The organism is Rhodococcus sp. PvR044 (assembly GCF_040548995.1).
GTDB lineage: Bacteria > Actinomycetota > Actinomycetes > Mycobacteriales > Mycobacteriaceae > Rhodococcus_G > Rhodococcus_G oryzae.
On the sequence record NZ_JBEPSX010000006.1, the window covers coordinates 279,363 to 337,033 of the forward strand.

The window sequence follows — 57,671 nt, forward strand, 5'->3', positions numbered from 1 at the left end:
CTAGCCCGAGAGCTCGGCGAGCACGCCCTCCGCGCTGCGCGCGCCGATCCCGCAGGCGCGCGCGGTGAACTGATCCAGCAGCGGATGTTCGGCCCAGGTCCGCCACTTGCGCACCGCCGCAAGGGCCGCGGCCCGCTCCGCGGCGACGCCGTCGTCGGGGTGGAGCCCGAGCCGCTCGCTGCGCCCGATGCCGAACCCGCCGACCAGCCGCTGCAGCTGCGCGACATCATCGTCGGACAGGTTCGGCCGGGTCGAGCGCAATCGCCCGAGCAGCCGCAACTCCTGGAAGCCGTGCACATCGGCGAGCAGTCGTTGCGCCGCGGCGAGGATCGGCGCGGACTCGGCGCGGGGGTGGGCCGAGAGCACGCGGGTGAGCGCGAGCAGGGCCGAGTGTGTCTTGAGCTGATCCGCGCGCTGACCGAACTGCACGTCGATCACCTGCCGCAGCTCGTGGAGGCCACTACGCTCGACGAGCTGCGTTGCGAGACTGGGCGAATCGGGCGTGCCGAGCTTGATCAGCGTGACCGCCAGCCGGATTCCGAACAACCCGAAACGGTGCGCCAACTGGGCGCGGGTGTGCGCGTCCACCGGCAGCGGGCTGTCCGGGCGGGAGAACCGGTCCGCGGACAGCATCGCCAGCTGCAGGTCCTCGGGCGGAACCTCGGCCAGCGCGCGGAAGGCCTCGTACTCGCGCTGCCGTAGCGTGCGCGCGCCGAGCGCGAGCAGCCCGGCGACCGGGACCACCGCCTGACACAGCCCCGTCAGCTCCAGCTCGGTGGCGAAGCGGGACGCGACCTCCTTGGCCGACATCATCGCGTCGAGGCGGCCCGCGCCCACCTCGTCCGCGCGCGAGACCACCCCGACCACCCCGAGGGGTCCGGACTCGCCGCCGACGTGCGAGCCGATCTGACCGAGGAATGCGACGTCGGTGGCGGCGAGGGTGCGCAGCAGGTACACCACGGCATCCGCGCCCGAGGCCGAGTCCTCCGGGGTCAGCATCTCCAGTGTGCGGGCGGAGACGTCGCGCGAGAGCGAGGACGTGCCGGGGGTGTCGATGATGGTGGTGTTGGTGAGCGCCCGCGCCGGCCACTCCACGTCCAGCCGGTCCACCTCCGCGGCCGTCATCGCGCCGAGGTCGAAGGTGAGGCTGCTGCCCTCTCGCCGCTGGACGGGCACGTTGAAGGACTGGTCGCCGTGGTGCCACGCGGTGACCGTCGGCGTCGGGCCCTGCCGGTACCAGGTGACGACACGGGTGCACTCCGTGGCGTCGGTCGGTGCGATGTCCTGTCCCACAAGCGCATTGAGCAGCGTCGACTTACCGGCCTTCAACGACCCGGCGAGCGCGACCCGGAGCGGCTGATCGATCCGCTCGGCGCACTCGTCGAGTTGCCTGCGTACCGTGGGATCGCCCGCATACACCTCACGTGCCGCACCGATCAGTGCCCGCGCCTGCGCCAGCGCGCCCGCGCTCACCGTTCGATCTCCACCGGGAGCATCTGTGCCGCAAGCTCCTTGAGCTCGCTCAGCGCGCGCATGTCCCGCTCGATCTGGGCGGCGCGCTGGGTACGTTCGGTGGTGGCCAGGTTCGCGGCCTCCTGCGCGGCGCGCAGCGAGTCGTTGAGTGAGCGCAGGGTCTGCTCGGCGATGGCGGTGAAGTGGTCGCGCAGCAGTCGCTGGATCAGCCGCAGCCGATCCTTCGACTCCTTGTTCACCTGGAAGCTGACGTCGTCGACGAACCGCCGGATCGCGACCTTCGCCTCGCTGCGGCGCTTGAGGATCCGCTGCTCGCGATCCTCCCGATAGGCCTTGGTGCCCAGCACCAGCCCGGCGCCCACGGAGATCGGGTTCACCAGGGCCATCCCCATCAGCGTGGTGATCAGCCCGAACATCAGCACGCCGCCGTACGAGCCGCGCATGCCGACGAGCATCTTCTGGGTGATGCCGATGCTCCCCGATTCGAGGTCGGCGAGGGAGCTGACGGGCTCGAGGACCCCGCCCAGGTCGGCGACGTCGAGGTGCGGCAGGTCCACCGACCCGGACTCCGCGAAGTGCCCGGCCACCACCTCGGCCAGCCAGATCGCGCGGTCGTGCGCCCAGACGAAGTTGTCGCCGATCGAGGTCGCGACCTGTTGCTCGAGCCACTCGCCGAGCTCCGCCCAGTCCTTGCCGGGGTCGCCCTCGTCCACGGACTCCTCGGCCTGGCGGGTGACGCGGCGCAGCCGGTCCCGCAGGTCGTGGTCGATGTCGGCGGCCAGGTCGGTGACGCCGTCGGACAGGGTCTGCTGCCACAGCGAGGTGCGCTTGTGCAGCTCCTCGGCCGCGACCTTGGCCTTCTGCAGCTCCGCAACGGCCGCAGCGCCTTTGGCCGGGTCACGAAGCGCGGCGAGCTCGCTGCCGAGCGCGAGGGTCAGGTGTTCGGTGACCGAGTGCACGTCCAGCGCCACCGCGCGGCGGGTGGTGAGGTCTCCCCTTGCCACCACCTGCTCGCGCAGGAACGCGTAGAGGTCGGTGAACCCCGACTCGACGTTCAGCTCCTCGTCCTGCAGTCGCACCGCGTGCGAGCGCAGCGCCGACGACACCGGGATCAACGGCACGCTGAGCCCGGCGCGGCCGAGGTGCCCGCGGTCCGCCTCGACGATCTCCCGCCAGTGCGGGTACAGATCGGTCTTGCTGATCAGGCAGGCCACGGCCGGGCACAGGCCGAGGACCTGCCGAAGGAACGCGACCTCCGGTTCGGTGAACTCCTGACTGGCATCCGAGAGCACCAGGACCGCGTCGGCAGCGGGAAGTAGGCCGAGAGTGCTTGCCGCGTGTGGGTTTCCGTGCCCGCCGACGCCTGGGGTGTCCACCAGCACCAGCCCGTCGGCGAGCAGCGGGCTCGGCACGTTCACCTCGACCCGCAGCACCTCGCGTCCGCCGGCCAGCGGCGTCGACGGCGTGACGGCGCTCAGTTCCTCCAGCGGCACCGCCACCCTGACGGCGTCGGCTCCCGGCTCGGCGAGGACCAACTCCGCGCTCGCCGTCTGCGCGTTCTGCACGACCGTGGGCACCGCGGTGGTCTCGTCGTCGCCGACCGTGCACACGGTCAGGCCGAGCAGCGAGTTCACCAACTGGCTCTTGCCCTGCTTGAGCGGGCCGACCACGACAATCCGCATCCGCGGATCCAGCACCCTGGTCTTGGCCAGCTCAAGGCGGTCCACCAGATCGGCTCGCCCGGCGGTCCGGGCGATGACCCCGGTCCGCTCGAGCAGCGCCACCATGTCCGCGGCCGTTGCCTGTCCCGCGGCGGTGCGTTCGACTGCCGAAGCAGCTGCGTTGTCCATGAACCCGACCCACAATCCAATCTGCGCCGCGGGCGCCCGAACGGGCGCTCGCGGCGAGCGATTTCACTGTATCCAGCACGGAGCCGGCCCCACACGCAATAACGCGTACGGGGCCGGCTCCGTTACAGATCGATCAGGGCAGCAGCGGATCCGCGTGCGCGGCCGCCTCGCCGCCGATCTCGGCGGCGCCGGTCGCATCCGCGTCTCCGAAGAGCCCGCCGCCGATGCCGCCGAGCCCATCGCCGAACAGGCCGCCGTCCGCCTCGTGGGTCGTGGTGACCTCACTGCCGAAGGCGTTCGAGGCGTCCAGCGACGACCACGCGTTCCCGGTGGCCGCGGTGGCACCGCCGAGGCCGGAGCTGATCCCGCCGACCAGGTCGGAGGTGCCGCCGAGCTCGCCGCCCGCCGACGTCGCGCCGCCAACGCCCGCCCCGATGCCTGCATCGACCGCACCGGTGACCGCGCCGCCGAGGTCCGCGACGGCGTCCAGGCCGGTCGTCAGGTCCGTGGCCGCTCCCGCGGCACCCGAGAGGGCGCCACCGAGCTCCGCACCGGTGTTCGCGACCCCCGACAGTGCGCCGCCCAGGTCTGCGCCAGCGCTCGCCGCACCCGACAGGGCTCCACCCAGCTCCGCGCCCGCGTTGGCCGCACCGTCCAGTGCGCCGGTCAGGCCGCCGCCGAGCTCCGCACCCGCGTTGGCCGCGCCATCGAGCGCACCGGTCAGGCCGCCGCCGAGCTCAGCACCCGCGTTCGCGGCGCCATCGAGCGCACCGGTCAGGCCGCCACCCAGCTCCGCACCCGCGTTCGCCGCACCCGACAACGCGCCGCCCAGGTCCGCGCCCGCGTTCGCGGCACCGTCCAGCGCGCCGGTCAGGCTGCCGCCGAGGCCGGCACCCGCACCGAACAGGCCACCGAGACCGCCGGCCAGGCCGCTGGTCAGGCCCGCACCGAGGCCCGCGACCGCGTCCAGTCCGCCGCCGAGGCCCGCTGCCGCATTGAGGCCGGCGTCGAGGTCCGCGCCGACACCGAGGTCGAGGCCGACGCCCGCGCCGAGGAGGCCGTCGAGAGTGCCGCCCAGATCGAGGGCGCCGCCCGCACCGAGAAGTCCGTCGACCGCGCCGCCCAGGTCGAGGCCGCCACCGAGCGCACCCCCGAGGGCACCGCCGAGGTCGAGGTCTCCGCCGAGCGCGCCGCCCGCCCCGAGGGCACCCTCGAGGGCCGTGCCCAGCCCGCCTGCGAGGCCGCCGTCGAGATCGAGGGCGGTGCCGAGCACCGTGCCGAGCGCGCCGCCGAGGTCGATCTCACCGGTGCCACCCGCCGCGCCACCGAGCGCCGCCTCGAGTTCCCCACCGAGATCGCCGCCCGCACCGAGCGCCGCGCCGAGCACCCCGCCCAGCGAAGCCCCCAGGTCCGTGCCGATCTCCCCGCCCGCACCGAGCACGCCCTCGAGCGCGGTGCTGAGCGATCCGCCGAGGCCACCCTCCGCACCGAGGTCGAGGCCGCCCGCGGCGCCGAGCGCCGCGTCCAGCGCCGCACCGAGCCCGGCAGTGAGGCCGCCGTCCACCCCGAGCGCACCGCCGAGCGCACCGGCCAGCGTGGCGCCGAGGTCCCCGCCGATCTCCCCGCCCGCACCGAGGACGCCGCCCAGATCCAGGCCCGCACCCGCACCGACCAGGGCGCCGAGCGTGCCACCCAGCGCGCCACCGAGGTCGGCGGCGACATCGCCGCCCGCTCCGAGCGCCCCGCCCAGCGCCGCGCTCAGCGTGGCGCCGAGGTCGCCGCCCAGGTCCAGGCCACCACCGAGGCCGCCGCCCAGGTCCAGCACCCCGTCGAGCGCACCGGTCAGACCGGAGGTCAGGCCGCCACCGAGACCGAGCACACCGTCGAGGTCAAGGCCACCGCCCGCACCCAGCACCGCATCGAGCGCGCCCGTCAGACCGGAGGTCAGGCCGCCACCGAGACCGAGCAGGCCGTCGAGGTCAAGGCCGCCGCCGGCACCGAGCGCCGCGTCGAGCGCACCGGTCAGACCGGAGGTCAGTTCGCCGCCGAGGCCGAGTGCGCCGCCGAGGGTGCCGCCCAGCGCGGTGCCGAGATCGAGGCCGCCCTCGAGCGCGGTGGACAAGGCGCCACCGAGTGCACCCTCCGCACCGAACGCGGCACCGAGCACCCCACCGAGCGCGAGACCCAGGTCGGCGCCGAGGTCGCCACCGACCCCGAGGGCACCGCCCAGCACCGCGCCGAGATCGAGCGCCCCGCCCAGGTCCAGGTCGGTCACCCCGCTCAACGCGGCGTTCAGCGCGCCGCCGAGCTCGGCCACCAGGTCTCCGCCGACTCCGAGCGCGCCACCCAGCGCACCGCTGAGCGCACCGCCAAGGCCCAGGTCCGCGTTCACGTCCACGGCGCCGCCCAGGCCGAGCGATGCCTCGAGGGCCGCACCGATGGCCGCACCGAGATCGGCGCCGATCTGTCCGCCGATCTGCAGAGCAGCCCCCAGCGCCGCGCTCAGAGCCGCGCTCAGATCGGCTCCCAGGTCGATGTCGCCACCGAGACCGAGTCCGCCACCGAGCCCCAGACCCGCGCCTGCGCCTGCCGCGAGGCCGCCACCCAGACCGAGGCCACCTCCCAGTCCGAGGCCACCACCGAGGCCGCCACCGAGTGCACCGCCGACGGCCGTGTCGAGCCCCGCGTTCACGATGCTCGTCAACTCACCTGCGGCGCCGGCGAACAGACCCGACTCGGCGACCAACGGGGCCACTGCGGAGATGTCCGCGGCGCACACGCCGCCCAGCCCGGCGGCGGCCAACGCCGCGTCCGGGTTCTGGCAGTACAGCGCCCTCGCCTCGTCATCACGCAGGAGGCTGAGGATGAAGTCGAGAAGAGCGTTGGTGGTCATGTCGATCTCCTGAGGTCTGGTCGAACGGATCGCGATAGACGACGCGAAACGATTGCCCTCAACGCTAGGTACGCGGACACCCCGCCCCAACGGGGTGAACTCCCCTGCCTCGCGGAGCGCGTGGGGGGTGGGGCCGATAGGGGATCCCCGCCCGATAGGGGATACCTCCCCCATCTGCGCGTTTGTCTTCGAATCGGTAACGCTTCACGCGCGTGACCCGACACAGTGGGCAACAGCGGGGGCCACATTCGGCCCCCACCCCCGGCTCAGAACCCGGGAAATCGTCACCCGCCCCTGGCTCCGGCCAACGGGAGAATTGTCAGCCACTCCGGCGGCGGAAGCCGCGGGGCGAGCACGGGAGAACACTTCGATGACTGTTGGACTCGGACTCACCGTCGGCGCCGTGAACTCGGTGGCGGTCACCGCCCTCGAGCACGACGCGGACGCGCAGGGACCGTCGATCACGGCGAGTTCGACCCTGGCGCTCGGCGGGGACGCCCCCGCGGTTCTCGGCGTGCCCAGCAGGCACGAGGGGGACGTTCCACGTGGAACCGTCATCTCCGGTTTCGCCACCCGCGTCGGCGACCCCGTCGCGCTCGTCGCCGACGACGGCTCGACCCACACCGGCGAGGACCTCGTCGTCACCGCGATGCAGTGCCTGATCGAGGCGTCCTCTGCCGAACTCGCCGAGTTCCCCGCCGTGGCGGCGGCGTATCCGGCGGTCTGGCCGGGCCACACGGTGGACGCGCTGCGCTCCGCGCTCGACCGCGCCGGCCTGGGCGGGGTCACGCTCGTCCCCGAGCCCGAGGCCGCGGTCACATGGCTGCAGCGCAACGGATCCCGCGACTACGCAGGCACCTCCGACGACCTCGTGCTCGTCTACGACCTCGGCGGCACCAGCCTCGACGTGACGCTCGTTCACGCAGGCGACACTCCTCGGATCATCGGGAAGCCGATGCGGTCCGAGGACTTCGGCGGATCCGAGTTCGACCACCTCACGCTGCGGTACGTGCTCGACGGTGTCGTGGGCGAGGCAGGCGAACTGGACCCCTTCGACCCCGACACCATGAACGCCCTCGCCCAACTGCGGGCCCGCTGCTGCGCAGCCAAGGAGGCACTGTCCTCGGACACCGAGACGGTCATCGGGATCGACCTGCCCGGCGTGCACAGCGACGTCCGACTGGTGCGTGCGGAGCTGGAGGACCTGATCCGGGAGCCGCTGGCGGACTCGGTCGAACTGGTCCGGGAGACGCTGCGCAACGCGGGCGTCGACCTGTCCGACGTGGGTCAGGTCCTGCTCGTCGGTGGCAGCTCGGCGATGCCGCTGGTCGCCGAGTTGCTCTCCGCCGAACTGCGGCTGCCCGTCGTCGCCGACGCCCATCCCGAGCGAACCGCGGCACAGGGCGCCGCGCTCCTCGCCGCCGCGGAGGGCGCCCACACGGTGCCGCTCGCGGTGGTTCCGGCCGCCGCGGCCGCCGCGACCACCGTCGTGGAGGTCGCGCCGGTGCCGCCCGCGTCGGCGGGTCCGCGTCCCGGCGTCCGGCCCGCCTCCAGGGGCGCATCGCTCTCCACCCCCAAGAAGGCCGCGATCGTCGCCGCCGCGGCCGCCGCGATCGCCATCCTGGCCGCAGGCGGACTCTCGCTCGGTACCGGCGCGCTGACGCCGTCCAACGCGGACACCAGCCGGGGTGCCACGACCAGCGGCCACAGCGTCACCACCACGGTCGCACCGGACGGCACCGTGCTGCCCGTCGTCGACGGCGTGGTCAGCCCGACCACCGGGGACTCCCCCGTCCGTCTTGACCCCACCGGCGCGCCCATCCGATCCGACGCCGGTTCGACCGCGCGGCAGGTCTCCGCCAATTCGGGCGGCGCCGCGGCACCCGCCCCGGCACCCGGCTCCCCCGCCGCCGCACCCGCACCCGCCCCGGCGCCTGCACCGGGACCCGTTGGCGGCGGGACACCCCCGCCCCCACCTGCGCCTCCTGCGGGCGGCGGGTACACGCCCCCGCCCGCGCCCCCGCAGGGTGACGGCGGCGGCCAGATCGCGAACGACTTCGTCGACGGCGTCGGCGGCGCCGCCACCGGTGTCGGAAACGGCGTCGGCGGCGTGGTGGAGGGTGTCGGTAACGGCGTCGGCGGCGTGCTCGGCGGTCTGGGCGGCGTCGTCGGCGGCGTCGGCCAGGGCGTCGGCGGGTTGCTCGGCGGCGGGCAGTAGGAACCGTGACCGTGCTGACCTCCGAACCAACCGGCACCGCTGCGGCCACCCTCGCCGGAATGCCCGGGGCACAGGCGTTCCTCGCCGCCGCGCGAACGGGCACCCCGCACATGCTGATCCGCGGAACTGCTGGCAGTGGCAAATCGACCCTGCTCGCCACGATCCGAGACGAGCTGCGTGCCAACGGGACCGCCGTCGCCTCGACGGCGGTCGCGGACGTCGAACCCGGCGGCGCGCTGGTCGTCGACGACGCCCATCGGCTGCCCGACGCCGCGGTCGACGCGCTGACCCTGGCCGCGCACCGCCCGGACATCACCGTGATCGTCGCCACCGAACCGCGGCCGCACAGCCGCGCCCTGCGCTCGCTCGGCGATGCGCTCGGCTCACTGCCCCTCGACCCGATGACTGCGCGGGACATCGTCGTCCGCGCGGAATCGACACTGGGCGTGCGACTTCCTATCGGTCTCGCCGCCGCGATCCTGCGGATCACCGGGGGCGGCGTGCAGAGCGTCGACGCGACGCTCGGCGCCCTGTCCCGCCTCGACCCCACCGAGCCGCGCACCCAGCCCGCTCTGGAACGGGCCCTCGACGCAGCGACGGCCGCACACCTGCGCCCCCGGCTCGCGGAGCTCGACGCGGACCTGTTGTGCACCCTGGCGATCGCCGCGATCGGCTCGGGGCCCGATCCCGTCGAACTCGTCCGGGTGCTGTCCGTCGACCCGACCGTGGCCCAGGACCTGATCGACCGGGCGCGCGGCACCGGACTGGTCACCCACACCCTCCTGCCCGTCGCCCGCGAACCGCTGGCCGCCGCGCTCGGAGCGCAGCGGCTGGCCCGGCTGCACGCCGACTCGCTGCGCGCGAAGCTGGCGGACGGCGCCCTCGATCTCCCCGCGGCCCGCGCCTACGGCGAGGCGGGCGTGACGGATCCGGAGCTGGCCGAGTTCCTCTGCAGCGCCGCCGAACACGCCGAGCCGCCGCTGGCCGCGAGCCTGTACGCGGAGGCCGTCCGCGCGGGCGCCGATCGGAACACCCTCGCCCTGCGCTGGTCCGAGGCGGCGGCGCTGAGCGCAGACTTGGACACCGCGGTCGGGCTCACCGACGGCCTGCTCGAACGGGCTGCAGACCTGACCGACACCGAACTCGCTGCGGCCGTTCGGATCGCGGCGAGCGTCGCCGCGCAGCAGGGCATGCTCGGCCGCAGCGCAGATCTCTACGAATGGCTCGGCCCGGCCCGCGTCGGCTCCGACGCACCCATCGCGGCCACGGTGCTGCTGGCCGCGGGACGGCCGGAGCGGGCCGAGGCGATGACGGACCGCCAGGCGGGCTCGCCCCCGACGTCGACGTCCGCGGGCGCAGCGCTGCTCGCGCAGGGCCTGCGACAGTCGATCGACGGCCGGGTTGCGATCGCGGTCAACTCGCTGACCCGTGGGCTGTCCCTGTCCGCCAACGGTTCCCGACCCCGGTTGCTACCCGACAGCGGTGCCGCCATCACCGCACTGGCGGGCATCGCGTGCGGCGAACTCGCGGGGGCACAGGCCGTGCTGCAGCGGGCACTGGACACCGAGCCTCGCGAGAGCATCACCCGTCAGCGGCACGAGTTGCTGCTGACCTGGATCGCCATGATCCGCGGCGACCTGGATGCCGCGACGGCCCGGCTCGATGCGATGCCGACGGACACCGAGCCCACCCCGCGCGACGCGCTGTTCATCGCGGCGCTGCGGGTCGGACTGGCCCGTCGCGTCGGTGACATCGGCGCCCTCACCCACTCGTGGGAGCGGGCACACGGCGTCATCGCAGAGCACTCGGCCGATCTCTTCAGCCTGCTCCCGCTCGGCGAACTGTGGCTGGGCGCGGCCAGACTGCGGGACACCGACCGACTCGCGCACCTCATCGAGCAGGCCAACGAACTGCTCACCCGGCTCGGCGAACCCACGCTGTGGGGCTCGCCCCTGCACTGGTACGGCGTGCAGGCCGCGATCCTGGCCGAGAGCCCGTCGGAACTGCTGCCGCACGCCAACGCCCTCGGTGTCGCGGCCGAGACCAGCCCGTACGCGGCGGGCCTCGCGGCCGCGGGCCGCGCCTGGCTTCGGGTGCTGCAGGGTGAGATCGACGCGACCGTGGTGGAACAGTCCGCGCGCACCCTGGACCGCATCGGGTTGCCATGGGACGGTGCCCGTCTCGCCAGCGAGGCCGCGCTCCGCGCCTCCGACACCAGGACCGCGACCACGCTGCTGCAGGTCGCGCGCTCCCTGCGACCCGCCGCGTCGTCGACGCCCGGCACGGTCGCGGGGACCGAGCGCGAACTCAGCGCGGGCCTGACCGACCGCGAGGCCGAGGTGGCGAACCTGTTGGTGATGGGCCTGACCTACCGGGACATCGGTGCCCGGCTGTTCATCTCGGCGAAAACCGTCGAGCACCACGTCGCCCGGATCCGCCGTCGCCTCGACGCCACCTCCCGCGCGGACATGCTGTCGATGCTGCGCGCGATGGGTCACGGCACGGAGAGCTGAGCACCGAGCCCGGGTCACGACCCCGACACAACCGGTGTCGTACCCACCTGTGACACCTATGATCACGACCTGACCTCTTCGCGTCAGACCCCGATCTGGGAGGGACCATGTCACCGGACCAGCACGTCACGCCCGCGCCGAGCCGGCCGCCCGCGAGCCTTCCCGGCGCAGACGCGGTTTTCGTGGCGATCGGCGCCGCGGTCACGGCGGCCGAGGTGGTGGGCGCGACGGCCCGTTTCGCCCTCGGCACCCTGCGCCGGGTGCCCGGATTGGCCCGGCGCCTCGACGCCACGACGGACGCGCTGCGGGCGCGCGGCGAGGAGGTCGCGCGGACCGCCGCCCCGACCGTCCAGGACCTGCTTCGCCTCGTGATCAGGGAGGTCGTCGCGGCGGCCCTGCTCGAGATCGATCTCACCCGCCTCGTGCGCGAGAACGTCGACTTGAACCTGATCGCCGAGTCCCTCGATCTCGACCAGATCGCCGCCACCATCGACGTCGACCGCATCGCGGCCCGGCTCGACGTGGACGCCGTGATCGGCAGGCTCGACCTGGACGGCATCGTCGACTCCGTCGACCTCAACAGGCAGATCGCGCGGGTGGACCTCGACGAGGTGGCGCGCCGGATCGACATCGACGCGATCATCGCCCGGATGGACCTCGTCGGCCTCGCCAACGACATCATCGAGGGCGTCGACCTGCCGGAGATCATCCGGGAGTCGACGGGTTCGCTGTCCTCCGAGGCGGTTCGCGGGGTCCGGAGCCAGGGCATGCAGGCCGACGACGCAGTCGCCGGCTTCGTGGGCAAGCTGTTCGGCCGCGGCCCCGGCCCGGACGACGAGGTGCCCATCGGCGGCGGCCGCCCCGGGGACCCGGCGCCGTGACCGAGCACCTCGATCAACCTCCGCACCGGCCTGCCGGGATCATCACCCGCGCGATCGCCGCCGTGATCGACCTCGGGGTGGTCCTCGCGATCATCGGCGTGACCTACCTGGGCCTGGCCCTGGTGCGATTGCTTTACTCCCCGCAGAACTTCCGGTTCCCCGAGCCGGCTTTTCTGGCCTCGGCGACCGTCACCCTCACCGTGTCGGTCGTGTACCTGACCGGCTGCTGGGTCACGACCGGACGCACCGTCGGCGCGGTGGCGATGGGGCTGCGGGTCGTCACCGCCAAGGGCCGGCTGCTCCGGTTGCCCCGCGCCGCCGTGCGGGCCGTGCTCTGCGTCCTGTTCGCCGTCGGCCTGCTGTGGGCGGCCGTCGACCCCCGGCGACGGTCGTTGCAGGACATCGTCCTGCGGACCCGGGTCGTCTACGACTGGCGGAAGGAATCGAGCGAGCTCATCGGCTGAGCGGTGAGCCCTCGCGTCGTCGGGCTCAGCCGCCTGCCCCGGGTTCGAGCACCATCACCGGGATCCGCCGGTCGGTGGCGCGTTCTTTGTAGGCGGCACGGCTGGGATAGACCTCCAGGTCCATGCGCCACAGTCGCTCCCGCTCCTCCCCCTCCGCCTCGTAGGCGACCACCTGCCGGGGCTCACCGCCCGCGACGGTGACCGTGGCCTCGGGATGCTTGCGCAGATTGAAGTACCAGGCCGGGTTCGAATGCTGTCCGTAGTTCGAGGCGATCACCACGATCCGGTCCCCATCCGGCATCCCCACCAGGGGGACGGTGCGGTTCGCCCCGCTCTTCGCCCCCGTGGTGGTGAGCATGACCAGCGGCAGTCCGGTGAGGAGGGTCGTCAAGGTGTTGCGCCCCTTGGTCAACCGGTAGACGGGGCCGTCGACGTGGTGGAGCGTGCGGGCGAAGAACCACGCCATCGGTTTGGTCCCGGCGAGGTCGCGCATCGCCCGGTACAGCGGGTTGACGTCGCGGTACCTCGACGACCCCGACATCGGTCAGCGTCCCAGCACGACGGCGGCCTCCGCCGTCAACGACGAAAAGGTCAGCGTCTCTTCCAGGTACAGCGTCACCGACTCGGCGGTGTGGCTGTCGTACCCGATCGACAGGTCCGTCCCCAGGGTGAGCTGGTTGTCGCCGCCGCGGGTGGACAGCACGTAGCCGCCCGCCACCGCCGGGGCCCAGATGATGTCGCCGACGAGGTCCTTGAGGTGATGGAACACCGGGTGGCCCTCGTCCCTGGTCTCGCTCACCGCGGTGTAGGTATCCGCGTCGAGCACCAGGGAATACGGTCCCTCCACGCCTGCCAGTCGCAGCGCCGACAGCGCGGAGGCGACGGCGTCGGGGACCAGCAGCGGGTCCTCGGGCAGCGACAGCGGCGGGTTGCTGCTCGACGGCCCCAGGCCCACGATGCCGGCCTCCTCGAAGCCGGCGAAGACGGTGCGGTCCTCGGCGAACGCGATCGCCTTGGCCGCGTCCTTGACCGGCTGCCAGTCGGAGTCCAGCGACCCGCGGGCCACGTCGTCGATCTCCGCGCGGCTGAGCGTGAACGGGAAGCGCAGCTCGACGAGCGGGTGCACCTCGCGGAGCTGTGCCCGAATCCTGCTGTCCGATGCGGTGATCGAGCGCACCCGGCCGAGGTTGTGCGCAGAATAGGAGTACCCGAACGGCCCGGCCACGTCGACAACCCGGCGCCCGGCGACGTGACGCTTGAAGGTGCGTGCGGCCTCTTCACCGATCTGCTCCCACGCGGCCTCGGTCACCGGCGCGAGGTTCCTGTGCAGATTGCTCGAATCAGTCATTGAGACACTCCTTTGAGATCACCGATTTTCAGGGACAGGTCGCGCGGCGCAACCTCTTCCGGCTCCGCTTCCTCGACGTCCGGCACGGGGATGTCGGCCAGCGCCTCCAACAGGTCCTGGCTCGGCGCGAAGAACAGGGTCCCCGTCGCCGCCCGGGAGAAATCCAGGATCCGGTCGTGGTTGCCGGGCGGATCGCCGAGGAACATGTGCCGCAGCATCAGCTCCGTGACGGCGGGGTCCTTCGCGTAACCGATGAAGTAGGTACCGAACTCGCCCGCGGAGAGGGAACCGAACGGCATGTTGTCGCGCAGGATCTCGTGCTCGGTCCCGTCGTCGTCGACGATGGTGTTGAGCGCGACGTGCGAGTTGCTCGGCAGGGCCGCGTCGTCGAGTTCGACGTTCTCGAGCTTCGTCCGCCCGATCACCCGCTCCTGCTCCTCGGTGCTCAGCTCGGCCCATGCGGCCATGTCGTGCAGGTACTTCTGGACGATCACGTAGCTGCCGCCCGTGAAAGCGGGGTCCTCCGCCCCGATCAGGGCCGCCGCGCCCGCGCCCGCACCGGTCGGGTTCTCGGTCCCGTCGACGAAGCCGAGCAGGTCGCGGGCGTCGAAGTAGCGGAACCCGTGCACCTCGTCCGCGACGGTCGCCGCGTCGCCGAGCGCCGCCAGGATCAGGCGCCCCAGCTCGAAACACAGGTCCGCGCGGGAAGCCTTGATGTGGAACAGCACGTCCCCCGGGGTGGCAGGCGCGCTGTGCACCTCGCCTCGCAGCGGGACGAAGGGATGCAGCCCGGCCGGTGTGGCGCCCGGCCCCACCCGATCCCAGAACTCCGAACCGAAACCCACCACGCAGGACAGGGACCCGGCGAGTTCCCGGAATCCCACCGCCCGGACCAGCGACCCGACGTCCGACGCCACATCGCGGAGGGTGACCGCGTCCTCGGCGCCGGGGCCTGCCGTCATCACCAGGAAGAGGGCCGCCGCGCTGAGCGGCTCCAGGACCGGCTGCGGCACCGGTGGTGATTCGGGATCGGTCATATTTCTCCCAGTACCTCGCGCAGGGCCAAGGATCACCACCCCGCTTGCGTCGATGCTCTCCGGATCGAGCGTAGGCGAATAGATAGGCTGTCGCCCGAGATCGCGCGTCGGTCCGGCAGCGCGACGCGCGAACCCCCGGCGAGCGCGACAGCAATGAGATGGGGGAGAGACATGGCCGCGGGGCTTGGGCTGGGGGTCGGCGGCACCAACGCCGTTGCGGTCCTCCACACCACCGAAAGTCCTCGTACCGGCGCCGAGCCTGCCACCATCGCTCGTCGCGCGACGTTGCAGTTGACGGCGGCGGGCGAGGCGATACTCGGCTCACCCGTCGATGCGCCCGACGTCATCTCCGGGTTCGCCGCGCACGCAGGCGATCCGGCCGGACTCGTGATCGGTGACGGCTCCGCATACCTGGCCGAGGACCTGGTCGCCACCGCCATGCACAGCCTCGTGCACGAGGCGGCCGAGGCATTCCCCGGCCTGTCCGAACAGCCCGAGATCATCGCCACCCACCCCGCACGCTGGTCCGACGCGACCACGCAGTCGATGCGGGAGGCCCTCGCCCACGTCGGGCTGGCCGGGGTCACGCTGGTCCCCGAGCCGGTGGCCGCGGTGACCTGGCTCGAGGCGGCGCACGGCACGCTTGGCGACGCGATCGTCGCGGTCTTCGACCTCGGCGGCGCCGGGCTCGACATCTCCCTGGTACGCACGGGCACGGATGCCGGGCTCCTCCGGCCGTCGACCTTCACCACCCGCTTCGGTGGCGACACCTTCGACCAGGCGATCCTCGAGCACGTACTGGGCTCGGCCGCCGGCGACCTCGGGCAGGTCGACCTGAGCGATCCGGCCACCAGGGCCGAGCTGTCGGTGCTGCGACGCCGGTGCGCCGAGGCCAGGGAAGCACTGTCCACGGCGACCGAGACTCAGCTCGCCGTGGAGCTCGCGGGCGCCACCGCCACCGTCACCCTGCTGCGCAGCGAGCTCGAGGAGCTGCTGGAATCGTCGATCACCGGGTCGCTCGACCTCGTGGAGCAGACCATCGGCGCCCATGACCTGGCGCTGTCGGACGTGTGCGCGCTGCTGCTGACCGGCGGCGGATCCGCGATGCCGCTGGTGTCGCGACTGGCCGAGGCGACCGTCGGCCTGCCGACCGTGCTGCCGCCCCGGCCGGGATACACGGGCGCGCACGGCGCCGCGATCATCGCGGCGGGCGGTACGGCGGGCGGCGCCATCACCACGGCGGTCGCCGCGGCCACCGTCGCGGCGGTCCGCACCGACATCGATGGCGACGCCGACACCGTGATCATGCCCGCGGTCTCGGTCGCGGGCCCACCGACCGCGTTCACCGAGGCCGGCCCCGGCCGTCCGGTGCTCCCCGTCCTGCTGGACCCGGATCCGGTGCCGCTCGCCCCTGCCGCGGCGACACCGACGGCCGCGGCGCCCCGCTTCCGGTTCCAACGCACCACGGCGATCACGGCGGCGGCCGGCGTGATCCTCGCCGTCGCGCTGGTCGGTCTGGTGGTGAGCCTGCGCTCCACCGATGCCCCCGCGACCGCGGTCCCCGTCATCGCCCCGTCCGCGACGCCCAAGGTCACCGTCTCGCTTCGGCCGACCACCACGACAACCAAGGCGCCCGCGTCCACAACGGCCAGGAGCAGCAAGACATCGAGCCCCGCCTCGACCGCGCCCACCACCACCGTCGCCCCGACGACCCAGGCCCCGCCGCCCGTCGTCACGACGCCGCCCGCCCAGCCGAGCCCCTCTCACCGGCCGACCACGACCACCCCGAAGACGACCACGACAACCAAGCCCACCACGACGACCGAGGCGACCACCACAACGACCACGACCACCCCGAAGGCGACGACCACCACGACCACCCCCGCCGACGGAGCGGCCGTCGCCTGACACACCGGGCGCGAATTGCCTACGGTCACCCCATGACCAACACCCGTGCCACCACGCGTCTGGCGCTCGCCGCCGCCGGTGTCACCGTGGTCCTGTGGGCCTCCGCCTTCGTCTCGATCCGCAGCGCCGGGGCCGCCTACTCCCCCGGCGCGCTCGCCCTCGGTCGGCTGCTTTCCGGGGCTCTCGTCCTCGGTGCGGTCCTGCTGATCCGGCGGGAGGGGTTGCCGTCGCGGGCGGCCTGGAGGGGGATCGTGGTGTCCGGCCTCCTGTGGTTCGGCGTCTACATGGTGGCGCTCAACTGGGGTGAGCGGGAGGTCGACGCGGGTACGGCCGCGATGATCGTGAACATCGGGCCCATCCTGATCGCCCTGCTCGGCGCCCGGTTCCTCGGCGAGACTCTGCCGCCCCGGCTGATCGCGGGCATGACGGTGTCCTTCGCAGGCGCGATCGCCGTCGGGCTGTCGATGTCCGGCGAAGGGCACTCCTCGGTCCTCGGCGTCCTGCTCTGCCTGTTGGCGGCCGTTGCGTATGCGGGCGGCGTCGTCGCACAGAAGCCCGCCCTGTCGCACGGCAGCGCGCTGCAGATCACGACCTTCGGGTGCCTCGTCGGCGCGGTGGCGTGTCTGCCGTTTGCCGGGCAGCTCGTCCACGAGGCGAGCCGGGCACCGCTCTCCGCGACGCTGAACATGGTGTACCTCGGGGTGTTCCCGACCGCCCTGGCCTTCACGACCTGGGCCTACGCCCTGGCCCGTACGACGGCGGGCCGCATGGGCGCGACGACCTACGCCGTGCCCGCTCTGGTCGTCGCCATGGCCTGGGTGTTCCTCGGCGAGCTGCCGGGGCTGCTCACGCTCGCGGGCGGGGCGCTGTGCCTGGCGGGCGTGGCCGTCTCGCGCTCCCGGCCGAAGCCCTCGAAGGCTCCGGCCGAGAGCGTCGAGACGGCATAGATGCGTTCGCCAACCGGTCTATCAGGCACACGGGCGGCAAAGCCACACTTGCCCTAAGGTGGAGCGCTGATACATCCGCGCTCTCGACGAAGGGTCTTCATGCGTCTCCCGCTGGCGTTCCGCGCCGCAATCCTCGCCTCGGCCACCCTGCTCCCGTTCTCCGCTATTGCACAGGCCGAACCGCATGAACCCCAGTCGAATTCGCCCGCCGAGGTCGCGCAGCAGCTGCCGGCAGAACTCGTCGACGCGATCGCCCGCGACCTGAAGCTGACCCCGCAGCAGTACATCGAGCGTGCCGAGGCCGCGCAGCGACTGGCCGGCTACGCGCAGACGCTGCGCGAGGGCAGCCCCGCCACCTACGCCGGTTCCTGGATGGGCGTCGACGGCGTCCCCGTCGTCGCGGTCACCACCACCGCCGAAGCGCAGCGGGTGGCCCGCGACGGCTATGCCACCCACCTCGCCGCGGTGTCCGCGAAGGATCTCGAGGGTTCGCTGGCAGAGGTCAACAAGTGGATCCTCGGGCTGCCGAAGGACGTCTCCTCGCAGATCAACTCCAGCTCCATCGACGTGCTGGAGAACCGGGTCGTCATCGACGTGGTGAACAGCCCCATCGGCCGGGCACTGAACCTGCCGACGCTGCTGGCCGGGCTGAAGGTCGTGCTGAGCCCCGGCGGCCAGCCGCCCGTCGACCCGCACGCGCAGGGCGGCGACACCTACATCAGCACTCCGCGCCCGATCGCCCGCGACATCGACCCGGGCGAGATCGGGGTCTGCTCGTTCGGCTTCAACGCCGTCGACGCCGCCGGTGCCCCCTACAACCTCAGCGCGGGCCACTGCGATCCCTCGCAGGAGAACGCGAAGGTGCCCGCGGGCGCCCCGGTCTACCTGCCCGATTTCGCCGATGTCTCCCGCAGCACGCAGATCGGCGCCTTCCGGCACTCCGCGATGGGCGAGGCCGCGGGCGGCCTTGACTACTCGGTGATCAAGCTCAACGAGGCGGGCACCGCCGCCGGGCTGGACAAGCCGACCGTCCGCGGGGCCAACGGCACCACCGTCACCGTGACCGGCACGGCGCGTCCGGTCATCGGCGCGCCGATCTGCAAGTCCGGCCAGACCTCCACGTTCACCTGCGGCATGGTCCTCGCCGACAGCGTCGACGCCCCGCTGCACATGGCGGACGGCAGCACCCGCCTGGTCCGCGGGTTCGCGGGCTCCACCTGCACCCTCGGCGGCGATAGCGGCGGCGCCATCCTGACCGGGACCAGGGCCCTCGGCATCACCAGTGGCTCCAACTCCGGCGGCGCCCCGAGTTGCACGGAGGCCAACCTCGTGCTGGCGCCCGAGGGCGGCACCGCGAGCATCGGCATCCCGATCGAGAAGATCGTGAACCACGCGAACGCGACTCTCGGCCTCGACCTGCAGGTCCGGGCCGGAAACGCGCGCCCCTGATACATCAGCGGCGCCGCCGCGGCGCCGAATCATCCGATGGTTTCCGGTAGGCAACGGCGGGCGTAACCCATATAGTCGCTACAACTGACCCGGCCTAAACGGATGGGTCATGCCCGCATGCCCTCAATCCGAAAGGTCCCCATGCGTAGCGTTCGCGCCCGCCGTGCCGCGATGATCGGCTCTGCGGCCCTCCTCCTGATCGCGCCCGGCGCGGCCCTCGCGCACGCGGAGCCCGCCGCCCCGGCGCCCGCGACCGCGCTGCCCGCCGACCTGGTTGCCGCGATCCAGCGCGATCTCGGCCTCAGCCCCGCCCAGTACCTCGACAAGGCCGAGGCCGGGCAGAAGCTGGTGGAGTTCGCCAACACGATGCGCGGGAAGTTCCCCGAGTCCTTCGCGGGCGCGTGGCTCGACCCGGCCGGCTCGCCGCTGATCGGTCTGGCGGACGGCCCGGACAAGGCAGCCGCCCGCGCGGCCGTCGAGGCAGCCGGTTACAAGGTGAAGGACCTGCCGCGCAGCGAGCGCGCGCTGCGCGATCAGCTCGGCCACATGAACAGCTGGATCGAGAAGCTCCCCGCACCGCTGTCCGGTCTCATCAGCGGCGCCGCGATCGACACGGTCAACAACGACGTCGTGTTGCGCGTCCAGAACACCGCCGAGGGCCAGGGTCTGCAGCTGCCCGACTTCCTGGAGTCCGCTCGCGTCGTGCTGGCCCCGGCGCTCGGCTCGTCCGCGCCGCCGGTCGCCGAGAGCCCCGTTGCCGCCGATGCCCGCCTCGGTGGTGACGCCTACGCCGCCGAGAACGCGGACGGTGCGTTCCGCTGCTCACTCGGCTTCAACGGCACGGACGGTTCCGGCCGCGCGGTGAACATCTCCGCCGGACACTGCGACCCGAACCGCGATGCCGCGGGCACCGGCGCCGCCTCGATCGCCTTCGAGACGCACGGCGCCGCGTTCGGCGATCGCTTCGGTACCTTCGCCAAGTCGACCGTCGAGGGCCTCGACTACTCGGTGATCAAGATCGACGACGCCGCCACCAAGCGGTTCGAGAACAACTTCGTCCGCGCCCCCGGCGCGAACCCGGTGCCGATCACCGGCACCGCCGATCCCGTGGTCGGGGCGCCGGTGTGCAAGTCCGGCCTCACCACCGGCTTCAGCTGCGGCACCATCAACTCCGTCAACCAGATCGTGGACGTCGGAACCCGCACCCTGAAGAACGGCTTCACCGCGAACATCTGTGCGCTGCAGGGTGACAGCGGCGGCGCCATCGTGACCGGCACCAGGGCGCTTGGCATCTCGAGCGCCTCCAACGTGGGCGACATGATGTACTGCGAGCTGGCCTCCGTGGTCACCACGCTGGTCGGTGACAGCCCCCAGCTGTACGGGACGCCGATCAACGCGATCCTCGCGGCCAACCCGGGCCTGAAGGTCCGCACGGGCTAGATCGAGAATTCACGGCCTCACGAAAAGGGGCCTCGGACGCAGACTTTCGCGTTCGAGGCCCCTTTTCGCATTCCGGGGTAACGTCCCACCGAACCGCGGGTTAACGGTAGAATCCCGTTGTTCCTGGGGCGGGGAGGATTGCGCGCGCCAGCGACAACCTGACTGGGGGGCCCAGTCAGAACAATGCCGGGCATTGGCGCCGGCGGACAGAAGGAAGTTCCATGGAGACCACGACCGACGTGTTGATGTCGATGGTTGGATACGTCATCAAGATCGCCACGAACGCGGGCACCGCGTCCTGAGCGACTGAGAGGGTGCGGGCCCGCTGGTCCGCACCCTCCACGCTCGCAGGCCCTCGGCGACCCCACTCGGGCGGCGCCGTCCACGAGGCCACCACAGAGAAGCGGCCCGTCACCTCCGTGGAGGTGACGGGCCGCTTTTCGTTGCTCTGCGAGTACTACTTCTGCAGGTGCTCGGCGTACATGCTCGTGCCCGGCTCGGCGAGCAGGGTCTGACCCAGGCCGATGCCCGCCGCGATCAGGGTCGGTCCGCCGACAGCGATGGTCCCGACAATCGCGCCGATGCCGGCGCCGGGAACGCAGCCGACAACGAGGAAACTGAGAGCGCCCGCGGCACAACCGAGGATGGTGCCGATGAGGCCGCCCGAGGCGGTGGCCACCGCAAGCTGCGCACCGAAGGTCTGCTGCGCGATCAGGTTCTCGGCCGGCGAGGCGATGTCCTTGATCGCGATGTTGCCGACGGTGCGGTCGCCGCGATCGGCCGGGGTGACCGACTTGGCCTTGCCCAGGTCGAAGATCGGGGTCAGGGTGACGGTCTTGCCGTCCTCACTGATCTTCTGCTCCATCGGGAACTTGAGCGAGTTGAGCTGGAACGCCAGCGGCAGGCTCACGACGGCCTTGCCCGCGTTGTCCTGCAGCTCGATGTTCTTGCCGTCACCGGAGACCTTGAAGCCGCCCGCGTCGATGGTGGTCACGACCGACTGTCCCTCGACCTTCGAGCTCCAGTCGATGGTCTCGGGCGCGGGCGCAGCCGGTGCCGCGTACGAGGTGCCCGCACCCACACCCAGCGCCGCGATCGCCATCAGCGACGTCGCCGCGAACTTCTTCAGCCTCATCTACAAATCCCCTCTGGAAACCAAAATTGACACATGGGTCACAACACAGTCTCGGTGGACACTAATCTGTGATTCTTCTGAGAACAAGGCGCAGCAATTGGCCGCCGACCCTTTCGTTCCGCTCACTTCTCCGCAGGTCATCCGGCGAAGTTAGGTTGACCTGCACTGAACCCTCCACAGGGGCACAAATTACGGTGAGCGTGAGAACTCCTGTGCCTCGCGTCGACCCCCGGGCGATGCGACCATGGACTCGACGTTGGCTCGGGATGCTACCGACGAGTAACTTAGCTGTGACAAGCCCCGAGGCTCCGCCCGAGAAGTTCGTTGGCGTTGCCGTCGTAGAAGGAAAGGCCGTGACATGAACGCCCTGACGATCACGTTGGGCACGATCGGCGCACTGCTCAGCCTTGTGTGTTGGGCCTCATTCTTGAGTGGGGCCTGGACCATGGGGAAGACGGTGCAGCTCGGTCAACCAGCCCCGGACCGCTGGCGCCCGTTCGTCCCCCGCTTCAAGCAGATGATCATCGAGTTCATCGCGCACACCCGGATGCAGAAGTTCCGCACCGTGGGCTGGGCGCACTGGCTCGTGATGATCGGCTTCCTCGGCGGCTTCCTGTTGTGGTTCGAGGCCTATGGCCAGACCTTCAACCCGGAGTTCCACTGGCCGATCTTCGGTGACACCTGGATGTGGCACCTCTGGGACGAGCTCCTCGGCATCGGCACCATCGTCGGCATCACGGTGCTGATCGTGATCCGCCAGCTCAACCACCCGCGGATCCCCGAGCGGCTCTCGCGCTTCGGCGGCTCGAAGTTCGGCCCGGCCTACTTCGTCGAGATCGTCGTGTTCGTCGAGGGCCTCGGCATGGTCATGGTGAAGGCAGGCAAGATCGCCACCTACGGCCACGCCAACCCGTGGACCGACTTCTTCACCATGAACGTCGCCAAGCTGCTGCCCGCCAGCGCGGTCATGGTCTCGATCTTCGCGTTCGTCAAGCTGATGTCCGGCATGATCTGGCTGTACGTGGTCGGTCGCAACATCACCTGGGGTGTCGCCTGGCACCGCTTCTCCGCGTTCCCGAACATCTACTTCAAGCGTGAGGACGACGGCGGCGTCGCCCTCGGTGCCGCGAAGCCGATGATGTCCAAGGGCAAGGCCCTGACCATGGACAACGTCGACCCCGACACCGACACCCTCGGCGCCGGCCAGATCGAGGACTTCTCCTGGAAGGGCTGGCTCGACTTCACCACCTGCACCGAGTGCGGCCGCTGCCAGTCACAGTGCCCCGCCTGGAACACCGGCAAGCCGCTGTCGCCGAAGCTGCTGATCATGTCGCTGCGCGACCACGGCTACGCGAAGGCGCCCTACCTGTTGGCCGGTGGCCGTAAAGGCCCTGGGGGCAACGGGTCAGCCGGCGACGAGATCGGCCTGGTCGACGCCGACGGCAACGTCAACGAGGCCGCGCTGGCAAAGATCCCCGAGGCCGCGCTCACCGAGGCCGGCCGCAAGCTGGTCGGCGAGACCGTCGAGGGTGAACTGGCTCCGGTCATCGACCTCGAGACCCTGTGGTCGTGCACCAACTGCGGCGCCTGCGTCGAGCAGTGCCCCGTCGACATCGAGCACGTCGACCACATCATCGACATGCGCCGCTACCAGGTGCTCATCGAGTCGGAGTTCCCATCCGAGCTGGCCGGGCTGTTCAAGAACCTCGAGAACAAGGGCAACCCCTGGGGCCAGAACTCCAAGGACCGCCTCAACTGGATCAACGAGATGGACTTCGAGATCCCCGTCTACGGCAAGGACGCCGACACCTTCGAGGACTACGAATACCTGTTCTGGGTCGGCTGCGCCGGCGCCTACGAGGACCGCGCCAAGAAGACCACCAAGGCCGTCGCCGAACTGCTCGCAACCGCGGGCGTGAAGTTCATGGTCCTGGGCGCCGACGAGACCTGCACCGGCGACTCCGCACGCCGCGCGGGCAACGAGTTCCTGTTCCAGCAGCTCGCGATGCAGAACATCGAGACGCTCAACAACGTCTTCGACGGTGTCGAGCAGTCCAAGCGCAAGATCGTCGTCACCTGCGCGCACTGCTTCAACGCGCTCGGCAACGAGTACCCGGAGGTGGGCGGCGACTACGAGGTCATCCACCACACCCAGCTGCTCAACCGCCTGGTGCGGCAGAAGAAGCTGATCCCCGTCGCCTCGGTCAACGAGGACGTCACCTACCACGACCCGTGCTTCCTCGGCCGCCACAACAAGGTCTACGACGCGCCCCGTGAACTGATGGCCGCCACCGGCAGCAACCTCAAGGAAATGCCGCGTCACGGCGAACGATCCATGTGCTGTGGTGCCGGTGGTGCGCGCATGTGGATGGAAGAGAACATCGGCAAGCGCATCAACGTCGACCGCGTCGACGAAGCGCTGTCCACGGATCCGAAGAAGATCGCGACCGGCTGCCCCTTCTGCCGCGTCATGCTCACCGACGGCGTCACCGCACGCCAGGAATCGGGCCAGGGCGAAGGCGTCGAGGTCGTCGACGTCGCGCAGATGATGCTCGAATCCATCACCCGCCTCGAGCCCGCGACACTGACCGCGAACATCAAGGTCGAACCCCGCGAGAAGGCCCCGGCACCCGCCGCCGAGACCGCCCCGGTCGCCGAAGCCGCACCGGCCGCTCCGGTCGCCGAGGCTGCCGCAGCTGCTGCTCCCGCCGCCAAGCCCGCAGTCAAGGGACTGGGCATGAAGGGTCTCGCCAAGGCCCCGGGCGCGAAGGCACCGGGCGCCAAGCCCGCCGCTGCCGCTCCCGCCGCCGAGGCTGCTCCTGCCTCCAAGCCCCCGGTCAAGGGTCTGGGCATGAAGGGTCTCGCGAAGGCCCCTGGTGCGAAGGCTCCGGGCGCCAAGCCCGCCGCTGCCGCTCCCGCCGCCGAGGCTGCTCCTGCCGCCGAGACCGCTGCGGCTCCGGCCGCCGCTCCGAAGGGCCTCGGCCTCAAGGGTGGCGCGAAGGCACCGGGCAAGGGTCTGGGCATGAAGGGTGGGGCCAAGGCTCCGGGCGCCAAGCCCGCCGCCGCCGCTCCCGCCGCCGAGGCCGCTCCGGCCGCCGCCGAGGCTCCCGCTGCCGAGGCAGCTGCTCCCGCCAAGCCGAAGGGTCTGGGCCTCGCGTCCGGCGCCAAGGCTCCCGGTAAGGGTCTGCAGATGAAGGGTGGGGCCAAGGCTCCCGGCGCGAAGGCTGCCGCTCCGGCCGCCGCCGCACCGGCACCTGCCGCCGAGGCTCCGGTTGCCGAGGCTCCGGTTGCCGAGGCACCGGTTGCTGAGGCACCGGCACCTGCCGCGCCGCCGCAGCCGAAGGCGGGCGGGCTCGGATTCAAGGCCGGCGCCAAGGCCCCGGGTGCGCGCAAGGCCGCCCCGGCCGCCGCCGCGCCCGCGGCTCCGGCCCCGGCTGCCCCCGCCGCCGAGAGTGCACCTGCCGAGGCCGCACCGGCCGTCGAGAGTGCACCTGCCGACGAGGCTCCCTCCGCCAACGGTGTACCGGAGGCCAATGGTGCTCCTGCCGACAACGGTGCACCTGCCGCTGAGGCCGCTCCGCTGCCCCAGCCAAAGGCGGGCGGACTCGGGTTCAAGGCCGGCGCCAAGGCCCCGGGCCGCAAGAAGTAGCAACACCCAGCAACGCGCCCCCACCGACTCTCGGTGGGGGCGCGTTCTGTTTGGCCGCACACCTTTTGGCAAGTTCGCACCCCCGTTGGGCGCCCAAACCCAGTGCGACCTTGGCAACGGGTGTGCGCCCGACGCAAAACCAGCCGCCTGTGCACAACCCACGACCCGTGCACAGGCTGCTGGTTCGCCCAGCGCTCCGAACGCCGAACCCCCGAGCCGAGGTGCAGCCTTCATCGCATGGGGGCACACATCATCCGACGCCAGGAGGCACTGCGACGCGGCGCCACCGACCACGAACTGCAGCGCCAGTGCCGCACCGGGGCCTGGGAGCGGCTGCGGCCGGGAACGTATGCGCCCCGCGACGACCTGGACACGCTCGATCCCGTTGCGGTTCACCGGCTGGTGGCGGAGGCAGCGCTGCGGGTCGCGTCGCCGGATGCCGTGCTGAGCCACCAGTCCGCCGCGGCGGTACATGGCCTCGAGATGTGGAACACGCCCCTGCGTCGAGTCCACCTGACTCGCAACCGCACGGGCGGCGGGCGCAGGACCGGGCTGCGGCACGTGCACGTGGCGGAGCTCGCCGACCACGAGACAACCGAGGTCGCCGGGCTGCGCGTGACCACGCTCGCCCGCACCGTCCTCGACCTGGCGCGCTCGCTCCCCTTCGAGGAGGCAGTCGTCGTTGGTGACCACGCGCTGCGCACGACCGCGCTCACCGCCGCCGAACTCGGCGAGGCCGTCGGCGGCCTGCCCGAGCGCTCGGGCCGCCGCAGGGCCCACCGCGTCGTGGATCTGCTCGACGGTCGATCGGAGAGCGTCGGCGAGTCACGCAGCCGAGTGCTGATGGTCAGGGAGCAACTCCCCGTCCCGGACTGTCAGCCGAACCTGTACGCCCCGGACGGCGCCCACCTCGGCCGGGTGGACTTCCTGTTCGAGGAGCTCGGAGTCGTCGGCGAATTCGACGGCCAGGTCAAGTACGGTCGCCTGGTGCCGGAGGGCCAGACGCCCGCGGACGTGCTGTGGGCGGAGAAGCAGCGCGAGGACGCCCTTCGCGCCGCGAGCTGGCAGGTGGCGCGGTGGACCTGGCAGGACCTGGCGACGCCGCGCGTGGTGGCCGGCCGCATCCTCGACGCGATCGAGCGAGCCCGCCTGTCGCCGCCGCCCCGCGGCCGGGTGGCGTGCACGCCGAAGCCGTGACCTCTCGCTCCCCCGCACACCCTCTCCCGAGATCGCACACCCTCTGGCACCGGAATACCCGTGCGACCTTGCCAAAGGGTGTGCAAGCAAGACGAAGCGCGACGACGGCTACGGACGCCAGAGCTCGAGCCGCGGGATCCCGGGCGTCTCGAAGCCGAGCACCTGGCCGTAGAACGACAGCTCCGCCTCACGCGAGCTGACGATGGTCTCCACCTTCCGGAAGCCGTGTGCCTCCCCCTCGTACGCCAGGTAGGCGTGCGGTATCCCCTTGCGGACCATCGCATCCCGGAACCGCTCCGCCTGCGACGGCGGCACGATCGGATCCGAGAGGCCCTGCAGCAGCAGCACCGGGCAGGAGAGCCCGTCGACATTGTTCACCGGCGCCCGCCGCGCGTAGAGCTCCTTGCTCTCCGGCAGCGGACCGATCAGGCCGTCGATGTACCTGGACTCGAAGTCGTGCGTCTCCTGGACGAACAGCTCGAGCTCGGCGACGCCGTAATACGAGGCACCACAGGCGAACACATCGGAGGTCGTCAGCGCCGCCAGCACCGTCCAGCCGCCCGCCGAGCCGCCCTCGATCGCGAGCCGCCGCGGATCGGCAAGCCCGACGTCGGCCAACCCGCGGACGGCGGCGATGGTGTCCTCGACGTCCACGATCCCCCACTGCCCACGCAGCCGGTTGCGGTACTCGCGGCCGTATCCGCTCGATCCGCCGTAGTTCACATCGATCACGCCGATCCCGCGGCTGGTGAAATACGCGAACACCATGCTCAGCGCGGGCGCGACGTGTGCGGTCGGGCCACCGTGCACGAACGCGACGTACGGCGGCAGCTCCCCATCCACCCCCGCGTAGTCCGGGTTGCGCGGCGCATAGGTGTACGCGTGCACTTCACGCCCCTGCGGCCCGGTGACCGTGATCGGTTGCGCGGTCGGCAGATACGCGACATCGGGCAGATCGTCGACGCCGAGCCGGACATCGGTGACCGCACCCGTGCCCAGGTCCAGCAGCCGCAGCCCGCCAGGCGTCTGCGCGCCACCGCTGCGCAGCAACACCCGATCGCCGCGCACGTCCGTGATGCCGAGGGAGGTGAGGTCGCCGAGGTCGAGGTCCCGGATCGAGCCGTCGGATGGGTCGACCAGTGCCAGCGTGTCCGTGCCGACGGTGCGGGTGGCGAGCAGGCGACCGTCCGCCAGCTCGGCGTACCAGCGGACACCGAGATGCCAGAGGGGCGCGCCGAAGTCCGCGTCCAACGGGCACACGGGTTGTGGCGGCTGAGCACCGAGATCCACCCGGTACAGGTTCCACCAGCCGCTGCGGTCGCTGATCGCGTAGAGGGAGCCGTCGTCGAACCACTGCGGCTGCAGCACCGACTCCTCGGGCCCGCCGAGCAGCACCCGGCCCGGGCCGCAGACACCGTTTTCGTCGAGCTCGGCGACCCGCAGTTCGGTGCCGTCCCATGGCATCTGCGGGTGGTCCCAGGCGATCCAGGCGAGTCGCCTGCCGTCGGGCGAGAGCCGCGGGTAGGCCAGGAAGTGCGAGCCGGACACCACCGACCGCAGCCGTGCGGGATCGCCGCCGCCGGAGCCGTCGAGCGGGATGGCGCAGATGTCGCGACGTACCTCGCCGTCGGCCGAATGGGTCTCGCGTACGCACCACACCTCGTCGCCGACGACGCTCAGCTCGCCGTACCGCAGCCCCGCGCGGACCGCGGGCGGCGGCGTGAGCGGGATCGGGTGCTCACCCGGACGGAGCGCGTACACGCGTTGGTCGCTGAACTCCGCGAACACCAGCCGACCGTCGTGGGTGACCGTCCACCCGCCGCCGCCGTACTCGTGCACCCGGGTGCGGGCGTTCCACGGCGGCGGCAGCACGTCCTCGGGCTCCCCGCGCCTGCCCGCGCGCCGGATCGAGGTCCGCCCGCCCTCGCTGGGACGCAGCTCGGACCACCAGATCTCCTCGCCGACAAAGTGGCCGGCGTCGACCGGGTGCCCGCTGGAGGCGAGGTCCGCGGCGGTGATGGGCGAGAGCCAGGAACCGTAGGGTGCGCGCTGTGGCATGCGGTCCAACTTAGGCCGAGTCGCCGACAATCGCGCACAGCGGCGGCCAGCCGGGTCGACTCGAAGGCGATAGTCCAATATGTATTCGTGGGGGATCAAGAAGCAGTCAAGCTGTCGACACGGGCACTGGCCGGTCGAGGGGTGCCATCGGCAGAGGCCTCGCATCGCAAGGGGCCATACCTCTATGTTCTGGAGGAGCGGGCCCCCCGAGCATGTTCAGCGCATGGGCTTCCGGAATCGCGGCGCGTCAAGATGATGGTGAGGACGAAGCCGTCGGCGTCCAGAGCACCCGGCCGGCGCTTCGGCATCACCGCGAATATCTTCTCGACGGCCGCCGGCGTGTCGGAGGATTCTCAGCACGCTGTCCTCGTGAAGGCCCGTTGGCCGCTGTGCCGGCAATGCGATCTCCGCCGCCGCGTCTATTTCGGATCGTTCTTGCTGATGCTCGCGTCGGGTCTGCTGGCACTGATCGCTGTGGTCTTGATCCGCGCGACGGGCGATGCGAGCCCCAGCCTGATCTGGCCATTTCTGATCGGGCTGGCCCTTTTTTTGGGTTCAGTGGTTCCATTCGTCCTCGGCTCGCTGCCCAGATTGACGGGAACTCACGCTGCCGCCGATGGCTCAGGGCTCATCGTGGAACACCCGGACCCCAAGTTCATTCACGCATTAGCCATTCGAACTTGCTGAGACCTTCTACCAATCCGAGCTCAAAACTCCACGGGACCCATAGCCTTCATCCTCGTCCGCAGGTTCAAGATTCGGTGAAGTCGCGCCGAGCCGATCGAGTTGACGTTGACCTTCCACCGCCATCGCCTCTCGATCGGTGTCACTGAGCTCACGGTATTGCTCAGCGAAGGAATCGACCAATGGGCTGAGAACCCGCTCGAATGAATCCGACCCAACCAAGTCCCGCAGGCTTCGCTTGCCCGCGACCGCATCTGCGATGGCCGCCTTGAACTCGGCGTCCTCACTCCGTTCTGCAAGGAGTTGCATGCAGGCCTTCAGGTGGGACGAAAGTCCACGATCACCCCGGGCAATATCCACAGGTATGTCAGTTTCAGAGTTCATTCAAACCCCCGGGTGATCATAGGAGCGTGTGGGAAGGACATTGGCCTCCAAGTCCTGCAAGCCACCGAGACTGCCTGCGATGACCCCAATCGTGCCTTGTGCGGCATTCCAAGTATTCGAATGGAGAGTCAATACCTCGCCCCACACGCCCATCGCCTTGGCGATCGTTGCGACCGCCGCGGCTCCCGCGAGTACCGGACCGATGACGGTCACCCCTGTCGCGGCCGCAGCTGCCATCTCCAGGGCAGCTGCGATGAGTAGATCCAATAAGAACTCCCACAAGCCCTTGATGGCCTGCGCCGTCTCATACATTCCGGTCGACATCATCTTCAATTGGTCGCCGATCTCACCAATGACATGTGCCTGGCCGTTCACAGAACCACTGAACCGCGAAAAGTACTCGGCCGCCGCGTCGGCTGCATGCCCATCCCACGAGTGGTCAACACCCTCCATCCCGATGCGGACTGCGGCAGCGTAGCTGCGGTTGAACTCGTCGAGGTTCGACAGCGCTTGTCCCGCTTTGTTGACGGCTTCCCAGTCCCCCGCAAACTGCTCTGCCACCCACTCCCATGGGTTGGTGCCTGTCGCCAATGCGGCCGCTTGACCCAGCCAGTACGACACGCTGATGTACTGGGATGCGCCGAGGATGTTCTCCACCAGGTCCGGTACGGGATCCATGGATGCGGGATCTTTGAGATGCTCGATCGGGTTTGGAGGCATCACGACTCCTGATACGTAGCGTCGAGTTGCCCTGCGGTATTAACATCCGTGACGCGGTACGAATTAGCGGCTCGGCCGAGCTCGTTGCCCGCGTCACCACTCAGCGTCGTCAGAGTCGCGTAGGCAGGCGTCAACGTCGACAGCACATCCGAGATCTTCTCGACCACAGGGGCAAAGAGACGACCCTCGGCGTATCCGATCTGGAGCCATTTGTTCAGGTACTCCTCGGCCTGCGATGCCTGTGTGGCCAGATCAGCCAATGTTGCTGCGAATTTATCCAGGTCATCCGGATTGACTCTGAAATCTGCCATTTCGCCCCCGCGCATTACCCCTGCACGCCCATTCGACGCGCTCCCGCGCAGAATCTATCAGCGACCGCGATATCGACACATCACGCGGGCAACCACGCCCCGTGCAGCCCGGCGGGCACCCGGAGCGGCAATCGCGCCCTGCCGAGCGGGCCCGATCCGGGATCCTCGGCGGGGAGCACACAGAACCACGACGACATGTCGGCTCGGTCGGTGCCGATCATCCCCCAGTAGTCGTGTGCCGCACCGGGCATGAAGACCGGTTCGCCCACCGTGAGGCTGCCCGGATCCCAGTGCGCCTCGGATCCCGACGGCCCGAAGAACCACAGAGAATCCATCGGGCCCTCTGGGCCTGCGAGCTTGCCGACGGTCGCGACGGTGCCGTGGCCCCTGGTGAGGCTGCGGTCGTCGATGCGGGGGAATTCGACGTCCCTGTCCGACACGGCCGTTCGCTGCACCGCGCCGGTCTCCGGATCGATCACCGCCCGCATCAGCGTGCCGACGTTCGGGTGATCGGCGTCCGCGAACCCGCCCGGGTACGACCATTGCGCGTAGTCGACGCTCACCCGCCCGTCGGGCAGGTCGAACCCGTTCGCGAAGTGCCACACCCAGAACGCCTCGCAGCTCGCCCACCGGACCGGGCCGCCGTCGCGCGGGATCAGGGCCACCCTGGTGCCGTCATCCGGCCGCCAGTCCAGTACCGACCCGCCGGTGAGCAGGCCGGCCATGTCGAAAGCCAACGGGCACACCAACAGAACGATGTAGCGCCCGGTCAGGGCCATGTCGTGGATCATCAGAGCCTTGTCCATCCCCGCGACCGGTGTGGGCGGGCGGGCGAGCGAACCGTCGGCCGCGACCACGGACCAGGTCAGGTATGGCGGATCGAGCAGGTAGTTGAACAACACCAACTCCCCGGTCGTCGGGTCGATCTTGGGGTGTGCGGTGCTGCCGACCGCCATCGCGCCGTCGCAGCTCTCCGGCCCGAGGGTGCGCAGATCGGCTGGGTCGAGCAGGTAGGGCCTGGTGGTCTCGGCCATCGCCATCAGCCGACCACTGTGCCGGACCACGTTGATGTCCGGCAGTTCGCGCGGCGTCCCGGCCAGCTCGGGCCCGACCTCGGCCTCGCTCGGCGTGTACAGGTCGGTCACGCCTGCCCAGATCGCGTGGCCGACCTTCTCCTCCGCCACCACCATCGGCGTCCGGACGAAGCGGTTGGTGTACCGGGCGGCACCGTCCGCCAGCTCGATCCGGTGCACCATGCCGTCACCGTCGAGCGGGTAGACGTAGCGGCCGATCGGGTCGAACCGCGGGTTGGGCCCGTTGCGCAGGTACGCGCCGCGCAGGTCCGACGGCAGCTCACCGACGATCTCGAGGCCGCGGACGTCCACCTCCTCCCGCTGCGGCTCGAAGATCCCCGTCAGGTGCGAGTGGTGCGCGAGGTCGACGGGCGCGGGCCGGGGAAAGCTCGGTGCGTTCATGGGAATGCCAGTTCCGTGCGGAGTTCGTTCCGTCTTTCAGGGTCCTCTCCCCTGGTGCCGCCGAACAACGATTCCGTGGTGCGGACCGCGTCCGATCAGCCCGTTACCTGCGCCACATGCGGGGTAGCGGGAGAAATCCGCTTGAACCGGGGTGGCACCATGGACCGGTGACCGTCTCGGAGCCCTCCCACCACACCCACATCCAGCCGCGCGTGCTCAACCAGTCCGCGAAGCTGCAGAACGTGCTGTACGAGATCCGTGGACCGGTACACGCGCACGCCGCCCGGCTCGAGGCCGAGGGCCACCGCATCCTCAAGCTGAACATCGGAAACCCGGCCCCGTTCGGCTTCGAGGCGCCCGACGTGATCATGCGCGACATGATCGCCGCGCTGCCGACCGCGCAGGGCTACTCCGACTCCAAGGGCATCCTGTCCGCCCGCCGCGCCATCGTCACCCGCTACGAGCTGGTCCCGGGCTTCCCCGACCTCGACGTCGACAACGTCTACCTCGGCAACGGCGTGTCCGAGCTGATCACGATGACGATGCAGGCGCTACTCGACAACGGCGACGAGGTGCTGATCCCGGCGCCCGACTACCCGCTGTGGACCGCGACGACCAGCCTCGCGGGCGGCACCCCGGTGCACTACCTGTGCGACGAGTCCGACGGCTGGAACCCGGACATCGCCGACATCGAATCGAAGATCACCCCGCGCACCAAGGCGATCGTGGTGATCAATCCGAACAACCCGACCGGCGCGGTCTACACGGCCGAGGTGCTGAGCCAGATCGTCGCGCTGGCCCGCAAGCACCAGCTGCTGCTCCTCGCCGACGAGATCTACGACAAGATCCTCTACGACGACGCCAAGCACATCTCGCTGGCGACCCTCGCCCCCGACCTGCTCTGCCTGACGTTCAACGGCCTGTCCAAGGCCTACCGGGTGGCCGGGTACCGCTCGGGCTGGCTGGCCATCACCGGCCCGAAGGACCACGCGGCGAGCTTCCTGGAGGGCATCGACCTGCTCGCCTCGATGCGGCTGTGCCCGAACGTGCCCGCGCAGCACGCCATCCAGGTGGCACTCGGCGGGCACCAGAGCATCGAGGAACTGATCCTGCCCGGCGGCCGGCTGCTCGAGCAGCGCGACGTCGCATGGGAGCGGCTGAACATGATCCCGGGCGTCACCTGCGTGCGGCCGAAGGGCGCGCTGTACGCCTTCCCCCGGCTCGACCCCAACGTCTACGAGATCCACGACGACGCCAAGCTGGTCCTGGACCTGCTGCTGCAGGAGAAGATCCTCGTGGTCCAGGGCACCGGGTTCAACTGGCCCAACCACGATCACCTGCGGATCGTGACCCTGCCGTGGGCCCGCGACCTGGCGGTCGCGATCGAGCGGTTCGGCAACTTCCTGGCCGGCTACAGCCAGTAGCAGGAGCGCTTCGGTGCGGGCGTCAGCTCGAACCGAACATGATGAAGTTCGCCACGTCTGCGAAGGCGTTCCAGACGTTGCTGAGGAACACGATGGCGGCACCGGCGATCGGTCGCAGCGATTCCGGTACCCCCGCCAACGGGTCCGGCCCCGGAGGGTTCGCCGCCGCAACTCCCGAACCGAGGAGCGACAGCACGCCGACGAGCAACAGTGTCAAGGCAACTCGAATCCTGTTCACACTCGGTCTACCGACCGGAGCAGGCGAAGCGTTACCGGCGTCGCACAGCATTTGACGAGATCGCACACCCATTCTTCGCCCAGAACGTGTGCGATCTCGTCACCGTGTGTGCGTACTGGTCGAGGGTGCGCCGCGGCGGCCGGGGCGTCCGATCGGCTACCGTCAGTGGGGTGTGCGCACCTCGGACTTTCCCAGCAGGACAGATCGCATGACCGGCGAGCCGCTCTCGGTCTATGACGCCATCCGGATGCGCCGCGACGTCCGCGCCGAGTTCACGGGTGAGCGGGTCTCCGAGGAGCAGCTGACCCGGATCCTGCAGGCCGGGCACTGCGCGCCCAGCGTCGGCAACACCCAGCCCTGGGACTTCGTCGTCGTGCAGAAGCCCGAGACGCTCGATACGTTCGCCGAGCACGTCGCGGGCTGCAGGCGGAACTTCGCCGACTCGCTGCCGCCGGAGCGCCGCGCCACCTTCGACCCGATCAAGATCGAGGGCATCCAGGAGTCCGGCACCGGCGTGGTGGTGACCTACGACGCCAGCCGCGGCGGCGCGAACGTGCTCGGCAGGCACACCGTCGAGGACACCGGCGTGTTCTCCGCGGTGCTCGCGATCCAGAACATCTGGCTGGCCGCGGTCGCCGAGGGCATCGGCGTCGGCTGGGTCTCGTTCTACGAGGAGGACTACCTCACCGAGCTGGTCGGGATCCCGTCCCCGGTGCGGCCCATCGCCTGGCTGTGCGTCGGCCCGGTGTCGGAGTTCCAGGAGACCCCCGACCTGGTGCGCTTCGGCTGGCGGGACGGCAGGCCGCTCTCCGAGGCCGTGCACCGCGAAAGCTTCTGAATCAGGCTCCGCCAAAAGCCACAAACAAGCGACAAAGCAATGGTCTCGATGTTGGTTGGGTGACCCAGACAACATAGGGTGCACTCATGGTCTCCGAGAGCAGAGCGCGCTTCGGCAGATTCGTCTCCGAACGCCGCCGCGCCCTGAACCTGACCCAGGACGAGGTCCGGGCCGCGGGTGGCCCGTCCGACGCGGCCCAGACGCGGGCCGAGAACGGCACCGGCCCCGAGCCCAGCCAGCGCACCCTCCGACGCCTCGACACCGGCCTGAACTGGGCCGCGGGCAGCGCCGCCCGCACCCTGCTCGGCGGCGTGCCCGACCCGCTCGAGGCCGAGCCCGACCGCGCCACTGGCAGGCCGCGCGGCGCGACCGGGTTCGGGCCCGAGTCCGTCGCGGTGTCCGTCGAGATGATCGCCGACCTGCTGGCCCCGCACGCCACGCTCAATTCGTTCCGCGACCGGTGGTCCGAGGTCACCGAGGACGAGTTCGTCAAGGCCACCGACGCACTCAACGCGGCCATCTCCCGGATCACCGGCGTGTATGTCACCGACATGCTCGAGCGCAACGGCGGCCCTGGCATCCCTGTGCCCGCCCTGATCGAGTTCGCCTTCGGCCACCACCTCGACGAACCTGTCGGTGAGGATCCGGCCGACGCCGAGGAACGGCTCTACCGCCGGTGGCTGGCCGGCCGGCCGATCGACGCGGACGCCGACCTCGATTCGAGGTTCCGCCGACGGTGGCAGGCACGACGAGGAGCAGACGCATGACCCACGCGGACGTACAGCCGATTCCCCTGTCCACCCGAGTCAACCGGTTGTTCGAGTGGGGACACCGGCGCGGCGACCCCGAGCAGACGAACGAGGAGGTCGCGCTGGCGCTGGGCGACCGACTCCGGCGCCCCGTCGAGCCGCGGATGGTCAAGTCCATCCGCGACGGCAGCCTCGCCGATCCGCCCCTCGACCTCCGCGATGCCGTTGCCGACCATTTCGAGGTCTCACGGGCGTACCTGTCCGGCAGCGACTACGGGTACGTCGACACCCAGGTCCGGCTCTGCATCAGCGCCCGCGACGCCGGGGTGAGGAGCCTGTCGATGCGCTCGCTCACCGACCCCGACCCGGCCGGCGGGGCGCTGCCCCGTCAGGCAATGGAGGAACTGATCGGGTTGCTGGCGCGGCTCGGCGGGGCGAGCGGAGCGACGGGGGATGTCACGGACGGACCCGGCGGCGCACCCGCAGCCGGAACCCATCCGGCTTGAGGGTGAGCTGCTCCTTGACCCTGAGCTGGTAGCCGGGTTCCGGCTCGAGGTCGTAGCGCTGCACGAGCAGCGCCAGCGCCAGCACCATCTCGTGCAGCGCGAACTGCCGGCCGATGCACGCCCGCAGCCCGGTGCCGAAGGGCTTGTAGACGTGGCCGGGGCGGGACCGCACCTTCTCCGGTAGGAACCGGTCCGGGTCGAAGGTCTCGACGTCGGGCCCCCAGACCGGATCGCGGTGCAGACCGAGCACCAGTACGAACGCCCAGTCGTTCTCCGCGAACCCGTAACCCCCACCATCGCTGTCACCGCCGATCGTCGTGTCGGCGACTGCCTCCCGGAAGTAGCCGGGAGCGGTCGGCCACAGACGCATCGTCTCGTCCACCACCCGGCGCACGTAGCGCAGCTTCGCGACCTGCTCGAAGGAGACCTCCGGCCGATCGGCGCCGGGCCACAACGACTCCACCTCGGCCCGCGCTCTGGACGCAATCTCCGGGTTCTGCGCCAGGAAGTGCAGCGCGAACGCCAGGGCATTGGCCGAGGTCTCATGCCCCGCGACGAGGAATGTCAGCACCTGGTTGCGAATGTTCACCTCGTCGAGCCGCTCGCCCGTCTCGGGGTCGGCTGAATCCAGCATCAGGTCCAGCAGGTCGGGGCGACTTGTCTCGTCGGGGCTGGCGCGCCGCTCGGCGATCACCTCGTCCACGACGCCGGCCACGTACGCGATGTCGGCATCGTTCTGCCGCTCGGCCTTGCCCGCGAACAGCGAGCGGAACGGGATCGGGATCGCGGTCTGTTCCGCGTGCCGCAGCGCCCGTAGCATCGCGCCGACGAACGGGTCCTCCTGATCGCCGTGCGCGCTGCCGAACGAGTCGAAGCTGTACCCGAACCCGGCGCGGCCGATCATCTCGAGCGTCAGTTTGCTCATCTCCGCGGGCACGTCGACGAACTCCGTGGTGGCGTGCTCGTCCCAGCGGCCGATCAGCTCGCGGGTGGTCTCCAGCATCGTCTGGTGGTAGCCGCGCATCGCCTCCCTGGTGAAGCCCGGCATCAGGATGTTGTGCGCCTTCGACCAGTTCGGCTCGTGGTGGAACGCAGTGAACAGGCCGTCGGCGACGATGGTCCGCAGCTTCTCCAGCGGCCGGCCGACGTGCTTGCGGAACCGCTTCTCGTCGTTGATCTCCTCGACCAACTCCGAACCGGTCACGAACGTGAGCTTGGTGCCGACGATGACACGCTGATAGATCGGTCCGAGCCGCTGATGCTGCCACAGCGTGCGCTGACTGGGGGCGCTGCGGTCCATCCCGAGGATGTCGCCCACGAGGGGGACTCGGCGCGGTGGGTGCGGGATCGGTCGTGTCTCCATCAGATGGCAGAACCCGCGCTCACCACTGGTGGGCCGGGGACCGCGCTCCTCTCTCGGGTGTCGGGGCGGCGAAGGCCTCGGGCCTCGCTCGGTTCGGTTGCTCGGGAGCCGGTCTGGTGCGCGATGGTCGCGGCGAGCCGCCAGCTGCGGGCCAGGCGCAGCAGCGCGCGTGTCTCGTCGACGAGGTCGTCGTGCGGGGTGTCCGCCTCCCCCGCGCCCGTCGCCTCCAGCGGGGGACCCCCGGTCCGCTTCCGCTCGCAGGCGCGCAGCAGCGGTACCGACCGGCGGACCGCCGACCTGGTGTCGCCGTCCAGCCCGCGGCGCTCCAGCTCATCCTCCAGATCCGCGTCGACGGCGGCCGAGGTGTACGGCTGCAGTTGCATGGTGGCGTCCCAGATCTCGACGACCGTCCGGTGCAGACGCTCCTCGAACCCGGATGCCGGCAGGACCACCTGGGGTACCGCGGCCGTCAGCGTCGACCACATCGGTTCGAGCTGACGCAGTTCCCGTCGGCGCATCCACATCGCGATGACGGGCACCATGCTGACCACGGCGATCAGGGCCACCTCAGGGAGGAAGAGGACGTCGTTGGATCCGGCCCGCCACCTCGTCAACGCGTTGTCCACCTGGGCGGCCGAGAAGAAGGCCGCGACCGGCCTCGCGACGTTGTCCACCAGGGAGAACATGCACATCACGCCCACAATCACGATCATTACCAACTCGAGCCAGCCGGGTCCGGACCGCAGGAACTCGTAACAGATCACCAGGGCCACACACACCGCGACGACAATCGGGATCGAGTACAAGACGAAGTAGACCGCGCACTGCCAGCCGCCCGCCGCCTCGATCGTGAGGCCGGCATCCCGGGACTTCTGACTCAGCATCAGCAGCGAGACGCCCAGCGCGAGCGTGATCGCGTACACCGCCGGCTGACGCCAGTACGGCTCGTCCGCACCCTCGTTGAGCGCTGTGGCAAGGCCGAGGATGGCGGCGCCTGCGAGCATCACGCAGAGGTGCGTCAACGGCCGTATGACCGCGATGTCGGTGAGATGTGGCGCGAGGGCGGACTGGACCTCCGGCACCCGCAGGGCCGCCGGCACCGCCCAGAAGAGCAGGACCAGATTGATCCGGCGCTGCGCCAGTGCCTCCCGCATCACGGCCAACCGGATCAGCGTGATCACCCAGATGCCGACCAGCAGCGGCCACATGATCGCCGCGGGCATGGTGGAGGTCAGCTTCGGCTCCAGACCACATTGTTCAGCCGCGACACCCGCACCGACTGCTTGGCGCCGGCCTTGGACCGCGCGCTCACCGCGCCCGAGTCGGCCAGGAACAGCCGCGTCGCGAGGAGCTCGGCTTCCTGCTCCACCTCGTCGTCGTAGGCAGCCCGGCCGAGCAGCGAGCGCACTGTCTCGGGCCGCACGTCGGGGGCCAGCTTCTGCAGCGTCGTCAGGTCGACGTTGAGGCCGGAATCGCCGCGGAGGATGTGGGCCAGTTCGTGGTAGATGATGTGCCTTCGCAGGTAGACCGAGGCATCTGCGGCGTACATTACGACATCGTCGTGTTCGCGACCGATCCACAACCCGCATGGAGCGCCCCTGATCACCGCGGCGTCGACCGGCTCCAACCGGATCGGTCGCCCGCGCTCGGCCTCCATCCAGCCGATGAAATCGTCGAAGGACCAGGGCCGCTCGATGGGCAGCGCATCCATGAACGCGTCCACCCGCCTGCGCGCGACTTCCAGTGATCGGGCCACCGGCGAACCCTATCGAACGGGGCTCGCGGTAGGCCCCGGAGGCTAACTGGACGGCCGACTACCCCCCCACGATGACAGCCAGATCCGCGCCATGTACATTCACACAAGACACCTTGTGTGTCCAGCAAGCCCGATTGCCCCTCCCCCCCCTGTGGGCAATCGGGTCGGTGGCGGGGACACACCCCCCTGTTCCCCGCCACCGCTGCAAAACTTCCCCGAATTCGGCGCTGACCACTCGCGCTCCCGGGTCTCCCAACCGAGTAGGCGCTCCTCAGCGCTGGTTTCGGTGTGTTTCCGCATCGCGTGCGCGGCACAATTGAAGCACACGAAGCCACAAAAAAGCCACACAGAGGCAACATTCTCAGGACGAAATCGCGACGGTGATGGCGGTGCGGTCGACCGACGCTTCGACCGTGACCGTGGGCGTACCGCTCCGTGTTCCCACGAAGGACTGCACCAGCGCGCTGCCGCTCGGGTAGCCGAGAACCTCGACCACGGAAGACGCCTCGCCCTCGGGCGATATCCGCATCGGCACCTCGCGCCGCAACGAGTCGATGTTCGAGTCCACGCCGGTCAGGTCGATCTGCAGAACGCACGCACCCGAGATCGACACCGGTTCATCCGTGCCGTGCAGGAGCGGCATCTGCACGAAGCGGGCGCTCCACCCCATCGATCCATCTCCGCCGAGACCGAACACGATGGTGTCCGCGGCGGCGGTCGGTTCGATCTCGATCGAATCCAGGGTGGGTAGAACGGGCGCGGGCGATGGCTGCGCCCCTGGTTCCACGGGAACCACGTCGGGCACGGTGGGCAGGGTGGGCACCACGTCGGGGACGGTCGGCAGCGACGGCGAATCGCCGACGAGGAGCTGCCCCGAGAACGACTCGAACTGTTGACACCGCAACCCGTGCGCCTCCCCGGCAGGGTGATCCGGGTCCGGCGCTCCACACGCGGTGGACACGGCCAGAGCCGGAAGGACCAGGGCCACCGCGCTCACCCAGGTTCGCGTGGGTACGTCCACAGTGCGGTTCCCCCATCGTCGGCATCGGCGGTCACCGGGTACATCGCCGTCGGGCACCGAGCCGTTCCACACGGCGTTCCGGGCTCGGGAGCGGCCCGGTCTTCCGTCCACCCGAGGTCGGTACCCTGGCCGGATGCGTCGACAGGGCCGCGCGGCCACCATCCGGGCGAGCAGGCCAACGTGACAGAGCTGCGAAACGGCCACCACGGACATGGACACGGGCACGGGCACAGCGGTCCGATCCCGGTCGGCCCGGTCGCCGCCCGCGTGGTCGTCGGACTGCTCGTCGCGATCGGCATCGCGGTGCTCGCAGGCGCGGTCGTCCTGTGGCCGAGCAGCCGCAGCATCGACATCCCGCTGCCCTTCCAGACCTCCGGCGGCGGCGCCGTCGTCACCGAGGCGGGCACCGTCACGCTGCAGGACATCGGACCGTGCGGAAGCGCCTCCGCCGGTAGGCCCTTCACGGGTTCGCCGCAGCCTCCGCCGAACGACTCCTACCACTGCCAGCGCAGCCTCATCGACATCGAATCCGGCCCGAACGAGGGCACGACGACGCTGCTGGAGATCGGGCCCGGCCCCGGGCAGCCGGATCTGCGTGTCGGGGACAGCATCCGGCTCGTGCGCCAGACCGATCCGTCCGGTGCCACCATGTACTCATTCGAGGACTTCGCCCGCGGGCTCCCACTGCTGCTGATCGTCGCAGCGTTCGTGATCGTCATCGCCGCGGTCGCCCGCTGGCGGGGCGTGCGCGCCCTGCTCGGGCTCCTCGTCGCCTTCGGCGTGCTCGTCGGGTTCATGCTGCCCGCTCTGCTCGACGGCCAGCCCGCGATCCCGGTCGCCCTCGTCGGCGGCGCCGCCATCCTCTACGCAGTGCTGTACCTGGCGCACGGGGTGAGCCTGCGGACCAGTTCGGCCCTGCTCGGCACCCTGGCGTCGATGCTGCTGGCCGCGCTGCTGTCGTGGGTCACGATCGAGATGACGCACCTGACGGGGCTGTCCGAGGAACAGAACACCAACGTGCAGACCTACATCGAGCACGTGAGCATCACCGGCCTGCTCTTCGCCGGGTTCATCATCGGCTCGCTGGGTGTGCTCAACGACGTCACCATCACCCAGGCCTCGACGGCGTTCGAGCTCGCGGGCATCGAGCGCGAGGCCACCCGCCGCCAGATCTTCGGCTCCGCGATGCGCGTGGGCCGCGATCACATCGCCAGCACCGTCTACACCCTGGTGCTGGCCTACGCAGGCGGCGCGCTGCCGCTGCTGCTGCTCTTCAGCGTCGCCGGCCGCTCGATCAACGACGTGCTGCTCGGTGACGCGGTCGCGATCGAGATCGTGCGCTCCTCGGTCGGCGGCATCGCCCTGGCCCTGTCCGTCCCGCTCACCACGGCGATCGCGGTGATGCTGGCCCGCCCGCCGCGGTCCGGCGCCGCGGCCACCGGGCGGCCGGGGGGAAGACACGCGCGCTGACGCCCCGGCCGGGGCGCCGCCACGCGGCGTGCTCGACGTCCGGCGTCAGCGGACCATGCCCGGCGGCAGCTCGACGCCCGGCGGCACCTCGATCTGGATGGGGTCCGGCAGGTTCAGGTAGCGCCGCGGCGGCGGGCCAGGAACCGGCGGCGCCGGGTTCGCCGAGGACGACTCTGCGGCGGGCGACGGCGCAGGGGCACGCGAGGGCGTCGACGTCGGCGGTGTCGTCGTCGTGGTGGTCGGGGGCGCCGAGGTCGTGGACGGCGTCTCGCGGTCCTCGGTCACGGCCGTGGCGCGGCCCTCGCCCTGGGTGGTGTTGGCACCGTCGCGCCCCATGGACAGGCCGATACCGGCGACGACGACCAGACCGGCGGCCGCAGCCCCCGCGATCGCGAGCTGACGCCGGGACGCGCCACGGGTCCGTCGCGGGCTCGGGGCATCGGTGAGGATCCGCTTGGGCTCCGGCACCGAGACCGGTGTCGCCAGCATGGCCGCGCCCTGCGCCGTCACCATCTCCGGTTCGGCGGGCACCACCGTCGGAAGGTTGAGCCAGGTGCGCAGGATGGACTGCACGAGCGGGATGTGCGCGCCGCCGCCCAGCAGGACCACCGCATCGGGATACCGGCCGGACGCCGCGATCACCCCGCGGGCGAACCGCGCAGAACCCTCGACGGGCACCACGATCATCGATTCGAAGGTCTCCCGGGAGAGCAGGATCAACCCGGCCTCGCTCGGCACGGCGATCGCCTCGCTGGCGGAGAGCTGCTCCTTCGCGAAGCGGCACCGCTCGTTGAATGCGGTCGCCTCGTCGGCGCCCACCGGCGAGACGATGCCCTGCGCGCCCGCCTGGTGTTCGCTGATCAGCCAGTCGAAGTAGTCGCCCGCGATCTCGGTGCTGCGCTCGGTGGCCAGCACCTCCCCCGAGGCCCGGTCCACCACGCTGACCGTCAGGCCGGAGCTGCCCAGGTCGTAGAGGACCAGCGTCCGGTAGTCGTAGATCTCCCCGGTGGCCTCCAGCCGGACGATCGCGGCCGTGCTCGCGGGGATCAATTGGTAGTTGTGCAGGCGCTGGCGCGCCATCGCCTGCTGCATCGCGTCGGCCTGGCGCTGCGTGGCGTACGCGACCCCGGTGGCGCCGACGGTCTCGCCGCCCTGCGCGAGCAGCACCCCGATGGACTGGGCGGCCGTCTCCTCGGCGCGGTGCGGCACCGTCGCGATGACCTGCCGCTGGAACGCCTCGACCCCGCCAGGTCCGCGGCGGGAGGCGACGTCGGGACGCGCCATCCGCACGGCACTGGACCCCACCGACACACCCAGAACCGCACTCATCGAGCCGCCTTAAATCGGGGTTGCACGCAGCCGACGCTCGAATCGCGCGCACTTGGACCACGTGAGCATAACGAACGAGTGTCCAGTTGCACCCTCCGCGCGGAGATGCCCCGGACGACGATCCGGCCGACTGTCCGGCTCACGCCCCTCAGCTGCGGCCGAGACCCCGGTACGTCCACCCGGCGGCCGCCCACTCAGCGGGATCGAGGCAGTTGCGGCCGTCGATGAGCACCTTCGATCGCACCGTCCCCGCCAGGTCCGCGGGACGCAGCGCCTTGAACTCGTCCCACTCGGTGGCGAGCAGCACCGCATCGGCGTTGTCACACGCCTCCTCGACCGAGGTCGCGTAGTTCAGCGTCGGGAACAGCCGGCGGGAATTGTCGAGCGCCTTGGGGTCGAACACGCTCACCACCGCGCCGTGCAGCTGCATCATCCCCGCCACGTTGAGGGCGGGCGAGTCCCGGACGTCGTCGGACTCCGGCTTGAATGCCGCGCCGAGGACCGCGATGTTCGCGCCGAGCAGCGACCCGCCGCAGGCCCTGGTCGCCAGCTCGACCATCTTGGTCCGGCGGCGCATGTTGATGCTGTCCACCTCGCGCAGGAAGGTCAGCGCCTGATCGGCGCCGAGTTCGCCCGCCCGCGCCATGAACGCCCGGATGTCCTTCGGCAGGCACCCGCCGCCGAAGCCCAGTCCAGCATTGAGGAAGCGGCGCCCGATCCGGGCGTCGTAGCCGAGCGCGTCCGCGAGCTGGGTGACGTCGGCGCCGGTCGCCTCACACACCTCGGAGATCGCGTTGATGAAGGAGATCTTGGTCGCGAGGAAGGCGTTCGCGGACACCTTCACCAGCTCCGCGGTCGGCAGGTCGGTGAGCAGGAACGGCACCTCGTCCTCGATCAGGCGCGCGTACAACCGACGGATCAGCGCCTCGGCGCGCCCGGCGCGGGCGGGGTCGACCCCGAGCACCAGGCGGTCCGGCCGCAGGGTGTCCTCGACGGCGAAGCCCTCGCGCAGGAACTCGGGGTTCCACGCGACCTCGACCTCCTCGCCTGCGGGCGCGAGTTCGCGGGCCCGCGCCCCCAGTTCGGCCGCTGTGCCGACGGGGACTGTCGACTTGCCGACGATCACCGCGGGCCGGTCCAGCAGCGGGGCGAGGGTGTCGATCACCGAGTGCACGTGCCGCAGGTCGGCGCCGTACTCGCCCTTCTTCTGCGGGGTGCCCACCCCGAGGAAGTGCAAGTCCGCGAACGCGGCGGCGTCGGGGTAGGAGGTGGTGAAGTGCAGCCGACCGGCGTCGATGTTCCGCTTGAGGACCTGCGCGAGGCCCGGTTCGTAGAACGGCACCTCTCCCCCGGAGAGCTTGGCCACCTTGCCCGGGTCGATGTCGACCCCGAGCACCTCGTGTCCCAACTCGGCCATGCAGGCGGCGTGCGTGGCTCCGAGATAGCCGGTTCCGAAAACGGTGCAGCGCATAGGTAGTTGATAGGCGCCCAGGGTTAGCGCAGCGGATACCCGGCGCAAGGGTCGCGGCAACAGCAGGTGTACATCCGGCGACGGCGGCCGAGCGGCCGGTCAGGGGCGGTCGATGACCTCGGGTTGGTCGGCGGAACCCGCGTCGGCGCGCGGAAAGCAGGCGGAGGTGCCCGAGACCGACAGGCTGCCCCGGCCGTTGTCGTGGGCAACGATCGCGGATCCGTCGGGCATGGTCGCGACCGCGGTCCGACCACCGCCCGTCGATCGGCGGACGAGCGGACGGTCGAGACCCTCCCAGTGGGCGGCGATCGCGTCCAGGTTCCGCGCGGCGCCGCCCTCCGGGATCCCGCTCACCCAGTAGTTGAGGGTGAGGAAGACCGGGCCGGCGGCGTCGCGGTCGTTGTCGTCGCATGGCGTGACGCCGCCGGGGTTGAACGCCCCGACGGGCGAACTGGGATGCGCCAGAGTCAAACTGGCGCCCTCGGGCAGCGCGGACAGGGCCTCGCCGAAGTGCTCGACCAGCGCGGCGGAGGCGGCGCCCTCGGTCAGTGCGGTGTCCATGTCGGGCTCCTCGTCTGAGCTGCAGGCGGCGGCGAGCAGCACGAGCGCACTCGCCACCAGCACCCTCCCGACGCCGGTTCTCGGTGCGATCTCGGGCCTCACGAGGGCCCGCCCATGCCGGCGATGATCTGTCCCATGCCCTCCAGCGACCGATTCCGCAGGTCCCAATATTCGCTGTGGACCCGGGGATTGGTCCCGAGGAGCGGGCCCGGATCGCCCGGGTCGCTGGCGAACACCCGACCCCCGAAGTCCGGGTCGGTCGGATTGGTGCCGTGCACGTGCCTGCCGGCCAGCGTCGCGTCCCCGAGGTAGGGCACCGGGTCCCAGCGGGCGGCGGTCGAGTACACGTGCGCGCCGACGTCACCTGCGTTGACGCCGTCGAGATGCAATTCCGAGACGTGCTCCGCGTTGACCCCGGGGCTGCCGACGAAGACCAGCTCGTCGACATCCAGCGATCCGCCGCCGACCGCGGCCGTGCCGATCACGGTGCTCCCGTAGCTGTGGCCGACGATCACCTGGTGCGCCGCCTGCCCCTGGTGCGCGGCCCGCAGTCCGTCCTGGAAACTGTCCAGCCGGGGCGCGCCCCGCTCGGCGAACCTGTCGAGCCCGGCCTCGGGAATGCTCTGCGGCGCGTTGTAGCCGTACCAGGTGACGACGGAAGTCGTGGCGAGCGGATCGGCGCGGGTCGCGGCGTCGAGCATGCGGGCGGACCGGTCGATGTCGCCCCCGATGCCGGCAAGGTGCGAGCCGGTGCCCGGCACGAGGGTGGCGACATTGTCGGCGAGGTCCGGGTTGCCGAGGGCGATCGCCGCACGCCCGTCGCCGTCGATGCCCATGAGAAGTCTCGGCGGCGCCGACCCCGCGTCGATGGCGCGGTGCACGGCCCCGTACTCGTCGATTTTCGCCAGGAGCGGCTCGCGTTCGCCCCGCCAGGCGTTGTACTCGGCCCAGGCCTTCCATGCCTTCTCGTCGCGGGAGTTGGACGCCGGCTGAGCGGGCACCTGCTCCCCCGCCGCCCATCCGGGATGCCGCGCGTTCACCGCGTCGAGCGCCGCCGCCGCCCGGGTCTGCAGGTCCTCGAGGTGGATCCGGTTGTAGCGATCCTTGTCGGCGGCCGGGAGGCCGTCCCGGTTGCCGACCTCCCGGTCGTGCGCGAACAGCGCGTCCTTCTCCTCGTCGGTCAGGCTCGTCCAGAACTCGTGGAGCTCCGCCGCGCCGGCGGGCAGGGTGGATCGCCCGTCGACGATGTCCTGGACGCGCGGGTCGGGCGCCCGCTCCCCGGGCACCAGATCGAACTCCGCGAGGCAGTCGGTCAGCGTGGCGGCGGTGCGGCTGTCGGCGAGCGCGACCTCGTCCAGCGCCCGGGCGATGTCCTCGGCGAGCTCCCGGGCCCGGGCATCGAGGACCCGCTGCGCGAGGGCGGCGTCGCCCGCCGCGGCGACGGTCAGTCCCGGACCGGCCGCGGGCGCGGTGACGGCACCCTCGTCGGACACCGCGAAGCCCTCGCCGAGCGCGCCGTCGATCACCGCGATGGCGTGCACGGCAGCGGATTCGATGGTCGCCGCGCCGCGCCGCAGCGACGAGGAGGTCTCCAGCAAAGCCATCGCGATCCTGTTGCCCGCGGACCGTTCCTCCACCGCGCGGTCCCAGGCACCGCGTGCCGCGTCGCCGTGCCAGATGTCGAGGACACCGTCGACGCCGCGGACCACGAGGGCGATCTGCTCGTCCAGCTCGGCGGCGGCGCGGGCGAGCTCATCGGCGGAACCGTTGAGGCATTGCGGATTCCAGCCCCGAAGCTGGGTGAGCGCGGGGCGCATCAGCCGCCCCAGGCCGGGGCGAGCAGGCTCCTGTTCCTGGCCTCGGCGTCGTCGTACCGAGCGGTGTTGGCGGCCGCGATCTGAGACATCACCCGGACCCTCGACCCGATCGCGCGCACGCCGGCCTCGATCAGGTCGGCCCCAGCGGCGTAGGCAGCGGCGGTGGCAGACCCGGCGAGCCCCTCGGCCGTGCCCCGAAACGCGGGCGCTGTGTCGATCTTTTCGATGGCCCCGGCCGCCGACTCCAGCGCCCCCGCGAGCCGTGCCAATGCGGCGGTGTCGACCGCCATCTCCCCTGACGTCATGGTTGCCCCCCAGCATTCAATCCACGTCATCCGCCAGCACCCTAACCCAGCCGACCGCGCGCCGGCGGCGCATTGAGAGAGGTAACCTCCGCCACATCCCGCTTGAGCGCTAACACGGGGTCAGTACCGATCGATAAGGTTCACGGCGGCGCTCCGGAGGGAGATCGTGCGCCGGCTGGGTCCCACTTCGGGCCACCGGCACGAGTTCAGGTGATAGGGGGTTCGGTGCCGGCATCCATCCGCATCGGGCAGGACGAGTTCGACACCGAGATTCTCGACCCGACGCGCCGGGATTCGCCCCGCACAGGCACAGGTTCGGCTGCGACAGTGGTGGATCCACACCGTCCCAGTGTTCGGAGCAGGGACACCGCGCCGCCCGTCGGCGCCCATCGCGGTCTCGATGAATGCGTGCGGGTCGCCGCGGTGTGGGCGGACGAGGTCGATCGCGAGGGGCGGTTCCCGGCGGAATCCGTCGCCGCGCTCAGATCTGCCGGGCTCTTCGGCGCAGCGGTGCCGACCGACCTCGGCGGCGCCGGGCTCTCGCTGACCCGGCTCGCCGCGATCACCCGCGCGCTGGGCCGGTCGTGCGGCTCGTCCGCGATGATCTTCGCGATGCACCAGACACAGGTGCTCAGCGTCGTCCGGCACGGTCGCAGCGCGTCGATGCGCGCGCTGCTCGCCGCCATCGCCGAGCACCAGCTGCTGCTCACCTCCGCCACCACCGAGATCGACGTCCGCGGCGGAGTCCGTTCCAGCGGCTGCGCGGTGGAGCACAGGGGCGACCGCGTCCGCCTGGCGAAGACGGCGCCGGTCATCTCGTACGGCGGGTACGCCGACGTGGTGCTGGTGACCGCCCGCCGCACCCCGGCCGGCGCGCCGAACGATCAGGTCCTGCTCGCCTGCCCGAGGTCGGAGATGAGGCTGACCCCGGTCGGCACCTGGCACACGATCGGCTTCCGCGGCACCAGGAGTCCCGGCTTCCGCCTCGCCGTCGACACCGGCTCCGGCGCGCTGCTCGACGATCCGTACGCGGAGATCTCGGCGCAGACGATGCTCCCGGCGTCGCACGTGCTCTGGTCCGCCGCGTGCCTCGGGATCGCCGACGCGGCCCTGCTGCGGGCCAGGCAATCGGTGCAGACGGCCCGACGCCGCTCGGCCGGCCCGGCGCCCCTCGGCTCGATCCGGCTCGCCGAGCTGGTGATCGCGCACCAGCAGCTCGTCGACACGGTCTTCGGGGCGGCCGCACGGTTCGAGTCCCTCGCGAAGAACCCGGCCGCGATGTCGACGGTCGGGGTGCTGCTGGAATTCAGCGCGGTGAAGGCGAGCGCCTCGACGCTCCTCATCGACCTGGTCGGCCGGGCGCTGACCATCTGCGGGCTCACCGGGTCCCTGCCGGGTCACGAGCCCGCGATGAGCCGACACCTGCGCGACGCCTACGGGACGGCGGTCATGATCAGCAACGACCGCATCCTGAACCACGACTCGCAGCTCGCCCTCATGCGCCTGGGACACTAGCGAGGCCCGGCCAATTGCGTTGCGGCCGGCCCTTTTCCGGCGGCGCGGGGCTACTGCGTCGGGGACTTCACGAAGTTCAGGTAGGCCTTCGACGGCGTCGGCCCGCGCTGGCCCTGGTACTTCGACCCGACCGCGGCACTGCCATACGGGTTCTCGGCGGGGCTGGAGAGCCGGATCAGGCAGAGCTGACCGATCTTCATGCCGGGCCAGAGGGTGATCGGCAGGTTCGCGACGTTGGACAGCTCGAGGGTGATGTGCCCACTGAAGCCCGGGTCGATGAACCCGGCCGTCGAGTGGGTGAGCAGGCCGAGACGGCCGAGGCTGGACTTGCCCTCGAGGCGCCCGGCCAGGTCGTCGGGCAGGGAGCAGAACTCCAGCGTCGAGCCGAGCACGAACTCGCCCGGGTGCAGCACGAACGGCTCCCCCTCCGCCGGCTCGACGAGGCTTGTGAGCTCGTCCTGCTGCTGAGCAGGGTCGATGTGCGTGTACCGGGTGTTGTTGAAGACACGGAACAGACGGTCCAGGCGAACGTCCACGCTGGACGGCTGAACCATCGAGTCGTCGAACGGATCGATGCCCAGCCGCTGGGTGGAAACTTCGGAACGGATGTCGCGATCGGATAGCAGCACAGCTAGAGGTTAGCGGTCTGCTAGAGTTGCCGCTCGCAGGGTCTTGCACTGCCTCATTGGCGGCAAAACCCCTGCATGCCGATGTAGTTCAATGGTAGAACATCAGCTTCCCAAGCTGAATACGCGGGTTCGATTCCCGTCATCGGCTCCTTCCTTCCTTCCTTCCTTCCTTTCCTTCCATCCATCGTCCATCCATCCACATATCTATGCCTCCATCCACAGGTGTTCGCAAAGTTCGTGAGTCTCAGCTACCCCCACGAGTGCTGCACACATGGCCGCGTGGTGTCGGTCAGATCGAATCGAATCCCTGCAGATCGGGCTCGTCTCCCTTGATCTCGGTGACCGTGATCGAATCAAGGTCACGCACGAGTTCCGATTTTTCGATCGGACCGAGGCCTTCGGGCCGCACGAAGATGTCGACGATTCGTTGCTGCTCCCATTCCACGGGGTTGGCAACGTTGAAGCCGGGAAAGACGAGGATGGTGTCGATCACCTCGTTGCCGCGGTACTTGTGCAGCGCGATTTGCGCGCCTTTGTCTTGCGGCGCTTCACGTTTCCACCCTCTGCCGGACAGCCCGAGGAGCTGACGAGTGTCGGTCTTGGTGTCGGTGCATGTCTTCAACCGTGCATGCAGGTCGCCGCGGAACACACCGCGACGGACCTGATCGAACGATTGCAGACCGAGTTGCTTATCCGCGACCGTCCTCCATGAGGCCAGCGCATCGTCGACAACGACAGGGTGCGCCACACCCACCTGTGCGTCGATGTCGATGTCGACGTCGCGGCCGTGCGCATCGACTGCTGTGCGTACATCTGTTAATCGGAACGTCGGCCCGCCCTGCACCTGCCAGATCAGGCTCCGGCACACCTCCCACGTCACCGGATGCGTCAGCAGATGCGCCCGTACCTGGCTCATCGGCCAGAGCCGTTGGGTGATCATCGCTCGTTCGAATCGCTGGACGAGCTCAGCCGCGACCGGAGCGAGCTCTTTGCGGAAACGGCCGAACTGCCTAAAGCTTTCGCGTGCTTGTTCTCCATCAGACGAGGCGGGACGAGGTAGCGACTTCCGGAATGTGCCGTCGTGATCGAACACAACCGGCCGCAGCTGTGCATCCAGTCGGACGGTGAAGGACCTGTCGCCGTAGTCGAGGCCGAGAGAACCATCGGCGGCGAGTCCGAAGTCCGGGACAAGACGATCGGCGAGCTCGTCCGGCGTCAAGCCCAGCTCATCGGCGATTCGGTCGATGTGGGCTTCGGCTTTGGCGGTCAACGCCGGGAACCGTAGTCCCTGCGCGATCCGCCACAGCGCGCCGAGTGCTGCGTCGGTCCCGATGTCCGCGAGGACTGAAAGTCCTACCTCCGCGCGGCGGTGCGCCGATTGCAGCGGCCACCGCAACAGCAGCGGTGTCAGCGATCGGACGGTCTCATTACCGCCCACGATGGCGAGCGCATCGAGCACCCACCCCTGGGGCTCCGGATAGCCAGCCCGCTGCCAGCGTTCAAACAATCCCCAAGCGAATCGTTCCAGGGAATGCGGGTCCAAGGTGGCACGGACAATGTCCAACCCGGGATAGACGTAGTCGCGGCGCGAGAGCGCCAGCATCAGACACAGGTTGTGGACCTCGGGCGACGGGAGCACATCACCGTCGGTGGTGGTGACCGGCGGCAGAAGTGCCGGTTCGATCCACGACGGCAGCGTCGGCATCGTTGATGGAAACTCGAGCAGCGGGTCGGCGTCGAGCAAAGAGGTGACGCTGGAGCCGACAGTGGAGCCACGTTCCCCCGCCGCATGCAGGACCGCCTCACGATGCCCGCGACGATCGAGTTCGCGCAGCGTCCGCTGTGCAGACGTCCTGACCGGGCCCAGCGGTCCAACAGCAGTGTCGACGAGGTAGCCCGCAGCAGTGTCGGTGTGCCGGTCGAACCATGTCAGGGCGGTCTCGCGCAACGTCTTCGACGTCAGCCATTTCATCATCAGCCCGACGACCCTGCTTCCGTCCACCGGCATCAGGACGTGCGCCGTATGTGCAGGTTTCGCAGCAACGACATCGACGACGAATTTAACTGCTGCGTTGTCGAATCGGCCCAGGATCCGACGAAGATCACGCTCGGGATGCCACGCCGACCGCGGCACCGGCAGTGAACCGAGCAAAGGCCGAATCAGTGCCTCGGGGGCGTACGCGAGAGTCTCCAACCCCCAGTACCCGTCGGCCTTGATCTCGGCGACCCTCGCCGACCAGGAACGTCCGCCGCCCGTCCACGGCATATAGGAGTCACCGGAGGTCCTGTACTGCTCACGCTCACCCTCCGCCCAGTCCAGCGTGAGCGGGGACACTATCGGCCCTGCACCAATCACAATCGGTGGTTCCACCACCGCGTTACCCTCCCATGGAGGGTCAACCAACACGCCCGGCAGAACGCTCCGAACCCGGTCCTGCTCCTTCGACGGTGGTTGCTGCTCCGCATCTTCCGGTGGGTGCAAGGTCAGATGCTCCCGCAGTAGCCTCGCAGGGACGGTGCCGGCGGCGCCGGGCAGTATTCGTGACGCCCGGTCGGGATCGAGCGTCATCGCATGCAGCAGCGCCGGCTCGACGTACTTCTTCTCGGCCCGCGCCAGCAGTTCGGCGAATCCCTCGTCGGTGTCGAATTCCGCCAGCATCATCGCCAGACGTTTCTTGTGTTGTGCACTGACATTGCCGTCGAATAGCTCGCCCAGGTACGGCTCCGCCCCGGGGCCGACGTTGACGCACATGCTGCAGACCAAGTTCATGCGCTGGCCGATCATCCACACCGCATAGTCTCGTGTCTCGCAGAGCTGGAACAGCGTCTCCACATCGCGGACCGTGTCGACGCACGACAGCAATGCGAGCGAATAATGGACGGCATGAAAGTCGTACTCCAAGGAAGCCACGCGCGCCAGATCCTGCTTCCACCAGGGTTTCTCGGTGGGAATCAGGAAACTGATCGCGATGTCCTGAGCCATACTGCGTCCACGAAGCCCACTCAGCCGTTCCACAGCCGCTCGATACTCACTCGGCGGAAGTGCCGCGAGTGCCGACCTCACGCGACTGTGCGGTTCGAAGATCCACGTGCTGAGTAAGTCGGAGGAGTCTCGGTACCCCAACGACTTCGAGGAGACATGCTGTGAACCCCGCGGATCCGGGTGGTACCTGCCGGTAAACCCTGCGGCGAGGACCGCTGTCTCGGCAGCGAATGCGCCACCGTAGCGGTCGATGAGCGCAACCATGAACGGCTCCCGCATCGCCGAGTGCGGCTGATCGGCCATCACCGTCCATGCGACTGCCGCCCCCAGCGCAGACGACCGGTCTCCGTCGCGCCAACCGTCGAGGAACTCGACCGCGGCATCGTGCAGGTCGATCGGCGTCGCCTCGTGTTCAAGCACAGCACGGAACGCGTCGACGCCGCGGGCGACGAACCCGTCGAAATCCGTGCTGCTTTTCACCGAACGCGATCGCTTCGGTTTCGGTGATCGGCCGTGTACCGCTTCCGACCGGCGCCACCACGACTCCGGCACAGACCACGTCACCTTGTTACCCCGCACTCCGAACACACTATGCAAATCGGCACAACTCGCCCACTGACGTCCAGGCTTAGGTGGGAGCTTTTGATCCTGCCGGCGTCGTTGATCCTGGGCAGGTTGTGGTTGCGCCCGGCCTGATCATGGCCGCGGCGGGACGCCGCATCGACCCACTGGCGGAACATCTCGACAGGTGCGGCCGGTGTCACATACCCGGACGCCCCAGGCGCTGACGTTCGGACCAGGCCCGGGATTGTGTTCGCCGCGGTCACACTGCGCGATGACCCAGGCCCGCGAGGCGTCCACGTGCCCGGCGCCGGTGCCTGGTCCGTGCCGTGACCGTCGTGCGTCCACCATTCCCCAGCCGCCTGCCGAGCGGTGTCCGTTCACGCGAAGAGCAGCGGCTGGCGCCCAGCGATACCACCCTCATCTCCGCTGGGGTGAATCCGCCGCCGAGCGGGTGATGTGACGGTCGAGGCCTGCTCGCATGTCAGCTCGAAGGTGTCGAAGAAGGGTCTGCCCGTAGCGGCTGCAAGGCCCTCGAGAATGGCACCGTATCGATCGGCGACCAAGCTCCTTCAACGATTTCCGCCCGCCCCCTGGCCAGGCATTCACGCGCGATGGTCGCGATGAGGTCGATATTGATCGCCACGGCGCGCTACGATTGCGTTGATGACGACTTACTCCGATCCAAGATTGGGGGCCCAATTCGCACACGGTGAGTGCTGATGCACCCTCCGATTGCGAACGGGACCGATCCCCAACTGTCCTTCTGGCGGCGCGTGCGCGAGTTCGCCGTGCCACTGTCCATGATCGAGACCGCTACCGACCGGCGTCTTGCAGGTGACTGGTCTGGGGCGTGTGCCGCAGCGGGTTTCGATACCGATATCGATCTGCGGGCATTGACCCGTAGGTACGGTCGGGACGTCGCGACACAGGTCCTGGTCGACCTGCGACATCTGGCACCCGACCTGCTGCGCTGGCACCTGCCGCGGGTGGCCCCCGACGGACTGCTGCGCCCCGGACTGACCGTCACGCTGGCCCGATACGGGCCTGCGGAACGCCGAAGACGGTGCGGCGGGATCGATGCGGTACACCTGGTGGCCCGGACCGCTCCGGCCTGGGCGGATGCCGGGCAGCGGATCGTGCTGGCCCTGTGGGACGGCTCGGATTCCACCCACCATCCCCATCCTCGCCCCAACCGGCGGTACCGGCTCGACCTCCACCGGCACCTGTGGGACGCGCGCAGCGCCAGTGATCTGCGAATACGCTGCGGTACAGGCCGATTGCCGGCCGGCGCAGCAGCTGACGACTCCTTCGCTGGGGCGGTCTTGGAGGGCTGCGCCGTCGACCGGTGGGCGGCCGAATCCGGCATTCTGCTCCGTGCGGACGGGCAGCGCGACGGCCCCGTGCGGGTGCGGTGCGGGGGTCGGTACGACCTGGTGGTGGAGCCGGTCGCCGCCGGCGCCGATCCCGCCGCACTGCGGCTCGTGGACGACTACCCGCGAGGCCGACTCGCCGCGCTCCCGGTGCTGCCCGACGCCGCGACCCGGATCCTGCCCGACCTGGAACTGATCCGGTCGGGAGCGATCACCGCCGACCGGCTGCACCCGCTGGTCGCCGCCGCACTGGATCCAGGCTGGTCGCCGCCGGCCCCATCTCGGACACCGAACCGGGAGAACTGGATTCACCTGGTGGACTGCCGCGGTGAACTGCACCGGATCGAACTGGTCGATGGTGCACTGACCGCACTGAACCACGATCCCGCCGAGATTCGGCGCGAGGAACTGCTCGCCGCACTGAGCGGTACCCCCCTGCCGTGCCTGCAGGCCATCGACCAGGCCCATCGTCGTCCGGACTGCCTGCCCGGCGTCCGGGAACGTCTCGACCACGGAGACTCCGCCGGGGCGCTGGCCGTCGTCGAAGGACTCCTCGGCGCCGCCGCCGTCCTCCGTGACGGCCCCCTACTCGACGAACTGCGCGCGTCCGCGGACCGACGCAGTACGTACGACCAGTACCGCTGCGCACCGGTGGAGGCACCGCCTGCATCGAGACCTCGGCTCCCCAGGCGGCCACGCCGCAACTCCTCACGCTGACGCCCTCGTCACGCCACCGAAACCCACTGTCCCGCAGTGTGACCGAATGGCCACATCCTGCGACTCCCCTCGACACCACAGGTGATGCACATGACTTCCACACTCCTTCCGACACCCCGAAACCTCGAACTCGACAGTGCCGCAGCGCTGTCGGCGATGCTCAGCGCGGTCACCACCGAGCCTCGCCCCGACGACCAACTCGAAGCCCTCACCCTGGCGGTGGCAGCGGACCTGCCGGTCCTGCTGTGGGGCGAACCGGGAATCGGCAAGACCGCCGCCCTGACCCAGCTCGCCGAAGCCGTGGACCTGCCGCTGACCACCGTCATCGCGAGCGTGCACGAGCCGTCGGACTTCTCGGGTCTACCCGTCCTCGGGGACGACCCGGCAACACACGGTGTCCCAATGGCCCCGCCCGACTGGGCCGTCCGGCTCGTGCAGGCCGGGCGAGGACTGCTGTTCCTGGACGAGCTGTCGACAGCACCGCCCGCCGTGCAGGCGGCCCTGCTCCGTCTCGTCCTGGAAAGACGAATCGGGGCACTGCAACTCCCGCCCGGTGTCCGCATCGTGGCCGCCGCCAACCCACCCTCCTCGGCAGCGGACGGCTGGGAGCTGAGCCCACCGTTGGCCAACCGTTTCGTGCACCTGAACTGGACCCACGACCACGAGGTGGTCGTCCGGGGCCTAGGCGGAACCTGGCCACGCGCGACGCTGCCCCGCCTCGACCCGGAGAAGTTCACCGACGCGGTGACGTTCGCCCGCCGCTCGGTCTGCGAGCTCCTCACCGCCCGCCCCGCCCTCATGCATCAACTCCCCAGCAGCCAGACCCGCCGAGGCGGCGCCTGGCCGTCGCCGCGGAGCTGGGACATGACCGTGCGGCTGATCGCCTTCGCCACCGCCGCCTCGTCGTCGACGGACGTGCTGTCCCTGCTGGTCCGGGGCAGCGTCGGCGACGGTCCCGGTTTCGAGCTGCTGGCCGCCATCGACCGCATGGACCTCCCAGACCCCGAGACGCTGCTCGCCGATCCGACGGCCGCCGACCTCCCCGATCGCGGCGATCTGCGCCAAGCCGTGCTCGACGCCGTGGTCGCCGCCGTCCGCCGACGGCCGGAGAAAACCCGCTGGAACGCGGCATGGACCCTCCTGGTCACCGCAGTCCAAACCGGGCCACCGGACCTCGTGGTCGTCCCGGCGACCACACTGGCCACCCTGCGCCAGGACGACTGGGAGGTGCCGGAGGCGATCGACCAGCTCGCCGGGGTCGCATCGGTATCCCTGGCCGCGGACCGCGCCGCAGCGCAGGTCGGTCGATGACGGCGTCGCCGGCGCTCGACCCGGACAAGATCTACGCCGCCCGGTTGCACGCCGTCCGCGCCCGGCCCTACCTGGCGACCGCCCTGTATGCGCTGCACATCGTCGCGTCGCCCAGCGTGCCGACCATCAGCGTGGACCGGCACTGGCGCTGCTACGTCTCGCCCGCCTTCGTCGCCCAGCAGCCGGTGGAGGAGCTGGCGTCGATCCTGGTCCATGAGGTGTCACATCTGCTGCGCGACCACCACGGCCGCAGCGACCGCTACGCCCGCGCGCACAACCTCACCGGCCCGGGCGATCGGTTACGGATGAACCTCGCCGCCGATGCGGAGATCAACGACGACGCGTTCGGCGACGGGTTGCCGACGCCCAACGATGCCGTTCTGCCGTCGACCCTGGGACTGCCTCCCGGCCGGCTCATGGAGGACTATCTGCGCCAGTTCCGCCTCGGTCCCCGCACCGACGGGCTGACATGGCTCGATTGCGGCAGCGGCGCCGACGGACTGTGCCGGGAGTGGGAACTCGGTCCCGACGGGGCGAACGCGCTCAGCGACCAGCAACGCGACGCGGTCCGTTTCCGGGTCGCGCACAGCATCGTCGGTCGGCCCGGACAGGCACCCCGCGGATGGCAGCGGTGGGCGAAGGAAGCCCTGCACCCGACGCAGCCGTGGCGAGCCCTGCTGGGCGCGGCGATCCGCGCGGCCACGTCCTCTTCCGGTACCGGCGAGAACTACACCTACCGGCGCCCGGCACGGCGCTCCGCCGCCGTTCCCGGCGCGGTGCTGCCGAGCCTGCGGCGCACCCCACCGCGGGTCAGCGTGATCGTCGACACGTCAGGATCGGTCAGCGACGCGGAGCTGGGCAGCGCACTGCTCGAGGTGGCCGCCATCACGCGGGCCGTGGGCGGGCGTCGCGACCTGGTCACGGTGCTGTCGTGTGACGCCGCAGCCCGGGTCGTGCACCCGCTGTGCCAGGCCGAGGACATTCCGCTGTTCGGGGGCGGTGGCACGGATCTGCGGGCCGGATTCGTCCGGGCGCTGCGCAGTCGGCCCCGCCCCGACGTGGTGGTCGTCCTGACCGACGGGCAAACCCCCTGGCCAACCAGCCGACCGGGGTGCCGAACCGTGGTCGGCCTGTTCCCTCGCGTGGGTAACTGGGGCGAACCGGACCACCACTACGCCCCGGACCGGCCACCGGAATGGGCGCAGGTGGTGGAGATCGGTACACCTCGGACCTGAGTGTCCGAGCGATGCCACTTCATCAACTCTCCGACCGGTGCAAGACCGAGGCGCACCAGATGGCCGCGGCCCAGTACCTGACCTTCACGGCCGCGGACTAGCTGTACTGCCCTGAGAGGTTAGGGAGGCGGCTTGCTGGCGGGTGGCCGCCGAGTGCGGTGTGGCCACGGTGGTGGTTGTAGGTGTGGATCCAGGTTTGATCAGCGATATCACTGTCCCCCACCGATACTCGGTCCCTGCGCTGTGATCGAACGAGGCGTAAACCGCTTCTGGTCGGAGCCATCGGGGTTCATCGAGGCCAGCTCCGCACGGGTCGAAGTGGAAATGTCGGTAACCAGCTCCCCCGACTGCGTCGTTGCCCTGGTGTAAAGAATGCGTGAGCCGTCGGGGGTGAACTCCGGATGAACCGCATACGTGTCGGTCAACGGCGTAATCTCTCCACCACCGGCGGGCATCGAGTAGATC

Annotated in this window: 45 protein-coding genes and 1 tRNA gene (1 of these 46 only partly in view); 21 read left to right on the forward strand and 25 right to left on the reverse strand. The window is 70.2% G+C overall.

What is annotated here, in order from left to right; translation table 11 throughout:
• From ABIC28_RS16530 to ABIC28_RS16540, 3 genes are all read right to left on the reverse strand, one after another.
• Nucleotides 1-1,473, reverse strand: a complete 1,473-nt coding sequence (locus ABIC28_RS16530; protein WP_354579840.1) for a dynamin family protein — start codon at nt 1,471-1,473, stop codon at nt 1-3.
• Complete coding sequence (locus tag ABIC28_RS16535; protein WP_209928432.1) at nt 1,470-3,323, reverse strand: dynamin family protein; 1,854 nt, start codon at nt 3,321-3,323, stop codon at nt 1,470-1,472. The genes ABIC28_RS16530 and ABIC28_RS16535 overlap by 4 nt, the downstream gene beginning before the upstream one ends.
• A gap of 133 nt (nt 3,324-3,456) precedes the next feature.
• On the reverse strand, nt 3,457-6,216 hold the full coding sequence (locus tag ABIC28_RS16540) for an IniB N-terminal domain-containing protein (RefSeq protein WP_354579843.1): 2,760 nt from the start codon (nt 6,214-6,216) through the stop codon (nt 3,457-3,459).
• A 370-nt stretch (nt 6,217-6,586) separates the two neighbouring features.
• Here ABIC28_RS16540 and ABIC28_RS16545 point away from each other — a divergent pair, with 370 nt between their 5' ends.
• The 4 genes from ABIC28_RS16545 (at nt 6,587) to ABIC28_RS16560 (ending at nt 12,292) form a co-directional block, all read left to right on the forward strand.
• On the forward strand, nt 6,587-8,434 hold the full coding sequence (locus ABIC28_RS16545) for an Hsp70 family protein (RefSeq protein ID WP_354579845.1): 1,848 nt from the start codon (nt 6,587-6,589) through the stop codon (nt 8,432-8,434).
• A 59-nt stretch (nt 8,435-8,493) separates the two neighbouring features.
• Complete coding sequence (locus tag ABIC28_RS16550) at nt 8,494-10,947, forward strand: LuxR C-terminal-related transcriptional regulator (RefSeq protein WP_502945031.1); 2,454 nt, start codon at nt 8,494-8,496, stop codon at nt 10,945-10,947.
• A gap of 107 nt (nt 10,948-11,054) precedes the next feature.
• Nucleotides 11,055-11,828, forward strand: coding sequence for a hypothetical protein (locus ABIC28_RS16555; protein ID WP_269588444.1), 774 nt, complete (start codon nt 11,055-11,057; stop codon nt 11,826-11,828).
• Nucleotides 11,825-12,292: an RDD family protein gene (locus ABIC28_RS16560; protein ID WP_097210007.1), complete on the forward strand. Its 468-nt coding sequence runs from the start codon at nt 11,825-11,827 to the stop codon at nt 12,290-12,292. The genes ABIC28_RS16555 and ABIC28_RS16560 overlap by 4 nt, the downstream gene beginning before the upstream one ends.
• Nucleotides 12,293-12,317: 25 nt before the next feature.
• On the opposite strand, the gene ABIC28_RS16565 is transcribed toward ABIC28_RS16560, so the two are convergent.
• The 3 genes from ABIC28_RS16565 to ABIC28_RS16575 are packed head-to-tail and all read right to left on the reverse strand — an operon-like array spanning nt 12,318 to nt 14,677.
• On the reverse strand, nt 12,318-12,833 hold the full coding sequence (locus ABIC28_RS16565; RefSeq protein ID WP_097210006.1) for a nitroreductase/quinone reductase family protein: 516 nt from the start codon (nt 12,831-12,833) through the stop codon (nt 12,318-12,320).
• Between the two features lie 3 nt (nt 12,834-12,836).
• Nucleotides 12,837-13,640 (reverse strand): family 1 encapsulin nanocompartment shell protein, encoded by an 804-nt coding sequence (locus ABIC28_RS16570; RefSeq protein WP_097210005.1) that lies wholly within the window; start codon nt 13,638-13,640, stop codon nt 12,837-12,839.
• Nucleotides 13,637-14,677 (reverse strand): Dyp-type peroxidase, encoded by a 1,041-nt coding sequence (locus tag ABIC28_RS16575; protein WP_097210004.1) that lies wholly within the window; start codon nt 14,675-14,677, stop codon nt 13,637-13,639. Before ABIC28_RS16575 ends, ABIC28_RS16570 begins: the two co-directional genes overlap by 4 nt.
• A gap of 171 nt (nt 14,678-14,848) precedes the next feature.
• On the opposite strand from ABIC28_RS16575, the gene ABIC28_RS16580 reads away from it, so the two are divergent.
• From ABIC28_RS16580 to ABIC28_RS16595, 4 genes are all read left to right on the forward strand, one after another.
• Nucleotides 14,849-16,585 (forward strand): Hsp70 family protein, encoded by a 1,737-nt coding sequence (locus ABIC28_RS16580; RefSeq protein WP_354579852.1) that lies wholly within the window; start codon nt 14,849-14,851, stop codon nt 16,583-16,585.
• Between the two features lie 32 nt (nt 16,586-16,617).
• A complete protein-coding gene (locus ABIC28_RS16585; RefSeq protein ID WP_269588439.1) occupies nt 16,618-17,532 on the forward strand; it encodes a DMT family transporter in 915 nt (304 codons plus the stop codon).
• Nucleotides 17,533-17,631: 99 nt separating this feature from the next.
• On the forward strand, nt 17,632-18,981 hold the full coding sequence (locus tag ABIC28_RS16590; RefSeq protein ID WP_354579854.1) for a S1 family peptidase: 1,350 nt from the start codon (nt 17,632-17,634) through the stop codon (nt 18,979-18,981).
• Between the two features lie 141 nt (nt 18,982-19,122).
• Complete coding sequence (locus ABIC28_RS16595; RefSeq protein WP_209928417.1) at nt 19,123-20,421, forward strand: S1 family peptidase; 1,299 nt, start codon at nt 19,123-19,125, stop codon at nt 20,419-20,421.
• A gap of 457 nt (nt 20,422-20,878) precedes the next feature.
• Here ABIC28_RS16595 and ABIC28_RS16600 read toward each other — a convergent pair whose 3' ends face one another.
• The gene (locus ABIC28_RS16600; RefSeq protein WP_354579856.1) at nt 20,879-21,556 is read right to left on the reverse strand and encodes a DUF8020 domain-containing protein; all 678 of its coding nucleotides are present in this window, start codon (nt 21,554-21,556) and stop codon (nt 20,879-20,881) included.
• 358 nt (nt 21,557-21,914) lie between these two features.
• Here ABIC28_RS16600 and ABIC28_RS16605 point away from each other — a divergent pair, with 358 nt between their 5' ends.
• Nucleotides 21,915-25,205: a (Fe-S)-binding protein gene (locus ABIC28_RS16605; protein ID WP_354579858.1), complete on the forward strand. Its 3,291-nt coding sequence runs from the start codon at nt 21,915-21,917 to the stop codon at nt 25,203-25,205.
• 237 nt (nt 25,206-25,442) lie between these two features.
• Nucleotides 25,443-26,402 (forward strand): type IV toxin-antitoxin system AbiEi family antitoxin domain-containing protein, encoded by a 960-nt coding sequence (locus tag ABIC28_RS16610; RefSeq protein WP_354579860.1) that lies wholly within the window; start codon nt 25,443-25,445, stop codon nt 26,400-26,402.
• A 108-nt stretch (nt 26,403-26,510) separates the two neighbouring features.
• On the opposite strand, the gene ABIC28_RS16615 is transcribed toward ABIC28_RS16610, so the two are convergent.
• Complete coding sequence (locus ABIC28_RS16615; RefSeq protein WP_354579862.1) at nt 26,511-28,460, reverse strand: dipeptidyl-peptidase 5; 1,950 nt, start codon at nt 28,458-28,460, stop codon at nt 26,511-26,513.
• 87 nt (nt 28,461-28,547) lie between these two features.
• Between ABIC28_RS16615 and ABIC28_RS16620 the strand changes: the two genes are divergently transcribed.
• Nucleotides 28,548-29,147 (forward strand): hypothetical protein, encoded by a 600-nt coding sequence (locus ABIC28_RS16620; protein ID WP_354579864.1) that lies wholly within the window; start codon nt 28,548-28,550, stop codon nt 29,145-29,147.
• Between the two features lie 6 nt (nt 29,148-29,153).
• Here ABIC28_RS16620 and ABIC28_RS16625 read toward each other — a convergent pair whose 3' ends face one another.
• From ABIC28_RS16625 to ABIC28_RS16640, 4 genes are all read right to left on the reverse strand, one after another.
• Complete coding sequence (locus tag ABIC28_RS16625; RefSeq protein ID WP_143548434.1) at nt 29,154-29,528, reverse strand: hypothetical protein; 375 nt, start codon at nt 29,526-29,528, stop codon at nt 29,154-29,156.
• Nucleotides 29,529-30,248, reverse strand: coding sequence for a WXG100 family type VII secretion target (locus ABIC28_RS16630; protein WP_097211786.1), 720 nt, complete (start codon nt 30,246-30,248; stop codon nt 29,529-29,531).
• Complete coding sequence (locus tag ABIC28_RS16635; protein WP_179800530.1) at nt 30,248-30,559, reverse strand: type VII secretion target; 312 nt, start codon at nt 30,557-30,559, stop codon at nt 30,248-30,250. The genes ABIC28_RS16630 and ABIC28_RS16635 overlap by 1 nt, the downstream gene beginning before the upstream one ends.
• A gap of 80 nt (nt 30,560-30,639) precedes the next feature.
• A complete protein-coding gene (locus ABIC28_RS16640) occupies nt 30,640-32,034 on the reverse strand; it encodes a carotenoid oxygenase family protein (RefSeq protein ID WP_354579867.1) in 1,395 nt (464 codons plus the stop codon).
• A gap of 116 nt (nt 32,035-32,150) precedes the next feature.
• Between ABIC28_RS16640 and ABIC28_RS16645 the strand changes: the two genes are divergently transcribed.
• Nucleotides 32,151-33,458, forward strand: coding sequence for a pyridoxal phosphate-dependent aminotransferase (locus ABIC28_RS16645; protein WP_373560251.1), 1,308 nt, complete (start codon nt 32,151-32,153; stop codon nt 33,456-33,458).
• A 22-nt stretch (nt 33,459-33,480) separates the two neighbouring features.
• Here the strand turns inward: ABIC28_RS16645 and ABIC28_RS16650 are convergent, their stop codons facing one another.
• A complete protein-coding gene (locus tag ABIC28_RS16650; protein ID WP_097211573.1) occupies nt 33,481-33,675 on the reverse strand; it encodes a hypothetical protein in 195 nt (64 codons plus the stop codon).
• A 229-nt stretch (nt 33,676-33,904) separates the two neighbouring features.
• On the opposite strand from ABIC28_RS16650, the gene bluB reads away from it, so the two are divergent.
• The 3 genes from bluB (at nt 33,905) to ABIC28_RS16665 (ending at nt 35,789) form a co-directional block, all read left to right on the forward strand.
• Entirely contained in the window at nt 33,905-34,534 is a 630-nt protein-coding gene (gene bluB / locus ABIC28_RS16655) for a 5,6-dimethylbenzimidazole synthase (RefSeq protein ID WP_097211574.1), read from the forward strand.
• Between the two features lie 86 nt (nt 34,535-34,620).
• Nucleotides 34,621-35,301: a helix-turn-helix domain-containing protein gene (locus ABIC28_RS16660; RefSeq protein ID WP_354579870.1), complete on the forward strand. Its 681-nt coding sequence runs from the start codon at nt 34,621-34,623 to the stop codon at nt 35,299-35,301.
• A complete protein-coding gene (locus ABIC28_RS16665) occupies nt 35,298-35,789 on the forward strand; it encodes a hypothetical protein (RefSeq protein WP_097211576.1) in 492 nt (163 codons plus the stop codon). Before ABIC28_RS16660 ends, ABIC28_RS16665 begins: the two co-directional genes overlap by 4 nt.
• On the opposite strand, the gene ABIC28_RS16670 is transcribed toward ABIC28_RS16665, so the two are convergent.
• The 4 genes from ABIC28_RS16670 to ABIC28_RS16685 all read right to left on the reverse strand — a co-directional run bounded on the left by ABIC28_RS16670 (nt 35,740) and on the right by ABIC28_RS16685 (nt 39,929).
• Nucleotides 35,740-37,152: a cytochrome P450 gene (locus ABIC28_RS16670; RefSeq protein WP_097211577.1), complete on the reverse strand. Its 1,413-nt coding sequence runs from the start codon at nt 37,150-37,152 to the stop codon at nt 35,740-35,742. The two genes, ABIC28_RS16665 and ABIC28_RS16670, sit on opposite strands and share 50 nt — an antisense overlap.
• The gene (locus tag ABIC28_RS16675) at nt 37,152-38,375 is read right to left on the reverse strand and encodes an MAB_1171c family putative transporter (protein ID WP_354579873.1); all 1,224 of its coding nucleotides are present in this window, start codon (nt 38,373-38,375) and stop codon (nt 37,152-37,154) included. Before ABIC28_RS16675 ends, ABIC28_RS16670 begins: the two co-directional genes overlap by 1 nt.
• Nucleotides 38,376-38,383: 8 nt before the next feature.
• Nucleotides 38,384-38,908, reverse strand: a complete 525-nt coding sequence (locus tag ABIC28_RS16680) for a hypothetical protein (protein ID WP_143548435.1) — start codon at nt 38,906-38,908, stop codon at nt 38,384-38,386.
• A 361-nt stretch (nt 38,909-39,269) separates the two neighbouring features.
• Entirely contained in the window at nt 39,270-39,929 is a 660-nt protein-coding gene (locus tag ABIC28_RS16685) for an AMIN-like domain-containing (lipo)protein (RefSeq protein ID WP_354579875.1), read from the reverse strand.
• Nucleotides 39,930-40,109: 180 nt separating this feature from the next.
• Between ABIC28_RS16685 and ABIC28_RS16690 the strand changes: the two genes are divergently transcribed.
• Nucleotides 40,110-41,399 (forward strand): YibE/F family protein, encoded by a 1,290-nt coding sequence (locus ABIC28_RS16690; RefSeq protein ID WP_502945025.1) that lies wholly within the window; start codon nt 40,110-40,112, stop codon nt 41,397-41,399.
• 45 nt (nt 41,400-41,444) lie between these two features.
• On the opposite strand, the gene ABIC28_RS16695 is transcribed toward ABIC28_RS16690, so the two are convergent.
• The 5 genes from ABIC28_RS16695 to ABIC28_RS16715 form a co-directional block, all read right to left on the reverse strand.
• Complete coding sequence (locus ABIC28_RS16695; RefSeq protein ID WP_209928400.1) at nt 41,445-42,728, reverse strand: DUF7159 family protein; 1,284 nt, start codon at nt 42,726-42,728, stop codon at nt 41,445-41,447.
• Between the two features lie 148 nt (nt 42,729-42,876).
• Nucleotides 42,877-44,199, reverse strand: a complete 1,323-nt coding sequence (locus ABIC28_RS16700) for a UDP-glucose dehydrogenase family protein (protein WP_209928398.1) — start codon at nt 44,197-44,199, stop codon at nt 42,877-42,879.
• Between the two features lie 99 nt (nt 44,200-44,298).
• The gene (locus ABIC28_RS16705; RefSeq protein ID WP_354579878.1) at nt 44,299-44,817 is read right to left on the reverse strand and encodes a hypothetical protein; all 519 of its coding nucleotides are present in this window, start codon (nt 44,815-44,817) and stop codon (nt 44,299-44,301) included.
• 41 nt (nt 44,818-44,858) lie between these two features.
• On the reverse strand, nt 44,859-46,577 hold the full coding sequence (locus ABIC28_RS16710) for an alpha/beta hydrolase (RefSeq protein WP_354579880.1): 1,719 nt from the start codon (nt 46,575-46,577) through the stop codon (nt 44,859-44,861).
• A complete protein-coding gene (locus ABIC28_RS16715) occupies nt 46,577-46,882 on the reverse strand; it encodes a hypothetical protein (RefSeq protein WP_143548436.1) in 306 nt (101 codons plus the stop codon). Before ABIC28_RS16715 ends, ABIC28_RS16710 begins: the two co-directional genes overlap by 1 nt.
• 225 nt (nt 46,883-47,107) lie before the next feature.
• Between ABIC28_RS16715 and ABIC28_RS16720 the strand changes: the two genes are divergently transcribed.
• A complete protein-coding gene (locus ABIC28_RS16720; RefSeq protein WP_179800531.1) occupies nt 47,108-48,397 on the forward strand; it encodes an acyl-CoA dehydrogenase family protein in 1,290 nt (429 codons plus the stop codon).
• Between the two features lie 50 nt (nt 48,398-48,447).
• Here ABIC28_RS16720 and dcd read toward each other — a convergent pair whose 3' ends face one another.
• On the reverse strand, nt 48,448-49,026 hold the full coding sequence (gene dcd, locus ABIC28_RS16725) for a dCTP deaminase (protein WP_097211587.1): 579 nt from the start codon (nt 49,024-49,026) through the stop codon (nt 48,448-48,450).
• 77 nt (nt 49,027-49,103) lie between these two features.
• On the opposite strand from dcd, the gene ABIC28_RS16730 reads away from it, so the two are divergent.
• A tRNA-Gly gene (locus tag ABIC28_RS16730) sits at nt 49,104-49,174 on the forward strand.
• 141 nt (nt 49,175-49,315) lie between these two features.
• Here ABIC28_RS16730 and ABIC28_RS16735 read toward each other — a convergent pair.
• Entirely contained in the window at nt 49,316-52,489 is a 3,174-nt protein-coding gene (locus ABIC28_RS16735) for a DUF4132 domain-containing protein (RefSeq protein WP_354579883.1), read from the reverse strand.
• Nucleotides 52,490-53,286: 797 nt separating this feature from the next.
• Between ABIC28_RS16735 and ABIC28_RS16740 the strand changes: the two genes are divergently transcribed.
• The 3 genes from ABIC28_RS16740 to ABIC28_RS16750 all read left to right on the forward strand — a co-directional run bounded on the left by ABIC28_RS16740 (nt 53,287) and on the right by ABIC28_RS16750 (nt 57,206).
• Entirely contained in the window at nt 53,287-54,660 is a 1,374-nt protein-coding gene (locus ABIC28_RS16740; protein ID WP_502945026.1) for a hypothetical protein, read from the forward strand.
• Nucleotides 54,661-54,744: 84 nt separating this feature from the next.
• Nucleotides 54,745-55,971 (forward strand): AAA family ATPase, encoded by a 1,227-nt coding sequence (locus ABIC28_RS16745; RefSeq protein WP_354579887.1) that lies wholly within the window; start codon nt 54,745-54,747, stop codon nt 55,969-55,971.
• A complete protein-coding gene (locus ABIC28_RS16750; RefSeq protein WP_354579889.1) occupies nt 55,968-57,206 on the forward strand; it encodes a vWA domain-containing protein in 1,239 nt (412 codons plus the stop codon). The genes ABIC28_RS16745 and ABIC28_RS16750 overlap by 4 nt, the downstream gene beginning before the upstream one ends.
• A 209-nt stretch (nt 57,207-57,415) precedes the next feature.
• Here ABIC28_RS16750 and ABIC28_RS16755 read toward each other — a convergent pair whose 3' ends face one another.
• Nucleotides 57,416-57,671 carry the end of a TolB family protein gene (locus ABIC28_RS16755; RefSeq protein WP_354579891.1) on the reverse strand. It continues 740 nt past the right edge of the window, so only the last 256 of its 996 coding nucleotides appear in the window; the start codon falls outside the window, past its right edge; it ends in the stop codon at nt 57,416-57,418.

Excerpts from the sequence above, each read along its gene's own strand:
- ABIC28_RS16535 (WP_209928432.1), bottom strand. The coding sequence starts at position 3,323 with ATGGACAACGCAGCTGCTTCGGCAGTCGAACGCACCGCCGCGGGACAG.
- ABIC28_RS16540 (WP_354579843.1), bottom strand. The coding sequence starts at position 6,216 with ATGACCACCAACGCTCTTCTCGACTTCATCCTCAGCCTCCTGCGTGAT.
- ABIC28_RS16545 (WP_354579845.1), top strand. The coding sequence starts at position 6,587 with ATGACTGTTGGACTCGGACTCACCGTCGGCGCCGTGAACTCGGTGGCG.
- ABIC28_RS16550 (WP_502945031.1), top strand. The coding sequence starts at position 8,494 with ATGCCCGGGGCACAGGCGTTCCTCGCCGCCGCGCGAACGGGCACCCCG.
- ABIC28_RS16555 (WP_269588444.1), top strand. The coding sequence starts at position 11,055 with ATGTCACCGGACCAGCACGTCACGCCCGCGCCGAGCCGGCCGCCCGCG.
- ABIC28_RS16565 (WP_097210006.1), bottom strand. The coding sequence starts at position 12,833 with ATGTCGGGGTCGTCGAGGTACCGCGACGTCAACCCGCTGTACCGGGCG.
- ABIC28_RS16570 (WP_097210005.1), bottom strand. The coding sequence starts at position 13,640 with ATGACTGATTCGAGCAATCTGCACAGGAACCTCGCGCCGGTGACCGAG.
- ABIC28_RS16575 (WP_097210004.1), bottom strand. The coding sequence starts at position 14,677 with ATGACCGATCCCGAATCACCACCGGTGCCGCAGCCGGTCCTGGAGCCG.
- ABIC28_RS16580 (WP_354579852.1), top strand. The coding sequence starts at position 14,849 with ATGGCCGCGGGGCTTGGGCTGGGGGTCGGCGGCACCAACGCCGTTGCG.
- ABIC28_RS16585 (WP_269588439.1), top strand. The coding sequence starts at position 16,618 with ATGACCAACACCCGTGCCACCACGCGTCTGGCGCTCGCCGCCGCCGGT.
- ABIC28_RS16590 (WP_354579854.1), top strand. The coding sequence starts at position 17,632 with ATGCGTCTCCCGCTGGCGTTCCGCGCCGCAATCCTCGCCTCGGCCACC.
- ABIC28_RS16595 (WP_209928417.1), top strand. The coding sequence starts at position 19,123 with ATGCGTAGCGTTCGCGCCCGCCGTGCCGCGATGATCGGCTCTGCGGCC.
- ABIC28_RS16600 (WP_354579856.1), bottom strand. The coding sequence starts at position 21,556 with ATGAGGCTGAAGAAGTTCGCGGCGACGTCGCTGATGGCGATCGCGGCG.
- ABIC28_RS16605 (WP_354579858.1), top strand. The coding sequence starts at position 21,915 with ATGAACGCCCTGACGATCACGTTGGGCACGATCGGCGCACTGCTCAGC.
- ABIC28_RS16610 (WP_354579860.1), top strand. The coding sequence starts at position 25,443 with ATGGGGGCACACATCATCCGACGCCAGGAGGCACTGCGACGCGGCGCC.
- ABIC28_RS16615 (WP_354579862.1), bottom strand. The coding sequence starts at position 28,460 with ATGCCACAGCGCGCACCCTACGGTTCCTGGCTCTCGCCCATCACCGCC.
- ABIC28_RS16625 (WP_143548434.1), bottom strand. The coding sequence starts at position 29,528 with ATGAACTCTGAAACTGACATACCTGTGGATATTGCCCGGGGTGATCGT.
- ABIC28_RS16630 (WP_097211786.1), bottom strand. The coding sequence starts at position 30,248 with ATGCCTCCAAACCCGATCGAGCATCTCAAAGATCCCGCATCCATGGAT.
- ABIC28_RS16635 (WP_179800530.1), bottom strand. The coding sequence starts at position 30,559 with ATGGCAGATTTCAGAGTCAATCCGGATGACCTGGATAAATTCGCAGCA.
- ABIC28_RS16640 (WP_354579867.1), bottom strand. The coding sequence starts at position 32,034 with ATGAACGCACCGAGCTTTCCCCGGCCCGCGCCCGTCGACCTCGCGCAC.
- ABIC28_RS16645 (WP_373560251.1), top strand. The coding sequence starts at position 32,151 with ATGCGGGGTAGCGGGAGAAATCCGCTTGAACCGGGGTGGCACCATGGA.
- bluB (WP_097211574.1), top strand. The coding sequence starts at position 33,905 with ATGACCGGCGAGCCGCTCTCGGTCTATGACGCCATCCGGATGCGCCGC.
- ABIC28_RS16660 (WP_354579870.1), top strand. The coding sequence starts at position 34,621 with ATGGTCTCCGAGAGCAGAGCGCGCTTCGGCAGATTCGTCTCCGAACGC.
- ABIC28_RS16665 (WP_097211576.1), top strand. The coding sequence starts at position 35,298 with ATGACCCACGCGGACGTACAGCCGATTCCCCTGTCCACCCGAGTCAAC.
- ABIC28_RS16670 (WP_097211577.1), bottom strand. The coding sequence starts at position 37,152 with ATGGAGACACGACCGATCCCGCACCCACCGCGCCGAGTCCCCCTCGTG.
- ABIC28_RS16675 (WP_354579873.1), bottom strand. The coding sequence starts at position 38,375 with ATGCCCGCGGCGATCATGTGGCCGCTGCTGGTCGGCATCTGGGTGATC.
- ABIC28_RS16695 (WP_209928400.1), bottom strand. The coding sequence starts at position 42,728 with ATGAGTGCGGTTCTGGGTGTGTCGGTGGGGTCCAGTGCCGTGCGGATG.
- ABIC28_RS16700 (WP_209928398.1), bottom strand. The coding sequence starts at position 44,199 with ATGCGCTGCACCGTTTTCGGAACCGGCTATCTCGGAGCCACGCACGCC.
- ABIC28_RS16710 (WP_354579880.1), bottom strand. The coding sequence starts at position 46,577 with ATGCGCCCCGCGCTCACCCAGCTTCGGGGCTGGAATCCGCAATGCCTC.
- ABIC28_RS16715 (WP_143548436.1), bottom strand. The coding sequence starts at position 46,882 with ATGACGTCAGGGGAGATGGCGGTCGACACCGCCGCATTGGCACGGCTC.
- ABIC28_RS16745 (WP_354579887.1), top strand. The coding sequence starts at position 54,745 with ATGCACATGACTTCCACACTCCTTCCGACACCCCGAAACCTCGAACTC.
- ABIC28_RS16750 (WP_354579889.1), top strand. The coding sequence starts at position 55,968 with ATGACGGCGTCGCCGGCGCTCGACCCGGACAAGATCTACGCCGCCCGG.